At 71.2% G+C, this 56,613-nt stretch carries 50 protein-coding genes and 2 pseudogenes (1 of these 52 running past the window's edge); 22 read left to right on the forward strand and 30 right to left on the reverse strand.

Annotated features, from left to right (window positions below; translation table 11 throughout):
• Both ACVDFE_RS20870 and ACVDFE_RS20875 read left to right on the forward strand, forming a co-directional pair.
• Nucleotides 1-319, forward strand: the final stretch of a protein-coding gene (locus ACVDFE_RS20870) for a BTAD domain-containing putative transcriptional regulator (protein ID WP_458431506.1). It extends 2,405 nt beyond the left edge of the window; only the last 319 of its 2,724 coding nucleotides appear in the window; the start codon falls outside the window, past its left edge; the stop codon is at nucleotides 317-319.
• Between the two features lie 88 nt (nucleotides 320-407).
• On the forward strand, nucleotides 408-905 hold the full coding sequence (locus ACVDFE_RS20875) for a glutathione peroxidase (RefSeq protein ID WP_458431507.1): 498 nt from the start codon (nucleotides 408-410) through the stop codon (nucleotides 903-905).
• A gap of 21 nt (nucleotides 906-926) precedes the next feature.
• On the opposite strand, the gene ACVDFE_RS20880 is transcribed toward ACVDFE_RS20875, so the two are convergent.
• The 3 genes from ACVDFE_RS20880 to ACVDFE_RS20890 are packed head-to-tail and all read right to left on the reverse strand — an operon-like array spanning nucleotide 927 to nucleotide 3,560.
• Nucleotides 927-1,574: a CoA transferase subunit B gene (locus ACVDFE_RS20880; protein ID WP_458431508.1), complete on the reverse strand. Its 648-nt coding sequence runs from the start codon at nucleotides 1,572-1,574 to the stop codon at nucleotides 927-929.
• 1 nt (nucleotide 1,575) lies between these two features.
• The gene (locus tag ACVDFE_RS20885; protein WP_458431509.1) at nucleotides 1,576-2,352 is read right to left on the reverse strand and encodes a CoA transferase subunit A; all 777 of its coding nucleotides are present in this window, start codon (nucleotides 2,350-2,352) and stop codon (nucleotides 1,576-1,578) included.
• Entirely contained in the window at nucleotides 2,349-3,560 is a 1,212-nt protein-coding gene (locus ACVDFE_RS20890; RefSeq protein ID WP_458431510.1) for an acetyl-CoA C-acetyltransferase, read from the reverse strand. Before ACVDFE_RS20890 ends, ACVDFE_RS20885 begins: the two co-directional genes overlap by 4 nt.
• A gap of 78 nt (nucleotides 3,561-3,638) precedes the next feature.
• Here ACVDFE_RS20890 and ACVDFE_RS20895 point away from each other — a divergent pair, with 78 nt between their 5' ends.
• A complete protein-coding gene (locus tag ACVDFE_RS20895; protein WP_458431511.1) occupies nucleotides 3,639-4,526 on the forward strand; it encodes a LysR substrate-binding domain-containing protein in 888 nt (295 codons plus the stop codon).
• Nucleotides 4,527-4,597: 71 nt separating this feature from the next.
• Nucleotides 4,598-5,794, forward strand: a complete 1,197-nt coding sequence (locus ACVDFE_RS20900) for a hypothetical protein (protein ID WP_458431512.1) — start codon at nucleotides 4,598-4,600, stop codon at nucleotides 5,792-5,794.
• 58 nt (nucleotides 5,795-5,852) lie between these two features.
• Here the strand turns inward: ACVDFE_RS20900 and ACVDFE_RS20905 are convergent, their stop codons facing one another.
• The 9 genes from ACVDFE_RS20905 to ACVDFE_RS20945 form a co-directional block, all read right to left on the reverse strand.
• Nucleotides 5,853-8,126 (reverse strand): beta-L-arabinofuranosidase domain-containing protein, encoded by a 2,274-nt coding sequence (locus ACVDFE_RS20905; protein WP_458431513.1) that lies wholly within the window; start codon nucleotides 8,124-8,126, stop codon nucleotides 5,853-5,855.
• Nucleotides 8,127-8,404: 278 nt separating this feature from the next.
• Nucleotides 8,405-9,346 carry a 4-hydroxy-3-methylbut-2-enyl diphosphate reductase gene (gene ispH / locus ACVDFE_RS20910; RefSeq protein ID WP_458431514.1) on the reverse strand — a complete coding sequence of 314 codons (942 nt, stop codon included), beginning with the start codon at nucleotides 9,344-9,346 and terminating at the stop codon, nucleotides 8,405-8,407.
• A 27-nt stretch (nucleotides 9,347-9,373) separates the two neighbouring features.
• Nucleotides 9,374-11,470: an aminodeoxychorismate synthase component I gene (gene pabB, locus ACVDFE_RS20915; RefSeq protein WP_458431515.1), complete on the reverse strand. Its 2,097-nt coding sequence runs from the start codon at nucleotides 11,468-11,470 to the stop codon at nucleotides 9,374-9,376.
• A 54-nt stretch (nucleotides 11,471-11,524) separates the two neighbouring features.
• A complete protein-coding gene (locus ACVDFE_RS20920) occupies nucleotides 11,525-12,445 on the reverse strand; it encodes an AurF N-oxygenase family protein (protein WP_458431516.1) in 921 nt (306 codons plus the stop codon).
• Nucleotides 12,446-12,466: 21 nt separating this feature from the next.
• A complete protein-coding gene (pabB, locus tag ACVDFE_RS20925; RefSeq protein WP_458431517.1) occupies nucleotides 12,467-14,476 on the reverse strand; it encodes an aminodeoxychorismate synthase component I in 2,010 nt (669 codons plus the stop codon).
• Complete coding sequence (locus ACVDFE_RS20930; RefSeq protein WP_360393252.1) at nucleotides 14,473-15,303, reverse strand: arylamine N-acetyltransferase family protein; 831 nt, start codon at nucleotides 15,301-15,303, stop codon at nucleotides 14,473-14,475. The genes pabB (ACVDFE_RS20925) and ACVDFE_RS20930 overlap by 4 nt, the downstream gene beginning before the upstream one ends.
• Nucleotides 15,300-16,196: a 4-hydroxybenzoate octaprenyltransferase gene (locus ACVDFE_RS20935; RefSeq protein ID WP_458431519.1), complete on the reverse strand. Its 897-nt coding sequence runs from the start codon at nucleotides 16,194-16,196 to the stop codon at nucleotides 15,300-15,302. Before ACVDFE_RS20935 ends, ACVDFE_RS20930 begins: the two co-directional genes overlap by 4 nt.
• A gap of 11 nt (nucleotides 16,197-16,207) precedes the next feature.
• Nucleotides 16,208-17,374, reverse strand: coding sequence for a cytochrome P450 (locus ACVDFE_RS20940; RefSeq protein ID WP_458431520.1), 1,167 nt, complete (start codon nucleotides 17,372-17,374; stop codon nucleotides 16,208-16,210).
• A gap of 25 nt (nucleotides 17,375-17,399) precedes the next feature.
• Nucleotides 17,400-18,437, reverse strand: a complete 1,038-nt coding sequence (locus ACVDFE_RS20945; protein ID WP_458431522.1) for a polyprenyl synthetase family protein — start codon at nucleotides 18,435-18,437, stop codon at nucleotides 17,400-17,402.
• Nucleotides 18,438-18,708: 271 nt separating this feature from the next.
• On the opposite strand from ACVDFE_RS20945, the gene ACVDFE_RS20950 reads away from it, so the two are divergent.
• Nucleotides 18,709-19,929, forward strand: a complete 1,221-nt coding sequence (locus ACVDFE_RS20950; protein WP_458431524.1) for a cytochrome P450 — start codon at nucleotides 18,709-18,711, stop codon at nucleotides 19,927-19,929.
• A gap of 53 nt (nucleotides 19,930-19,982) precedes the next feature.
• Here the strand turns inward: ACVDFE_RS20950 and ACVDFE_RS20955 are convergent, their stop codons facing one another.
• Together ACVDFE_RS20955 and ACVDFE_RS20960 are read right to left on the reverse strand one after the other, a co-directional pair.
• Nucleotides 19,983-20,816, reverse strand: a complete 834-nt coding sequence (locus ACVDFE_RS20955; protein WP_458431526.1) for a methyltransferase domain-containing protein — start codon at nucleotides 20,814-20,816, stop codon at nucleotides 19,983-19,985.
• 88 nt (nucleotides 20,817-20,904) lie between these two features.
• Nucleotides 20,905-21,807: an SAM-dependent methyltransferase gene (locus ACVDFE_RS20960; protein ID WP_458431527.1), complete on the reverse strand. Its 903-nt coding sequence runs from the start codon at nucleotides 21,805-21,807 to the stop codon at nucleotides 20,905-20,907.
• Between the two features lie 322 nt (nucleotides 21,808-22,129).
• On the opposite strand from ACVDFE_RS20960, the gene ACVDFE_RS20965 reads away from it, so the two are divergent.
• Nucleotides 22,130-23,941, forward strand: coding sequence for a 1-deoxy-D-xylulose-5-phosphate synthase (locus ACVDFE_RS20965; protein WP_458431528.1), 1,812 nt, complete (start codon nucleotides 22,130-22,132; stop codon nucleotides 23,939-23,941).
• Between the two features lie 23 nt (nucleotides 23,942-23,964).
• Here ACVDFE_RS20965 and ACVDFE_RS20970 read toward each other — a convergent pair whose 3' ends face one another.
• Complete coding sequence (locus tag ACVDFE_RS20970; protein ID WP_458431529.1) at nucleotides 23,965-24,231, reverse strand: LuxR C-terminal-related transcriptional regulator; 267 nt, start codon at nucleotides 24,229-24,231, stop codon at nucleotides 23,965-23,967.
• 494 nt (nucleotides 24,232-24,725) lie between these two features.
• Between ACVDFE_RS20970 and ACVDFE_RS20975 the strand changes: the two genes are divergently transcribed.
• From ACVDFE_RS20975 to ACVDFE_RS20990, 4 genes are all read left to right on the forward strand, one after another.
• Nucleotides 24,726-25,367, forward strand: a complete 642-nt coding sequence (locus ACVDFE_RS20975; protein WP_360393279.1) for a LuxR C-terminal-related transcriptional regulator — start codon at nucleotides 24,726-24,728, stop codon at nucleotides 25,365-25,367.
• 72 nt (nucleotides 25,368-25,439) lie between these two features.
• Nucleotides 25,440-26,045, forward strand: a complete 606-nt coding sequence (locus ACVDFE_RS20980; protein WP_458431530.1) for a response regulator transcription factor — start codon at nucleotides 25,440-25,442, stop codon at nucleotides 26,043-26,045.
• Between the two features lie 33 nt (nucleotides 26,046-26,078).
• Nucleotides 26,079-27,215, forward strand: a complete 1,137-nt coding sequence (locus ACVDFE_RS20985) for a chorismate-binding protein (protein ID WP_458431531.1) — start codon at nucleotides 26,079-26,081, stop codon at nucleotides 27,213-27,215.
• A 20-nt stretch (nucleotides 27,216-27,235) separates the two neighbouring features.
• Nucleotides 27,236-27,970, forward strand: coding sequence for an aminotransferase class IV (locus tag ACVDFE_RS20990; RefSeq protein ID WP_458431532.1), 735 nt, complete (start codon nucleotides 27,236-27,238; stop codon nucleotides 27,968-27,970).
• Between the two features lie 7 nt (nucleotides 27,971-27,977).
• On the opposite strand, the gene ACVDFE_RS20995 is transcribed toward ACVDFE_RS20990, so the two are convergent.
• A complete protein-coding gene (locus ACVDFE_RS20995; protein WP_458431533.1) occupies nucleotides 27,978-28,400 on the reverse strand; it encodes a MarR family winged helix-turn-helix transcriptional regulator in 423 nt (140 codons plus the stop codon).
• A gap of 81 nt (nucleotides 28,401-28,481) precedes the next feature.
• On the opposite strand from ACVDFE_RS20995, the gene ACVDFE_RS21000 reads away from it, so the two are divergent.
• Nucleotides 28,482-29,276, forward strand: a complete 795-nt coding sequence (locus ACVDFE_RS21000; RefSeq protein WP_458431534.1) for an SDR family NAD(P)-dependent oxidoreductase — start codon at nucleotides 28,482-28,484, stop codon at nucleotides 29,274-29,276.
• Nucleotides 29,277-29,363: 87 nt separating this feature from the next.
• Here ACVDFE_RS21000 and ACVDFE_RS21005 read toward each other — a convergent pair whose 3' ends face one another.
• A complete protein-coding gene (locus ACVDFE_RS21005) occupies nucleotides 29,364-29,798 on the reverse strand; it encodes an endo alpha-1,4 polygalactosaminidase (RefSeq protein ID WP_458434369.1) in 435 nt (144 codons plus the stop codon).
• Nucleotides 29,799-29,862: 64 nt separating this feature from the next.
• Nucleotides 29,863-30,213: pseudogene (locus tag ACVDFE_RS21010) on the reverse strand (endo alpha-1,4 polygalactosaminidase); the annotation flags it as partial.
• Between the two features lie 191 nt (nucleotides 30,214-30,404).
• Between ACVDFE_RS21010 and ACVDFE_RS21015 the strand changes: the two are divergent.
• Nucleotides 30,405-31,163, forward strand: a complete 759-nt coding sequence (locus ACVDFE_RS21015) for a DeoR/GlpR family DNA-binding transcription regulator (RefSeq protein ID WP_458431535.1) — start codon at nucleotides 30,405-30,407, stop codon at nucleotides 31,161-31,163.
• On the opposite strand, the gene ACVDFE_RS21020 is transcribed toward ACVDFE_RS21015, so the two are convergent.
• Entirely contained in the window at nucleotides 31,090-32,124 is a 1,035-nt protein-coding gene (locus ACVDFE_RS21020) for an NADP-dependent oxidoreductase (RefSeq protein WP_458431536.1), read from the reverse strand. The two genes, ACVDFE_RS21015 and ACVDFE_RS21020, sit on opposite strands and share 74 nt — an antisense overlap.
• A gap of 128 nt (nucleotides 32,125-32,252) precedes the next feature.
• On the opposite strand from ACVDFE_RS21020, the gene ACVDFE_RS21025 reads away from it, so the two are divergent.
• Nucleotides 32,253-32,750 carry a MarR family winged helix-turn-helix transcriptional regulator gene (locus ACVDFE_RS21025; RefSeq protein WP_458431537.1) on the forward strand — a complete coding sequence of 166 codons (498 nt, stop codon included), beginning with the start codon at nucleotides 32,253-32,255 and terminating at the stop codon, nucleotides 32,748-32,750.
• A 19-nt stretch (nucleotides 32,751-32,769) separates the two neighbouring features.
• Here the strand turns inward: ACVDFE_RS21025 and ACVDFE_RS21030 are convergent, their stop codons facing one another.
• From ACVDFE_RS21030 to ACVDFE_RS21050, 5 genes are read right to left on the reverse strand one after another with little or no spacing between them, the layout of a single operon-like run.
• Nucleotides 32,770-33,414, reverse strand: coding sequence for a hypothetical protein (locus ACVDFE_RS21030; RefSeq protein ID WP_458431538.1), 645 nt, complete (start codon nucleotides 33,412-33,414; stop codon nucleotides 32,770-32,772).
• Complete coding sequence (locus ACVDFE_RS21035; protein WP_458431539.1) at nucleotides 33,411-34,082, reverse strand: hypothetical protein; 672 nt, start codon at nucleotides 34,080-34,082, stop codon at nucleotides 33,411-33,413. Before ACVDFE_RS21035 ends, ACVDFE_RS21030 begins: the two co-directional genes overlap by 4 nt.
• Nucleotides 34,079-34,960 carry an immunity 49 family protein gene (locus ACVDFE_RS21040; RefSeq protein ID WP_458431540.1) on the reverse strand — a complete coding sequence of 294 codons (882 nt, stop codon included), beginning with the start codon at nucleotides 34,958-34,960 and terminating at the stop codon, nucleotides 34,079-34,081. The genes ACVDFE_RS21035 and ACVDFE_RS21040 overlap by 4 nt, the downstream gene beginning before the upstream one ends.
• A gap of 48 nt (nucleotides 34,961-35,008) precedes the next feature.
• Nucleotides 35,009-35,863: an immunity 49 family protein gene (locus ACVDFE_RS21045; RefSeq protein ID WP_458431541.1), complete on the reverse strand. Its 855-nt coding sequence runs from the start codon at nucleotides 35,861-35,863 to the stop codon at nucleotides 35,009-35,011.
• Between the two features lie 46 nt (nucleotides 35,864-35,909).
• Complete coding sequence (locus ACVDFE_RS21050; protein ID WP_458431542.1) at nucleotides 35,910-40,139, reverse strand: PPE domain-containing protein; 4,230 nt, start codon at nucleotides 40,137-40,139, stop codon at nucleotides 35,910-35,912.
• Between the two features lie 321 nt (nucleotides 40,140-40,460).
• Between ACVDFE_RS21050 and ACVDFE_RS21055 the strand changes: the two genes are divergently transcribed.
• The 3 genes from ACVDFE_RS21055 to ACVDFE_RS21065 are packed head-to-tail and all read left to right on the forward strand — an operon-like array spanning nucleotide 40,461 to nucleotide 45,288.
• Nucleotides 40,461-41,069 (forward strand): hypothetical protein, encoded by a 609-nt coding sequence (locus ACVDFE_RS21055; RefSeq protein ID WP_458431543.1) that lies wholly within the window; start codon nucleotides 40,461-40,463, stop codon nucleotides 41,067-41,069.
• A 5-nt stretch (nucleotides 41,070-41,074) separates the two neighbouring features.
• Nucleotides 41,075-43,156 carry a papain-like cysteine protease family protein gene (locus ACVDFE_RS21060; RefSeq protein ID WP_458431544.1) on the forward strand — a complete coding sequence of 694 codons (2,082 nt, stop codon included), beginning with the start codon at nucleotides 41,075-41,077 and terminating at the stop codon, nucleotides 43,154-43,156.
• 32 nt (nucleotides 43,157-43,188) lie between these two features.
• A complete protein-coding gene (locus tag ACVDFE_RS21065; protein WP_458431545.1) occupies nucleotides 43,189-45,288 on the forward strand; it encodes a hypothetical protein in 2,100 nt (699 codons plus the stop codon).
• 9 nt (nucleotides 45,289-45,297) lie between these two features.
• Here ACVDFE_RS21065 and ACVDFE_RS21070 read toward each other — a convergent pair whose 3' ends face one another.
• Nucleotides 45,298-46,224 carry a hypothetical protein gene (locus tag ACVDFE_RS21070; RefSeq protein ID WP_458434481.1) on the reverse strand — a complete coding sequence of 309 codons (927 nt, stop codon included), beginning with the start codon at nucleotides 46,222-46,224 and terminating at the stop codon, nucleotides 45,298-45,300.
• Here ACVDFE_RS21070 and ACVDFE_RS21075 point away from each other — a divergent pair.
• Nucleotides 46,132-46,914 (forward strand): annotated as a pseudogene (locus tag ACVDFE_RS21075) (S8 family serine peptidase); the annotation flags it as partial. The gene ACVDFE_RS21070 and the pseudogene ACVDFE_RS21075 overlap by 93 nt on opposite strands.
• Nucleotides 46,915-47,336: 422 nt before the next feature.
• On the opposite strand, the gene ACVDFE_RS21080 reads toward ACVDFE_RS21075, so the two are convergent.
• The gene (locus ACVDFE_RS21080) at nucleotides 47,337-47,507 is read right to left on the reverse strand and encodes a hypothetical protein (RefSeq protein WP_458434482.1); all 171 of its coding nucleotides are present in this window, start codon (nucleotides 47,505-47,507) and stop codon (nucleotides 47,337-47,339) included.
• 149 nt (nucleotides 47,508-47,656) lie between these two features.
• Here ACVDFE_RS21080 and ACVDFE_RS21085 point away from each other — a divergent pair, with 149 nt between their 5' ends.
• Nucleotides 47,657-48,946, forward strand: a complete 1,290-nt coding sequence (locus ACVDFE_RS21085) for a hypothetical protein (RefSeq protein ID WP_458434483.1) — start codon at nucleotides 47,657-47,659, stop codon at nucleotides 48,944-48,946.
• Nucleotides 48,947-49,082: 136 nt separating this feature from the next.
• Here ACVDFE_RS21085 and ACVDFE_RS21090 read toward each other — a convergent pair whose 3' ends face one another.
• Complete coding sequence (locus ACVDFE_RS21090; RefSeq protein ID WP_458431546.1) at nucleotides 49,083-49,469, reverse strand: hypothetical protein; 387 nt, start codon at nucleotides 49,467-49,469, stop codon at nucleotides 49,083-49,085.
• A 56-nt stretch (nucleotides 49,470-49,525) separates the two neighbouring features.
• On the opposite strand from ACVDFE_RS21090, the gene ACVDFE_RS21095 reads away from it, so the two are divergent.
• Nucleotides 49,526-50,410 carry a hypothetical protein gene (locus ACVDFE_RS21095; protein WP_458431547.1) on the forward strand — a complete coding sequence of 295 codons (885 nt, stop codon included), beginning with the start codon at nucleotides 49,526-49,528 and terminating at the stop codon, nucleotides 50,408-50,410.
• Between the two features lie 9 nt (nucleotides 50,411-50,419).
• On the opposite strand, the gene ACVDFE_RS21100 is transcribed toward ACVDFE_RS21095, so the two are convergent.
• The 3 genes from ACVDFE_RS21100 to ACVDFE_RS21110 all read right to left on the reverse strand — a co-directional run bounded on the left by ACVDFE_RS21100 (nucleotide 50,420) and on the right by ACVDFE_RS21110 (nucleotide 54,280).
• Nucleotides 50,420-52,153, reverse strand: coding sequence for a glycoside hydrolase family 99-like domain-containing protein (locus ACVDFE_RS21100; RefSeq protein WP_458431548.1), 1,734 nt, complete (start codon nucleotides 52,151-52,153; stop codon nucleotides 50,420-50,422).
• Nucleotides 52,154-52,508: 355 nt separating this feature from the next.
• Nucleotides 52,509-53,009, reverse strand: coding sequence for an NUDIX domain-containing protein (locus ACVDFE_RS21105; RefSeq protein ID WP_458431549.1), 501 nt, complete (start codon nucleotides 53,007-53,009; stop codon nucleotides 52,509-52,511).
• Entirely contained in the window at nucleotides 52,997-54,280 is a 1,284-nt protein-coding gene (locus ACVDFE_RS21110) for a helix-turn-helix domain-containing protein (protein ID WP_458431550.1), read from the reverse strand. Before ACVDFE_RS21110 ends, ACVDFE_RS21105 begins: the two co-directional genes overlap by 13 nt.
• A gap of 182 nt (nucleotides 54,281-54,462) precedes the next feature.
• Between ACVDFE_RS21110 and ACVDFE_RS21115 the strand changes: the two genes are divergently transcribed.
• The 3 genes from ACVDFE_RS21115 to ACVDFE_RS21125 are packed head-to-tail and all read left to right on the forward strand — an operon-like array spanning nucleotide 54,463 to nucleotide 56,269.
• Nucleotides 54,463-54,837 (forward strand): zinc finger protein, encoded by a 375-nt coding sequence (locus ACVDFE_RS21115; protein ID WP_458434370.1) that lies wholly within the window; start codon nucleotides 54,463-54,465, stop codon nucleotides 54,835-54,837.
• Entirely contained in the window at nucleotides 54,767-55,417 is a 651-nt protein-coding gene (locus ACVDFE_RS21120; RefSeq protein WP_458431551.1) for a hypothetical protein, read from the forward strand. The genes ACVDFE_RS21115 and ACVDFE_RS21120 overlap by 71 nt, the downstream gene beginning before the upstream one ends.
• Before the next feature lie 6 nt (nucleotides 55,418-55,423).
• Nucleotides 55,424-56,269 (forward strand): helix-turn-helix domain-containing protein, encoded by an 846-nt coding sequence (locus tag ACVDFE_RS21125; RefSeq protein ID WP_458431552.1) that lies wholly within the window; start codon nucleotides 55,424-55,426, stop codon nucleotides 56,267-56,269.
• The last annotated feature ends 344 nt before the right edge of the window (nucleotides 56,270-56,613 follow it).

The following is a 56,613-nucleotide window of genomic DNA, read 5'->3' on the forward strand; positions in this document are numbered from 1 at the left end:
CGCGTTGCGGTTGCAGGACGAGGTGCACGACCGCGACTGCGAGGCGCACACCCGGCGCACCCTCGGGTTCGTGCAGCAGCAACGCGGCGACCACGCCGCCGCCGTCGAGCACCACCGGCGCGCGTGCGCGTTGTTCCGCGAGCTGGGCGACTCCTACAGCGAGGCCGTCACGGCCGACCAGCTGGGCGACGCGCTGACCGCCACCGGCCATGCCGCGGAGGCGGTGGAGGCGTGGCAGCGGGCCGAGGCGTTGTTCGACGCGCTGGACCTCCCGGAGGTGCACGCGGTGCGCGAGAAACTGGCGCGCGTTCTTCCGTGAACCCCGACACCGCAGGTCACGGCGATGCGGCGGGGCAAGATCGACCAGTGCCGTGTGGAGTCAGGCACCAGTGACATAGGTTCGTGCCGTGAGCATCTACGACATCCCCGTTTCCACGCTGTCCGGCGAACCCGGCGACCTGGGCGCCCTGCGCGGCAAGGTGCTGCTCGTCGTGAACGTCGCCTCCAGGTGCGGCCTCACGCCCCAGTACGCGGGCCTGGAACGGTTGCAGGGCAAGTACTCCGACCGCGGGTTCAGCGTGGTCGGCTTCCCCTGCAACCAGTTCGGCGGCCAGGAGCCCGGCTCGTCGGAGGAGATCGCGACCTTCTGCTCGGCCACCTACGGCGTCTCGTTCCCGATGTACGAGAAGGTCGACGTCAACGGACCCGGCCGCCACCCCGTCTACACGGCGCTCACCGAGCACGCCGACGCCGACGGCACCGCCGGTGACGTCCAGTGGAACTTCGAGAAGTTCCTGCTGTCCGCTGACGGGCAGGTGCTGGCCCGGTTCCGGCCGACGACCGAGCCCGAGTCCGAGGCGGTCACCTCGGCCATCGAGGCGGCGCTGGAGCTGCGCGAGTCCTGACGCGCCGCGGAAGTGGTGCGGTCACGGCCGGGCCGGCTCGCGTTCCACCACCGGCGCACCCGTCTTCGCCACGACCTCCTCCACCGGCACGCCCGGAGCGAGCTCGACGAGGTGGAACGCCCCGTCGGCGATGTCCAGGACGGCCAGGTCGGTGATCACGCGGGCCACGACCCGGCGGCCGGTCAGCGGCAGCGAGCACGACTCGACCAGCTTCGGCTCGCCCTTGCGCGTGGTGTGCTCCATGAGGACGATGACGCGTCCGGCGCCGCTGACGAGGTCCATGGCACCGCCCATGCCCTTCACCATCGCGCCGGGCACCATCCAGTTGGCCAGGTCGCCGTGCGCGGAGACCTGCATGCCGCCGAGGACGGCGGTGTCGATGTGACCGCCGCGGATCATGGCGAAGCTTGTGGGGGAGTCGAAGAACGACGCGCCCGGCAGCACGCTCACGGTCTGCTTGCCCGCGTTGATCAGGTCGGGGTCGACCTCGTCGTCGTAGGGGAACGGGCCGACGCCGAGGATGCCGTTCTCGGCGTGCAGCGTCACGGCCGAGCCCGTCGGCAGGTGGTCGGGGATCAGCGTGGGCAGGCCGATGCCGAGGTTGACGTACTCGCCGTCGCGCAGTTCGAGCGCGGCCCTGGCGGCCATCTCGTCGCGGGTCCAGGCCATGTCAGTTCGCCTCCCGGCGGGCGCGGGTGGTGCGCTTCTCGATGTCCTTGCGTGCGGCCTGCTCCGGGGTGAGCGCGACGACGCTCTGCACGAACACGCCCGGCAGGTGCACGTGGTCGGGGTCGATCTCGCCGACCTCGACCACGCGTTCGGCCTCGACGACGGTGAACCGGCCCGCCATCGCGGCCGCGGGGTTGAAGTTGCGGGCGGCGGCGTGGAACACGCAGTTGCCCGCGCGGTCGGCGACCGCGGCCCGCACGAGCGCGGCGTCGGTGACGATCGACTCCTCCAGGACCATCTCCCTGCCGTGGAACGTCCGCACCTCCTTGGGCGGTGAGACGACCGCGACGGTGCCGTCGGCGTGGTAGCGCCACGGCAGACCGCCCTCGGACACCAGCGTGCCGACCCCGGTGGGGGTGTAGAACGCGCCGACGCCGGAACCGCCCGCGCGCAGCCGTTCCGCGAGCGTGCCCTGCGGGGTGAGCTCGACGGTCAGCTCGCCAGAGAGGTACTGCCGGGCGAACTCCTTGTTCTCCCCGACGTAGGACGCGATCACCCGGCTGATCCGGCGGTGGTCGAGCAGCAGCCCGAGACCGGCACCGTCGACACCGCAGTTGTTGGACACGATCGTGAGGTCGTTGGCGCCCTGCTCCAGCAACGCCTCGATGAGGAACCACGGGATGCCGGCGAGCCCGAACCCGCCGACCGCGACGCTGGCCCCTGACCGGATGCCGGCGACCGCCTCCGCGGCTGAGCCGACCACCTTGTCCAGGCTCATGACCGCACCGCCTCGAAGACGGCGGCGAGACCCTGCCCGCCGCCGATGCACATGGTCTCCAGCCCGTAGCGGCTGTCCCTGCGCTGCATCTCGTGCGCCAGGGTGGCGAGGACGCGCGCCCCGGTGGCGCCGACGGGGTGGCCGAGGGAGATGCCGGACCCGTTGGGGTTCAGCCGTTCGTCGGCCGGGTCGAGCTTCCACTCGCGCAGGCAGGCGAGGACCTGGGCGGCGAACGCCTCGTTGAGCTCGATGACGCCGACGTCGTCGAGGGTGAGCCCGGCGCGGTCGAGCGCGGCGGCGGCGGCGGGCACCGGACCGATGCCCATGACCTCGGGCCCGACGCCCGCCACGGCCCACGACCTGAGCGCGAGCAGGGGGCGCAGCCCGCGCTTCTCCGCCTCGGCGCGCGTGGTGACGACGCACAGCGCGGCGCCGTCGTTCTGCCCGCTGGCGTTGCCCGCCGTGACCGTCGACTCGGGGTCGATCTTGAGCCGCACCGGCCGCAGCTTCGCCAGGTCCTCCAGCGTGGTGTCCGGCCGCGGGTGCTCGTCGCGGTCGACGACCACGTCACCCTTGCGGTGCGGGACGGTCACCGGCACCAGCTCGTCGGCGAACCGACCGGCCTCCTGCGCCGCGCCCCACCGCTGCTGCGAGCGCACCGACAGCTCGTCCTGCTCCTCGCGGGAGATGCCGTACTCGCGGCGCAGGTTCTCCGCGGTCTCCAGCATGCCGCCGGCCACCGGGTGGAACCGGCCACCGGCCGTCTCGCGTGCCCGCACCAGCCGGTCCATCAGTTCGACGCCGCCGCTCTTGACGCCGGTGCGCAGCCCGAGCGCGTAGTGCTCCACCTGCGACATCGACTCGGCACCACCGGCCACGACGACCCGCGCGGCACCGGTCGCGACCTGGCCCGCCGCGTACAGCACGGCCTGCAGCCCCGACCCGCAGCGCCGGTCGACCTGCACACCCGGCACCCCGACGCCCAGCCCGGCGTCGAGCGCGGCGATCCGGCCGATCGCGGGTGACTCGCCGTTCGGGTAGCACTGCCCGAGCACGACGTCGTCCACGTCGCCCTCGCCCAGCCCGGTGCGGCGGACCAGTTCCTTCAGCAGGGTGGCCGCCAGGTCGGTGGCGCTCAGCGGTGCCAGAGCGCCGCCGAACCTCCCGACCGGTGTGCGGAGGGGCGCGCAGATCACGACGTCGGTCATGCCCTCGACGCTAGATCGTCGCGTCCATATCTGGAAATACTCATTTCACGTCGGCTGAGACTCTGTGAGTATCAATGCGTGGAACTCCGCCATCTGCGCTACTTCGTCGCCGTCGCCGAGGAACGGCACTTCGGCCGGGCCGCCGAACGCCTGCACATGGCCCAGCCGCCGCTGTCGCAGCAGATCCAGCAGCTGGAGGCGGAGCTGGGCGTGACCCTGCTGCGCCGCACCACCCGCAAGGTCGAGCTCACCCGTGCCGGCGCCGTCTACCTGGACCGCGCCCGCGCCGTGCTGGCCGCCGTGGACGACGCCGGTGCCGAGGCCCGCCGCGTCGCCGCCGGGCTGGAAGGGCGGCTCGTCGTCGGCTGCGTCGGCTCCGCCACCTACAGCCTGCTGCCCGCCCTCGCCCGCACCCTGCGCGAGGAGCTGCCCGACGTGGACTTCGCGTTCCGCGGCGAGATGCTCGCTCCCGACCAGGTCGAGGCGCTGCTGGCCCGCACGATCGACCTCGCCCTGCTGCGCCCGCCGGTCGACCACCCGTCGGTGCGGCTGAGCACGGTCCGCCGCGACCGCCTGATCGTGGCGCTGCCCGAGGGCCACCGCCTGGCCCGCCGCCGCCGGTTGGGCATCGCGGACCTGGAGACCGAGGACCTGGTCGTGCACGCCTCTGGCGGCCGGTCGGTGATGCACGGGATCGTCGCGCGGCTGTGCCGTGCCGCCGGGTTCGAGCCGCGGGTGCGGCACGAGGTGTCGGAGACCTCGACCCTGGTCACGTTCGTGGCGTCCGGTCTCGGCGTGGCGGTGGTACCGGAGCCGGTGGCCGAGCTGGGCGTCACCGGCACGGTCTACCGGCCGTTGACCGGGGAGCACCGCATCGACCTCGCCGCCGCCGTGCGGGTGGACGACGACTCGCCGGTGCTGGCGCGAGCGCTTGCGGTGCTCGGTGAACTGACCCGGCAGGCCTGAACACGACCGTCACGTTCTCCGCCCGGCGGACGATCCTGGAGGTGTGGTCCCTGGGAGGAGAGGTCAGTCTGATGAGCCGGTCCGATGTGGACGTGCACGTGCTCGGCGACGACAGCGCGCCGGTGGTCGGTGAGGTGGAGCGGATCTGCGCTCACGCCGACCCGGTCGTCCGCAACCTGCAGATCACCCACTGCTACCACCGGTTGTCGCGGGCGCTGGCCGCGCGCACCGGCGGGGGCGCGAACTGGTGCACCTTCGCGGTGTGGGCGTCGAAGCAGGTGGGGCAGTCGATCCGGCAGGAGGACCTGGCGCGCACGGTCGAGCGGCTGCTCAAGGCCTCGCCCGAGGTGGCCGCCGGCGTGGACCTGGTGGTGCGCGGGCTGCGGCGGGGTGTGCCGCGGGAGGTGCTGGAGCACGCGCACGGCGTGGTGCGGCAGGCCGTGCTGACGACCGCGCGGCTTGACGACGTCAGTGCCGCGGCGGCGCGGGGCAACCTCAAGGTCTTCGAGGAGGTCGCGCGGGAGTTCGCCCGGTTCCTGGCCGGGTTCAGCGGCGGTGCGGACGAGCCGATCGGGGAGTTCCGCGACTCGCTGCGGTCCGGTGGGCCGCCGGAGGGGCAGCGGTACCTGCGCCAGGCCTTCGGCCGGTATCACCGGGCGATGACCACCGACGACCCCAAGCAACGCGCGGAGTTGCTGTTGCTGGCCAACATCGAGGTCGGCCTGCACGAGCAGACGCGGTTGCAGCCGGAGATCGCCGCCGCGATGCAGGCGCCCGTGGTCGACCCCCGCGAGCTCGAACGGCGGCTGTTCGAGCTGCTGCTGCCCGGTAACCGGGTGGTGCGGTGGCTGCGCAAGGCGGTGTTGTTCGTGCTCGGCCGCCGGACCGCCGTGCGCATCGCCACGGAGCAGTTGGCCGACCAGGCGCGTGCGGTGGTCCGCCGTGCGGTGACCCGGCACCTGATGACGCTGGCGTTGCCCGGTGGTGAGGTGCTCGACCTGAGCGACGACCTGCCGGCCGTGTTCCCTCCGCTGCTGGCGGAGCCGGCCGACCCGGAGCTGCTGGCGTTGCTCGCGCAGGTCGACCCAACGCCGGACAGCCTGCGTGACACGGCCGCGCGGGACTGGGCCGACCTGCCGGACCGGATGCACTACATCGCCGACATGTTCCGTTGCCACGCGGTGCGCGACGACCTGCTCGGCGCGCCGTTCACGGCCGAGCAGGTCGAGGCGCTGACCTCCGGGCGGCGCCCCGGCGGTCCGCTCTGACCCCTGCTCCACCGGCGTCTGCAGCTGGTACCTGCAGACGCCGGTGCAGGCAGGGGAGTCAGTTCGCCACCAGGCGCCAGCGGTTGTCCGCGCTGCCGTTGTCCGGGTCCTGCACGATCTGGGCGCCGGCGGCGGTGGAGCCGTTGAGGACGCCGAGCAGCTTGCCGCTGTTGGCGTTGCGGACCTTGTAGGTGCCGTCGCCCTGCGGCAGCAGCGTCCAGCGGTGGTCGGCGGTGCCGTTGTCCGACCACTGCAGGACGCGGGCGTTGTCGGCGGTGGACATGTTCTCCACGCCCAGCACCTTGCCGCTGTGCACGTTGCGCAACCGCACGTCGGCGCCGTCGGTGACGATCTGCCAGTTGTGGTCTGCGGTACCGCTGTCGTGCCACTGCACCGCCAGCCCACCGTCCGAAGTGGACATGTTCTGCACGCCGAGCACCATGCCGGTGGCGACGTTGACCAGCCGGTGGCTCGTCGTGCCACCACCGCCGCCGGCGTTCCAGTAGACGGTGTAGTTGAAGCCGTGCGCGTCGTGGAACGGCCCGAGGTTGACCTGCGTGCCGTTCGCCGTCGCGGTGAACGCCAGCGCCGACGAACTGGTGCGCGTCACGGAGCTCACGTTGAGCGACGGCAACCCCGACAGGCTGGAGTTGCCGTAGTTGCCCGCCAGCACCGCCGGGCCGTAGGTGAGCGCGACGACGTTCGAGTTGTCGTTGGCCGCCTGGGCGATCACGCGCATCGGCAGCTTCAGCACCACCACGTCACCGGAGGTCCACGACCGGGTCAGCGACGCGTAGGAACCGGGCGTGGCGGTCACGTCCTGCGCGGCACCGTTGACGCTGACGGTCGCGCCCGACGTCCAGCCGGGAATGCGGAACCGCATCGTCCACGACCCGCTGACGTTGCCGGTGACGGTGAACGTCGTCGTGTCGCTCGCCGGGTAGGTCGTGGCCTGGGTGACCGTGATGCCGCGCGCCGACCACGTCAGCACCGACGGCGCGTACAGGTTCACCGTCAGCGTGGTGCCGCTGTAGAAGTAGATCGAGTCGGCGAGCTTGGTGTTGTTCTCCAGGCCGGTGCCCTGGCAGCACCAGAACGTGGTGTAGTCCGTGCTCCAGTTGCCGCCGCCCCACGCCGGCCCGGTGTTGCCGCGCCGGTGACCGGGGTTGAGGCCGGTGAAGTAGCAGATGTGGCCGTGCGGGTCGGCCGGGTTCTGCTGGCCGATCAGGTGGTTGATCAGGGCGCGCTCGTAGTAGTCGAAGTACGCGGCCCTGTTCGGGTCGAGCAGCCACAGCTCCCGCGTCAGCTTCAGCATGTTGTAGGTGTTGCACGCCTCGCACGCGTCGGTGTTGAGGTACGCGGCGATCGCGTTGGGGGAGCGGAAGTGCTCTGCCTGGCTGTTGCCGCCGATCACGTACGTGTGCGCGCCGACGGTGATGTTCCAGGCGTTCGAGGCGATGTCGCGGTACCGGGTCGTGCCGGTCGCCTTGTACTCGCGGGCCGCGCCGATCCACTTCGGCACCTGCGTGTTGGCGTGCAGGCCGGCCAGCCGGTCCTGGTTGGCCGCCAGCGGGTCGAAGACCGAGGCGTGGTCGAACCGCTGGGCCGTCGCGAGCCAGCGGGAGTCGCCGGTCTGCTGGTACAGGTCGGCGAGCACGGCGTTCATGCCGCCGAACTCGGTGCCCAGCACGCGCTGCATCACGCTGTAGGACAACCGGGACGTGCGCCAGTCCACCCAGCCGGCCAGGCGCAGCAGCACGTCGCGCGCCTGGTTGTTGCCGAGGTAGCGCCAGGCGTCGAGCAGCCCGGCGAGGGTCTTGTGCATCGAGTAGTACGACACGGCTTTCGGCGAGCCGGACTCCATCGCGTCGAAGTCCGACTCCGGGAAACCGGCCAGGTACCCGGTGTTGAACCCGGCCGCACCGTTGTTCGCCTGGCACTTGGCCAGTTCCGCGACCATGTAGTTCGCCTTGTCACGGCACGTCGTGTCGCCCAGCATCGCCCACGCCTGCGCCCACGCCGTGAGGAAGTGGCCCTGGCTGTGCGTGCGGAACGGGAAGTTCGGCGCCTCCCAGCCACCCAGCGCGGCGGCGCCGTTCGTCGACAGCCGGTGGTTGGCGCGGAAGTTGTAGAGCAGCCGGTCCACGTCGACGAACCGCAGGTACGACAACGTCCGGTTCTGGTTCTCCTGCCACCGCCCGGACGTCAGCCGGACCTCGGACAGGTCGAAGGCGTAGGCCGACACCCCCGCGTCACCGCGCACCGGCGGCACCGCGGCCGCTTGGGCCGCGGCGGAGACCAACGAGGGTGCGGTGGTCGCGACCGCGACCACGCCCGCTGCCTGGAAAAGCCTGCGTCGACTCAACGATGAGGACATGGCGCGCTCCGGTTGCTCGGCGAGTGGTGCGACGTCGCACCGTCGTGGCTCCGCGACCGAATGTAGCCACGACCTCACCGACCGGTCAACGGTTCGATGTGAGCGCTAACGTCCGTGGTGAGGTTTTGGACCAGGGTGCCATCCCGGCTTTACAAGCACGTTCGACGATTCGATGACCACTTCCGGACAACCTAAATGTTATCGCTAACATGATCTTGCGGTGACCGGTGTGATCAGTCGGCACGGCGCACCGCCGACGGCATGGTGAACGAGATGGTCTCGACGGCGGTGGTGTGCGTCGACACGTCGATCACACCCAGCTCCCGCAACGCGGCGACGACCTCGTCCACCAGTTCCGGTGGCGCCGAGGCGCCGGCCGACAGCCCCACCGCGGTCACGCCCTCCAGCCATGCCGGGTCGATCTCCGAGGCGTCGTCGACCAGGTGCGCCGGGGTGCCGGTGCGGGCGGCCAGCTCGACCATGCGCACCGAGTTGGAGGAGTTCTTCGAGCCCACGACGAGCACCAGGTCGGACCGCGCGGCGACGTCGCGGATCGCCACCTGCCGGTTCGTGGTGGCGTAGCAGATGTCGTCGGAACCAGGTCCGCGCAGCTGCGGGAACTTGCGCTGCAACGCCGCCACGACCTCGGCGGTCTCGTCGACCGCCAGCGTGGTCTGGGTGAGGTAGGAGACCGGGCCGGTGATCTCCAGCGCCTCGACGTCGGCGACGGTCTCCACGAGCACCGTCCGGTCGGGCGCCTCGCCGAGGGTGCCGTCGACCTCCTCGTGCCCGGCGTGGCCGATCAGCACGATGGTGTCGCCACGCTCGGCGAACCGGCGGGCCTCGGTGTGCACCTTGGCCACGAGCGGGCAGGTCGCGTCGACCACGTCGAGCGACCGTTCCACGGCCTCCGCGCGCACGGCGGGGGAGACGCCGTGCGCGGAGAACACCGCCGTGGCACCGGGAGGAACCTCGGACAGCTCCTCCACGAACACGGCGCCGCGGGCCTCCAGACCGCGCACCACGTGGACGTTGTGCACGATCTGCTTGCGCACGTAGATCGGGCCACCGCGCTGGTCGAGCAGTCGTTCCACGATCTCGATGGCGCGTTCCACCCCGGCGCAGAACGACCGGGGCGAGGCGAGCAGCACCGAGCGTGGCGGGTGTTCGGTCATCAGGGGGCCTTCCGATCGTCGTGGGGCCTAGGCGTCGGGGACCTTCGCCTTCGGCAGTGCGCGCAGGGTGGCCTGGGCCTTGAGCAGCATCTCGTCGTACTCGGCGGCGGGGTCGGAGTCGAGCACGATGGCGCCGCCCGCGCCGATGGTCAGCACGCCGCCGTGGCTCACGGCGGTGCGGATGGTGATGCTGAGGTCGGCGGTTCCGTTGCGGGACAGGAAACCGATGGCGCCGGAGTAGACGCCGCGGGCCTCGGTCTCCAGCTCGTCGATGATCTCCATGGTGCGCAGCTTCGGCGCTCCCGTCATGGACCCGCCGGGGAAGCACGCCCGCACGGCGTCCACCGCGGACGTGCCGGCCCGCAGCGTGCCGGTGACCGTGGAGACCAGCTGGTGCACGGTGGCGTAGGACTCGGTGGCCATCAACGACGGCACGGTGACGCTGCCGACCTCGCAGATCCGCCCGAGGTCGTTGCGCAGCAGGTCCACGATCATCAGGTTCTCCGCGCGGGTCTTGGGGTCCATCTGCAACGAGCGCCGCCGCTCGTCGTCGGTGCGCGGGTCGGGGTGGCGGGGCGCGGTGCCCTTGATCGGCTTGGTCTCGACGGTGCGGGTGGCGTCGACCTTGAGGAACCGCTCGGGCGAGGAGCTGAGCACCGTGACGTCGCCCAGCCGCAGGAATGCCGCGTACGGCGCCGGGTTGAGCCGCCGGAGCCGCCGGTAGTAGGCGAAGTCGTCGGCCGGTGCGGGCAGGCGGAGCTTGTCGGTCAGGCAGATCTCGTAGCTCACGCCCTCGCGCAGCCGCCGGTCGCACTCGGCGATGTCGGCGAGGTACCGCTCCTGCGACCGGACGAGAAACCCCGACACGTCGTGCTGTTCCGCCTGCGCGGCAACGGGGTCCGGTGCGGAAGCGGGCAGGTCGGCCAGCGCGCGGACGGTCGTGCCGGTCCACTCCTCGGCCGCTGCCAGGTCCCGCTGCTCGCCCACGGCGACGACGTAGGTGCGGTTCTCCGCGTGGTCGACGGCGATGAACCGGTCCGCCTGCAGCCACACGGCGTCCGGGGTGTCGGACCGGTGGGCCCTGTTCGCGCCGCAGTCGGCCTTCAGCTCGTACCCGAAGTAGCCGACGTACCCGCCGGTGAGGTCGAACGGCAGCCCCTCGGCGCCGGCGACCACGCGGCCGGTGCGGCGGTCGAGCGCCTCGAAGATCGTGCCGCTCTCGAACCGCGCGGTGCCTCCGGCCGGGTCCACGACGACGTGCCCGTCCTCCACCCGGTAGGTGAGCATCTCGGCACCGGGTGCGTCGGCGGTGCCCAGGAACGAGAAGCGGGCCAGTCCCGGTTCGACGTGCGCGCTGTCGAGCCAGAACGCCCGCCGGCTCGCACCGAACGCGGTCTGGAACGCGGCCTCGGTGTCGACGGCCTTGTCCAGAATCCTGATGTGCGCCCGCAGCGGTGCATCTGGAGAGTGCACTGTGGACGGTGCGTCAGGCAGTGCGGTGCCGGTGCCGTTGCCGGTGAGGCCGTGCCCGTTGGTGCGCCGGTGTGCGCTCAGGGCCAGGTCGCGGAAGTTCGCCACGAGCCGGGCACCGTGCTCGGTGCAGATCGACTCGGGGTGGAACTGCACGCCCCACCACGGCCGGTCGCGGTGCGCCAGGCCCATCACCACGCCGTCCTCGGCCCGTGCGGTGATCTCCAGGTGCGCGGGCACCGGCTCGGCGACGCTCAGCGAGTGGTACCGCACGGCGGTGAAGTCCTGCGGCAGGCCCGCGAACAAGCCTTCGCCGTCGTGCCGGACCGTGGTGAGGTGCCCGTGCCGCGGCTGCGGGGCGGGGGTGATCCGCGCGTCCGCCAGCAGTCCCATGCCCTGGTGGCCCAGGCACACGCCCAGCACCGGCAGCCGGCCGTGCTCCAGCACGTCGCGGGACCGGCCGAAGTCGCGGGACAGCGCCGGGTGCCCCGGTCCCGGCGAGATGACCGCGGCGTCGAAGCCGTCGAGGTCGAGGTGCTCCCAGCCGGCGTCGTCGTTCCGCACGACCACGGGCGCGACGCCGTACACCTCTGCCAGCAGCTGGTACAGGTTGTAGGTGTAGGAGTCGTAGTTGTCGACGAGCAGAACGCGCATGGGTTCATCACCAGCTTCGGTGGGCGCCTGGGGTGGTGGGGCGGGGTCGTCGCGTCACGTCCCGAGCAGGTCGTGGCCGATGCCCAGGTCGTCGAGCAGCAGCTGCAGCGGTCCGTTGTCCCGCTTCGGCACGGGCCGGGCCGCCGCCCACTCGCGCAGCTGGTCGGCGCCGATCTCGAAACCGCCCTGTGCCGCGACGGCCACCCACGGCTCCAGGTCGGCGGAGCGGAACGCGGTCAGGCCGCTGACGAGCGCCTCGCGGAACATCCGCTGCTGCGCGGAGTCCAGGCTCCGGTACAGCGATCCGCACAGCTCGCGGAACACCACGGCGTGACCGCTCTCGTCACGCCGGTGCAGGTCGGTGGTGATGCGGTTCATCGGCTGGATGTCCTGGGCCGTGGACAGCGTCGAGAGGAACCCGCTGATCGTCGTCTCCGCGGCCAGGGAGAACGCGATGTCGACGATGTCGCGGTCGAACCCGGACAGCCCGGTGCGTGCCGCCGCGAGCCCCTGCACCACCGACCAGCCGCCCGGTGCGAACCGCACGTCGCTCATGTCCCTGCGCCGCCGCGTGACGCCGACGGCGTTGTGGCACATGAGGATGTGGTAGTGCTCGTCGAGCATCGTCTGGTGCAGCGCCTCGACGGCGGCGTCGTCGCGGCGTACCGGGATGTTCCCGTGCAGCATCAGCCCGCAGGCGGGCAGGATGATCTCGTCCTCGATGGCCGCGGTCTTGGCGTTGTAGGCGATCCAGGCCGCGGACAGGATGCGCTCGCGGGCGTCGCGGTCGAGCCGCTCGGCACCGGGCAGGGCGAGCACCGGCACGAGGTGCTCCGGGAAGTCCGGCAGGCGCGGGTCGAAGTGCCCGTCGAGGTCGAGCTCGTCCTTCTTGACGGCCACCCGCCCGGCCCAGCGGCGGTTCAGCTGGACCAGCAGGTCGCGCTCGTACTCCTCGCGCACCGGGGTGCTGGACATCGGGAAGCCTCCTTCAGGTGGTCAGCTCGGGGACCGGGCACGCCAGGCGCGCAGCGACGCCGCGGCCTTGAGCAGCATCTCCTCGTACTCGTCGGCGGCGTCGGAGTCGAGCACGATCGCCCCGCCCGCGCCGATGGTCAGCCGGTCGCCGACGCGCACCGCCGTGCGGATCACGATGTTGAGGTCGGCGCCGCCGGAGAGGCCGAAGTAGCCGAGGGCACCGGAGTACACGCCCCTGGCCTCCGTCTCCAGCTCGTCGATGATCTCCATGGTGCGCAGCTTCGGCGCCCCGGTCATCGACCCGCCGGGGAAGCACTGCCGGACGCAGTCCAGCGCGCCGACCCCGTCCCCGAGCCGGCCGTGGACGGTGGAGACGAGCTGGTGCACCGTCTGGTAGCTCTCGACCGCGAGGTACGGGTCCACGGAGATGCTGCCCACCTCGCACACCCGGCCCAGGTCGTTGCGCAGCAGGTCGACGATCATCAGGTTCTCGGCCTGCGTCTTCGCGCTGGAGGCGAGGGTGGCGGCGATCTCGGCGTCGCGCACGGGGTCGCTGTCGCGCGGGGCGGTGCCCTTGATGGGTTTGCTGGTGACCGTGCGGTCGCGCTCGACGCGCAGGAACCGCTCCGGCGAGGAGCAGAAGACCGAGAGGTCGCCCAGGCGCAGCAGGGCGGCGTACGGTGCCGGGTTCGCCCGCCGCAACCGCCGGTAGAACGCCGTGTCGTCGTCGTGGAACGGCAGGTGCAGCTTGTCGGTCAGGCAGATCTCGTAGCTCTCGCCCAGCCGCAGCTGCCGCTGGCACTCCGCGATGTCCGCGAGGTACTGCTCCCGGTCGCGGACCAGGAACCCCGCCGCGTCGACCGGTTCGGCGGGCTCGACCGGCGGTTCACCGGCCTGGCGCAGTCCGGTGAGGACGGTCGCGGTCCGGTCCACCCAGTCCTGCGCGTCCTCACGGGTCGCCGGGTCGTGCACGGCGACGACGTAGGTCAGGCCCTCGCGGTGGTCGAACGCGATGACCCGGTCGGCGAACATCCAGGCCGCGTCGGGGGTTTCGGCGGTGTGCCGGTTCGAGGTGCCGCAGTCGGCCTTGAGCTCGTAGCCGAAGTAGCCGACGTACCCGCCGGTGAGGTCGAACGGCAGGGTGGTGCTGGCGACCTGCCGCTCGCGCAACCGGTGTTCCAGGTAGTCGAACACGGTGCCGGGCACGTCGCGTTCCCCGCCGGCGTCGCGCACCCGCACCACGCCGGTACCGCAGCGGTAGGTCACGACCTCGCTGTGCGGCCCGGACACGTCGCCCAGGAACGAGAACCGGGACAACCCCTCCTCGACCCGGCTGCTGTCGAGCCAGAAGCAGTGGGTGGACTCGCCGAACAGCTCCAGGAAGACCGACTCGGCGTCGGCGGTCGTCGGCACGACGGCGCTGACGAGCTCCAGCTCACCGCGGCGGTGGGCCTGGCGGGTCAGCTCGGCGAAGTTGCGCAGGATCTCCGCACCGTAACCGGAGGCGACCGACTCGGGGTGGAACTGCACGCCCCACTGCGGCCGGTCCCGGTGCCGCAACGCCATCAGCACCCCGTCGTCGGCCCACGCGATCGGGACGAGCTCCTCCGGCAGCGGTTCCCGCACGCACAGCGAGTGGTACCGGACCGCGACGAACTCGCTCGGCACACCGGCGAACAACGGGTCGCCGTCGTGGGAGACCTTGGCGAGGTGCCCGTGGCGCGGTTCGGGTGCGGCGGCCACGGTCGCGCCCGCCAGGTGCCCGATGACCTGGTGCCCGAGGCAGACCCCGAGCACCGGCAACGTGGTGCGGCGCAGCAGCTCCCCGACCAGGCCGATGTCGCGGGGGTGCTGCGGCCGGCCGGGGCCGGGGGAGACGACGATGTTGTCGAAGCCCTCCCGCCACAGCTCGGGCAGCGCCGGGTCGTCGTTGACCACGACCACCGGTTCCCGTCCGTTGATCTCGGCGATCAGCTGGAACAGGTTGAAGGTGTACGAGTCGTAGTTGTCCACCAGCAGGGTGCGCGTCATGGGCCGGCCAAGGTCTTCCCGAGGAGCTGGACGTCCTCCGGTTCCAGGGTGATCCCGAAGACCTCCCCGGGAGCGGCCAGCGCCTCCGCCTCGTCGAGCTCGCGGACCTCCGCCGGCGCACCCGGCCGCAGCTCGGTGAGCGTGGTGCCGACGAGGAGGTGCCGCACGTCCGGTCGCGTGCGTTGCAGGACCATCCGGTGGTTGAACGGGGACCGGGGGTGCGTGAGGCAGAAGTGGTTGAGGAGCTCGAAGTCCGACGGGTAGCGCACGTCGGTGGTGAAGCCGTAGAGCTCCGCCGGTCCCTCCGGCCGCAGCATGCGCAGCACGTGCTCACCGGTCGGCTCGCGCACGAGGTCGAACGACCAGGGGCCGTCCAGCCGCGCGTCCTGCGCGAACCGGATCGGCTCGTGCGGCCCGTGGGCGCCGAAGCTCACGTCGTGCAGCCACCGCTCGCCGTCCAGGTCGACGAGCAGGGCCACGTGCAGCGCCGGGCCGACCCTGCTGCCGGTGCGGATGCGGGTCCGGCCGGCGAAGGCGGTGAACGTGAACCCGATGCGGTCCAGCACCGCGGCCACCAGGACGACCTGCTCCAGGCACCAGCCGCCGCGGCCCTGCCGCAGGACCTTCTCCTGGACGCGGTCGAGGTCCAGCGGCACCTCGGTGCGCCCGAGCAGCGGGTCGAGGTTGTCGAACGGGATCGCGTCGACGTGGGCGACGTGCAGGCGCCGCAACGTGTCGAGGTCCGGCGCCACCGCGCCCTCGACGCCCACCCGGGCCAGGTAGGCGTCCAGGTCGACCGCGTCGCCCTGCCACATCGCGGTGCTCACGTGAACTGCCCGGCGATCACGGCGGCCAGTACGATCCAGCCGTAGTTCGTGTTGGCGACGAAGGTGTCCCAGCACGCCTTCGGGTCGTCCAGGTCCACCCGGAACAGCAGGTGCGCCAGGTATGCCGCCGCCAGCACCACGACCGCGTAGAACGCCCACCCGATCGACGTCAGCGAACCGGCCCACAGCACACCGGCCACGCTGAGCACGACGAAGAGCGACAGCCACGCCTTGGTCGCCCCGCCGAACAGCAGCGCCGACGACCTGACACCGATCTTCCGGTCGAACTCCTTGTCCTGGTGGGAGTAGATGGCGTCGTGCACCATCGTCCAGAACGTCCCGGCGGCGTACAGGCCGTACACCGCGGGCGGGTAGTCGGTGTCGCCGGTCGCCGCCGTCCAGCCGACGAACACGTAGGTGCTCATCACCAGCCCGAGGAACCCCGAGGGCCAGAAGAAGAAGCGCTTCATGAACGGGTACGCGACGATCAGCGGGTACGTGGCGAGCGCGACCAGTGCGGTCTCGACGTTCGCCAGCAGCAGGACGAGCAGCGCGGCCAACGCCTGCGCGGCACCCCAGAGGACCCCGTTGCGGACGCTGATCGTCCCCGCCGCGACCGGCCGCCCCACGGTGCGGGCGACGCGGGCGTCGATCTCCCTGTCGGTCACGTCGTTGCTGGCGCAGGCGAAGCCGCGGATCAACACCGCGGCGACGGCGATGGCCGCCACCGACAGCAGGTCCGGCCGGTGGCCGGAGGCGAACACGACGGCCCACAGACCGGGCAGCAGGTAGAGGACGTACCCCGTGGGCCGGTCCAGCCGCATCAGCAGCAGGTACGGGCGGACCGGGTCCGGGCTCTTCGTGACGACGCCCGCGGATATCTTGTGCAGCATCAGGTTCCCAATCACCAGGTCACCGGGAGTTCGACCAGACCGCCGATCAGCGTGTCGGTGCGCAGCGCCAGCTCGTCCACGCCGACGGCCAGGCGCAGCGACGGGAACCGCGTGACGAGCTGGGTGAGCACCACCTGCAGCTGCATCCGCGCCAGTGCCGCCCCCACGCAGTGGTGCGCGCCGTGCCCGAACACCAGGCTGGCCGCGGTGTCGCGCGTGACGTCGACCCGGTCGGCGCCGGGGAAGACCGCCTCGTCGTGGTTGGCCGCGATGATGTTCAGCAGCACCGGGTCACCGGCCCGGATCGTGACCCCGTCGACGTCGAGGTCGGTCACCGCGTACCGAGGCATGCCGCCGTTGTGCGGGTTCGGCATCGACAGCCGCAGCGTCTCCTCGACGGCACCGGGCACGAGACCGGGGTCGGCCACCAACGCCCGCCACTGGTCCACATCGGACAACAGCAGCATGATGCTCGTGCCGATCCGGGCCACCGTGGTCTCGTAGCCGCCGAACAACAACAACGCGGTCAGCCCGAGGACTTCGTCGTCGGTGATGCCCTCGGTCGCGCAGATCCGGGAGATCGCGTCGTCACCGGGGGTGCGCCGCTTGTCGGCGACGAGCTGCCGGCAGTAGCCGAACAACCCGCCCAGCCCCTGCTTGGACCGGACCGGGTCACCGACGCCGGCCGCGTCCCTGGTCCAGCCGCCGAAGCGCTCCTCGTCCTCCTGCGGCACGCCCAGCCACTCGCACATCACCTGGATCGGCAACGACAGCGCCACCGCCTCGCGCAGGTCCACCGGTGGCGTCCGCTCCGCGAGCCGATCGAGCAGCTGTCCGGTCTGCTTCTCGACGTACGGGCGCAGCTCCGCCATGCGTTCGGGCGAGAAGTGCGGTTCCAGCAGCGCGCGCATCCGGGCGTGGTCGGTGGCGAAACCGCCCAGCAGGCTCGCGAGCAGCGCCGAGCTGGGGTCCTGCGCGGCCGGGTCGGGGTTGGTGCGGCTCAGCCGGTCGTCGTCGAGCAGCTGACGCACGTGCGCGTGCCCGGTGACGAGCCACGCCGCGCCGCCGCCGGGGGTGCGCACCCGGTGGACCGAGCCCTGGGACCGCAGCTCGCGCAACCGCGGTGCGAGCCGCAGCACGTCCTCCTGCTCGAACGGCAGTTGAACCGGGGTACTCACTGACGACCTCCGCCGGGATCGAGGTTCACGGGGTGCGGTGGACGATGCGGTCGAACAGGGCGGCCAGCTCGGCCGCCGCCGCGGGGGTCAGCCCGGCGCGTGCGAGGTGCGCCAAGGCCGAGTCGAAGTGCTCGCGGGAGGTCCGCTCGGCGGTGCGGCGACCGCCGGACTCCTCGACGAGGTCGGCCATCTCCCGCAGGTGCGCCGCGGAGGTGTCGTCGGACTCCCACAGCCCGAGCAGCCGCTCGCCGGCCGGACCACCGGTCGCGAGCGCGGCCAGCACGGGGAAGGACGGGTTGCGCCGCCCGATGTCGCCGCGGACGGGCTTGCCGGTCACCGCGGGGTCGCCCCAGATGTCCTCGACGTCGTTGGCGATCTGGAAGGCGAGGCCGAGGTGCCTGCCCGCGCCGCGCAGGGCGGCCACGACGTGGTCCGCGCTGCCCGCCCGCAACGCCGGTGTCACCAGGGCGCACTCCAGCAGCGCGGACGTCTTCTCCTCCACGATCCGGTCGTACGCGGCGACCCCGGCGACCCCGGCGTCCGGGCCCAGCCGGACGGTGAGCTCGCGGGACTGGCCGGAGAGCACCAGCCGGGTGGCCTCGGCGAACGCGCCGGCGATCTCGGCACGGCCGGGACCGGGGTCCTCGACGACCATCTGGATGCTCAGCGCCTGCAACGCGTCCCCGGCGAGGATCGCGAGGCCGGTGCCGAACACCCGCCACGTTGCCGGCCGCCCGCGCCGCAGGTCGTCCGCGTCGATGATGTCGTCGTGGACCAGGGTCGAGTTGTGCAGCAGCTCCAGTGCCGCCGCCGGGGCGAGGACGTCCTCCGGTCGCAGCCCGACCCCCGCTGCCGCCGCCATCATCAGCGACGCGCGGGTCAGCTTGCCGCTCGCGGCGTCGCTGGGCGCACCGTGCTCGTCGGTGAAACCGAGGTGGTAGGAGCTGATCCTGGCCAGCGCCGGTTCCAGCGCGGACACCTGCTGGCGGACGACGGGCAGTACCGCGGCCCGCACCGTCGCCGGCGACAGGAGCGCGGTCGACGAGGTGCCGGGTGTGCTCATCGGATTTCCCTCCGGCGCTCGAATTGAATACCGAAAAAACGCCACTGGTTCGCTGAGTGGTGCTCGGGATTTCGAGCGGTGGTTCCGATCAGCATCCTGAACGACCCGCTCCCGCGGTGTCAACGACTCGGCGCGCACACCTGTTCGACTTTGGGAAAAACCCCAATGTGCGCGGAGTGCGACCGGGAACTGGATATTCTGCGGATTGGTGGCTGCTGGTTCCACTGACAGCTGGAGAGGCGAAATGGCTGTGTCAGCCGATTCCGGGAAAGTGCGCGAAGGCAGGCCGTTCGACCCGTACGGCGAACACCGCGACGACCCGTACGAGTTCCTGGCCGGCATCGGGGACGACGAGCCGGTGTTCTACGCGCCGCTGCTCGACGCGTGGTGCGTCAGCCGGCGCGAGGAGCTGCTCGCCGTGCTGAAGGACGACAAGAGCTACTCGGCGCGCGACCACAACCCGCGTCCGAAGGTGAAGCTGCCCGACGACGTGGCCAGGATGTTCAAGACGTGGCGCGGTGACGGTGGCCTGGGCGTCGGCTCGCTCGACCCGCCCGCGCACGCCAGGGTTCGCGAGGTGCTCAACATCGGGTTCACCCCGGCCAAGGTCAGGGCGTTCGAACCCACGATGCGCAAGATCGCCGCGGAGCTCGTCGAGCGGGTCGCGGCCGACGCCGAGTTCGACCTCATCGAGGCGTTCGCGGTGCCGTACGCCCTTGAGGTGATGTGTGCGCGCCTCGGGGTGCCCGACGACTACCTCGACCGCTGCCGATTGTGGTCGGAGCAGCGCATCGAGCTGATGATGCTGCAACGCGACACCGACCCCGAGCTGCTGCGGGAGTGGGCGCAGGGACTGGTCGACTTCGGCGCGTTCGCCCGCGAGCTCGCGCGGGACCGGCTGGCGCACCCGCAGGACGACCTGATCAGCGAGCTGCTGCACGACGGCAGGGCGGGCAACACCCTCACCGCCGACGAGGTCGCGGTGCAGATCCCCACGCTGATCTTCGCGGGCCACATGACCTGCGCGGAGGCGCTCGGCACGATCGTGTACCACCAGCTGCGGTCGCCCGGTGGCTGGGCGGAGGTCGCCGACGGCACGGTCGACACCCGCGACCTCGTCGAGGAGGGGCTGCGGTTCGACGCCCCGCTGGCGGGCATGTACCGGACGGCGACCCGTGACGTGGTGGTCGGTGACGTGCACCTGGCCGAGGGGAGCAGGCTGCTCCTGCTGTACGGCACCGCCGGCCGGGACAGCCGCGTCCACGCCTGCCCCGCCGCGTTCAGCCCGGGCAGCGGGTCGTCCTCGCACCTCGCGTTCGGGCACGGCATCCACTTCTGCCTCGGGGCGTCGTTCGCCCGTGCGGAGCTGGAGGTCGCTGTGCAGGCCATCGCCGCCAGGATGCCGGGCCTGACCATGGCGCCGGGGCAGTCGCACCGGCACAAGCCGGTGTTCCCGCTGCGGGCGTTGACCGAGCTGCGCGTCCGGCAGTGACGACGGGAGAAGAGCCCCGGCCAGGAGTGGCCGGGGCTCTTCTCGTCGTCAGGTCAGGCGCGGACCGCGGTGACGTAGATGTAGCCGCTCTCCGGGATGGACCCGAACCGGCGCACGAAGTCAATGAGCGAATCGGCTTGTTCGGCGCCGACCAGGTCGGCGAGCTTGTCGCGGACCGTCTCGAAGGCGTCGGCCATGAGCAGGAGGGTGCGGATCACGTTGTCGGTGATGTCGCGGACCTCCACGTCGACGAAACCGGCGGCGGCGAGGTTGCGCTCGTACTCGTCGATCGTGCCCAGGGTCGTCACGCCGTAGTTGGCCTTGACGTGGTCGATGACCACCTGTCCCTCGGGGGTGATCGGCTCGCGCTGGACGACGTCGGCGACCACGAGCCGGCCGCCGGGGCGCAGCACGCGGGCGGTCTCGGCGAGCACCCGGCCGCGGTCGGGCATGTGCCACATCGACTCGAACGCCCAGGCCGCGTCGAACGAGCCGTCGGGGAACGGCAGGTCCATGGCGTCGGCGAACTGGAACGTGGCCTTGTCGCCGAGACCGGCCGCGACGGCGTCGTCGTTCGCCTGCTCCACCTGCAGGTGGCTGATGCTGATGCCCACCACGTGCACGTCGCTCGTGCGGACGAGCCGCCGCGCGGGGTGGCCGATGCCGCAGCCGATGTCGAGGACCCGCTGGCCGGGCTGCGCGGCCAGACCCGAGATCATCAGGTCGGTCAGGCGGTCGGTGGCGACCTCGACGGAGCTGTCGTCGGCGTCGTCCTCCCAGTAGCCGTAGTGGATGTTCGGTCCCCACACGGAGCGGTAGACCCGGCCGAACCCGTCGTACACGTTGCGGACCTCGGCGTGATGGGCGGGAGTCTGGTCGATCGTCATGACGAACTCCGAATCGTCGGGAACGGGGTGGACATGCGGACGCTCGGCCGGGGAGTTCCGGCCGAGCGCGGGTGCGGAGCTTTCTCCTTCACTTCTTCTCGAAGCGCAGGAAGCCGAGCGTCAGGCCGCCCGCTCGCCATTCGGCGCCCTGCGCCTGGTTCGCCAGCAGGGAGATCCGCATGTTCCTGCGCTCGACCGCCGAAAGGCTGTCGTCGGTGTCCAGGACCGCCTTCGTCCAGGCGGCGCTCTCCTCCCAGAACGGCGCGGTCTCCGCCGTGACGTCGACCTCGTCGACCAGGGCGAAGCCCGCCGCCTCCGCGGCCTGCACGTACTCGCGCACCGGGACCGGCTTGCAGTAGAAGTACTCCGCCCACACGTCGGCACCGCCGGGCCGGGTCGTGAACACCTCCTCGATGCACACGCTGCCACCGGGGCGGATCAGGTCCGCCAGCCGCTGGAACCACTGCGGGCGGTTGAAGTAGCCGCTGCTCTCGATCGCCACCGCCGCGTCGTAGGGGCCGTCGTCCACGCTGAGCCGGTTGGCGTCGCAGACCAGCGAGCGGACCTTCCCGCCCACGCCGGCCTCCCGCGCGAAGCCCTCGACGATCGGCGCGTGCTCCGGCGCGTTGGTGACCGCGGTGACGTCGGCGCCGTACTCCTGCGCCCAGAACAGCGAGCCGCCGCCCAGACCGCAGCCGACGTCCAGGACCTTGCCCGACAGCCGGTGCTCCGCGCCCCAGACCTTCGCCGCGTACTGCAGCAGGCCCTCCTGGTGGACGCGGATGCTGCCGCGGATGTCCTCCGGGCTCGCACCGGGCGCGTGCGCGGGCGTCCGGCTGTCCGGGTAGTAGCCCACGTGGTAGTGAATTCGCGGTCCAGGCCCGTACTTGCGCACGAGCTTGGCGGTTTTGCCGTCGTAGTACTGGCCGACTACCCGTACCTCGTCCTGGGGGTCCAGCGCTGCCAGAGGTGAACTTGGAAGATTTGACACGGTCACTTCTCCAGGGCTCGGTTGCCGACGACTGCGTTGGTGGATGGCCTGTGGACCGAATTCCTCGCGAATAGCGAGCGGATTCCATCGTGGAGGCGCCGTCCGGGCGGTGTCAACGACGCCGGAGTGCGCGGGATCGACTTTGGGAAAAACCCCAAAGGAACGCGGAGGTGGGACTGACCGGGACTATTCTGCGGATTGGTGGATGCTGCGCGACACCGGAAAACCGGATCCGGGAACGGGCCGGGAATGAGGCGCGGACCCGCGTGACCGGTCAGGACCGATCGAGAGCGACCACACCCGATGAGGAGCTCTGTTCGACATGGCGCTGCTGGAAACCGTGCGCGACCCGGCGCGGCTGCGTGAGCTGACCGCCGCGCAGCTGCGCGACCTCGCCGGGGAGATCCGCGCGTTCCTGGTCGACCGGGTCTGCGCGAGCGGGGGACACCTCGGGCCCAACCTCGGCGTGGTGGAGCTGACCATCGCGCTGCACACCGTCTTCGAGTCCCCGCGCGACCGGGTGCTGTGGGACACCGGGCACCAGGCGTACGTGCACAAGGTCCTGACCGGTCGCCAGGCCGGGTTCGACCGGCTGCGCCGTTCCGGTGGCCTCTCCGGCTACCCGAACCCGGAGGAGTCCGAGCACGACCTCGTGGAGAACTCGCACGCGTCCACCGCACTGTCCTATGCGGACGGACTGGTACGCGCGGACGCCCACCTCGGGCGGCGTGACCGGGCGACCGTCGCGGTCGTCGGCGACGGGGCGTTGACCGGTGGAATGGCCTGGGAGGCGCTCAACAACATCGCGGGCGGGCCGGACCGGCCGCTCGTCGTCGTCCTCAACGACAACGGCCGGTCCTACGCGCCGACGGTCGGCGGGCTCGCCCGGCACCTGGCCGACCTGCGCGCCGGCGGCGGGCCCGGTGTGTTCGAACAGCTCGGGCTCGGCTACCTCGGCCCGGTCGACGGCCACGACATCGCGGCCGTGCAGGACGCGTTGCGGCACGCGGCCGCCCTGGCCCGGCCGGTCGTCGTGCACGTGGTCACGGCCAAGGGCAAGGGGTTCCGCCACACCGAGGACAACGACCTGGACCTCGGGCACGCCGTCAAACCGATGGACCCGCGGACCGGTCAGCCGCTGCCGGCTTCCGGCCGGTCGTTCACCTCGGTGTTCGCGCAGGAGCTGGTCGAGCTGGCCGAGCGGCGGGCCGACCTGGTCGCGATCACGGCCGCGATGGCCGAGCCGACCGGCCTGCTCCCGTTGCAGCGCAAGCACCCCGAGCGGGTGATCGACGTCGGCATCGCCGAGCAGCACGCGGTCACGATGGCCGCGGGGCTCTCGCTGGGCGGCGTGCACCCGGTGGTGGCGATCTACTCGACGTTCGTGAACCGCGCGCTGGACCAGGTGCTGATGGACGTCGCACTGCACCGGCGCCCGGTGACGTTCGTGCTCGACCGGTCCGGGGTGACCGGTGACGACGGGCCGAGCCACAACGGCATGTGGGACCTCTCGGTGCTGCAGGTCGTGCCGGGGCTGCGGATCGCGGCACCGCGTGACGGCGCCCGGCTGGCCGAGCTGCTGGCCGAGGCGGTGGCGTGGTCGGAGGGCCCGACGCTGCTGCGGTTCCCCAAGGGACCGGTCGGCCCCGACCTGCCGGCCGTCGCCACGTTCAACGGCGTCGACGTGCTGCGCCGCTCCGGTCCGTCGGACGTGCTGGTCGTCGCGGTCGGGGCGCTCGCGGGACTCGCGCTGGCGGTCGCGGACGGCGTGCGGGCCCTGGGCATCGGTGTGACCGTGGTGGACCCGCGGTGGGTCACGCCGGTCAACCCCGCGCTGGCCGACGTGGCCCGCCGGCACCGGCTCGCGATCACGGTCGAGGACAACAGCCGCGCGGGCGGTGTCGGTTCGGCGATCGCGCAGACGTTGCGGGACAACGACGTCAGCACCCCGTTGCGGGAGTTCGGCATCCCGCGGCGGTTCCTGAGCCACGGTTCGCGGGCGGAGGTGCTCGCCGCCTGCGGGCTGACCGCGCAGGACATCACGAGGGCCGTGGTGGACCTGCTGGCCGGCCTCGACGCGGCGCCGGTCGGCATCGACGACGCCGGCGCCGTTCACGCGGGGGAGGAGCGGTGACGACCGCCGGGGCGGTGTCGCGATCAGTCCACGGTGTCGCACGCGACCCGCGGTGGCCACGTGTCGGCGCGCAGGATGTCGAGGACGAACGCCCTGGACACCAGCGCCACCCGGTTCGGCGCCTGCAGCTTGTCCGACATGACGCGGACGTGGTAGTCGACGGTCTTCGGGCTGAGGTAGAGCTCCTCGACAACCGCCCGCTGGAGAATCCCGCGGCGACACCTTCCAAGATCCTGGCCTGCAGCGAGCTGGGCGTCCAGCAGTTCGCCGGTCGCTGCTCGCGTTTCCACTTGTCGTTCTGCCCGTGGTGCATGACACCCACCCATTCCCGTGCAGCCGGTGACCGCGGGTTGAATCGGGGACCGATCCCAGAATTACCGTGGCGACCAGCAATGGTCAAGTGACGGCGTCAAGTGATCCTGCGGGGCCTCCCGCGGCGTTGTCAACGATGTCGGCGCAGCCGGTCGAATGACTTCCCCTTGGGGATCAGGCCGGTGCCCCTTGGGGAACGAGGTGGGCAAACTCGCAGGTGGGGAGGTTTGAACCGTGATGTTCTGCCGGTCGGCAACGTTGTCGTCCAATCCGGCGAACCGGGCATTCCGGAGGTCCAGGGAGCCGGTGTGCTGTCAACCTGCGCACTCGCGTAGGAAACCAATGTCCGATGCTGCGGACGAGTGGTGCGGGACGCATTCTTCGGGACGCCAATTGATACGACCTTGGTGGCCTCGGTGATGTGTCGTACGCTCGGAGTCGCCTGAATTCTTTTGCGGGAGAGGAAAGAAGAATGGGCGTCACACGCGTCGTCGTGTGTTGTGCGGACTTCATCGCGAGAACCGGCGTCGTCATCTCCCTGCGTTCCTTCCCCGAGGTCGAGGTGCGCGAGGAGGCGGCGCTGGCCGCGGCCGCGGCGCGGCAGGGGGCGGACGTGGTCGTCGCCGTCGCCGACCGGCTCTCCGTGGACGTGGCCGCGGCGTTGCGGCAGCTGCGGCAGCTCCTCGACCGGCCGGTCGTCCTGGTGGTGCGGGAGGTCGAGCAGGTCGACGTGGTGCTGGCGGTCGACTGCAACGTCGTGGCCGTCCTGCCCGCCGCCGAGTTCACCGCCGACCGGCTGCACACCGCGGTGCTCACCGCGGCCCGCGGCGGCGCGGTGCTGCCGTTCGCGCTGGCCGGCGACCTCGTCCGGCACGTCCGGCGGGTGCACGCGGAGCTGCTCGACCCCCACGGCCTGCGCGCCTCCGGGCTCAAGCCCAGGGAGGTGGAGGTCATCGAGCTCATGGCCGACGGGCACGACACCGCGGAGATCGCCGCCAAGCTGAGCGCCTCCGAGCGGTCGGTCAAGAAGCTGATCCACAACGTCACGAGCAGGCTCAACCTGCGCAACCGGCCGCACGCGGTGGCCTACGCGCTGCGCCACGGCGTGATCTGAGCCCGCAGTCCGGCAGTGCCGCCGGTTCCCGGTGTTCTCGACGCTTTCGACGTTCCGACGTGAGGTGCAGCGATGGTCGCGGCGACGGTCCTGGTGCAGGCGCGGGACCCGATCACCCGTGCTGGGCTGGTCGGTTTCCTGCGCGCGAGGAGGGAGGTCGAGGCGCACGGCGACCCCTACGACCGCTACGACGTGGCGGTCGTGGGGGCGAGGCGGTTCTCCGCCGAGGTCGCGGCCGAGGTGTACGGGGTGACGGCGGGCACCGTGCCGGCGGTCCTGGTCGTCGACGAGATCGGCACCGCGGACCTGAAGTCGGTCGGGACCAACGTGGTCACCGTGCTGTCCCGGCGCCGGATGACCGGTGCCGAGCTGGTCCGCGCCGTGCTGGCCGCGGTGGTGAGCGGCGACGAGACGCTGGGCGAGCGGCGCAGGCGGCTCGCCGAGCAGGTCGAGGCGATCACCCGCGCCCCGGCCGGTGCCGCGGAGGCGGAGTTCACCCAGCGGGAGGTCGAGGTGCTGCGGCTCACCGCGGAGGGGTGCAGCACGGCCGAGATCTCCGCGCGGCTGCACCTGTCGGAACGGTCGATCAAGCAGACCGTCTTCGGCATCACGACCCGGCTGAACTTCCGCAACCGGTCCCACGCCGTGGCCTACGCGCTCAGAACCGGGGTGATCTGACCGCCGCCGCCCCGCCCACAGGTGAGGTCTCCGATGAGTACCCATGAGCGCAGCGTGCCCTTCGCGGGCGACGCGCTGGAGGCGGCCGCGGCACTGGCCCGCACCGCCGCTGAACCGCACGTCGTCCACGAGAACGGCGCCACCGTGCACTTCGCGGAGGGCGAGGCCGAGACCGTCACCGGCGGGCTCGCCGACGTGGCCCGCCTGGCCGGGCGCACCGCCTACGGCTGGGTGTCGTTCGAACGCACCGGCCACCTCGCCGTGCCGCGCGCCGAGGTCCGGTTCGCCGACGGCACGGCGGTGCTGCGCGCGGACGACGAGGCCGCGCTGGACGTGCTGGAGAAGCGGCTCGCCGACGTGTCCACTGTGGACGTGGTCGAGGCCGGGGTGCGCGCACCGGTGGAGACGCACGGTGCCGAGGAGTACCGCTCGGCGGTCGGCGCGGCGGTGGCCGACATCCGGGCGGGCCTGCTGGACCGGGTGGTGCTGTCCAGGATCGTGCCGGTGCCGGGGGAGGTCGACTTCGCGGCGACCTACCTGGCCGGGCGGCGCGGTGGCGACCCGGCGCGGTCGGCCCTGCTGCGCCTCGGCGGCTGGGAGGTCCTCGGTTTCGACCCCGAGGTCGTGACGAGGGTCGACACCGCCCGCGGCCTCGTGACGCAGGCGCTGGCACCGTCGAGCGGCGACCCGGTGTTCGACGTGGCGTGGCGGGAGGAACCGAGCCGTGCCGCCGGTGCGGTGTTCGAGCGCGCGGTCGCGGTGCGCCTGGCCGCCGCCGAACTGGCCGGCGTGTGCGAACCGGGTTCGGTGCGGGTGGCGCAGTTCCCGGCCGCCGAGGTCACCGGCGCGCTGTCGGCCGGCCGCACGTCGTGGGACGCGCTGGCCGCACTGCTGCCCGCCGTCACGGCCTCGGGGGTGCCGAAGACGCGGGCGTGCGCGTTGATCGACCGGGTCGAACCCGAACGCGGCCTGTACGGCGGCGCTGTCGTCCTGGTCGAGCCGGACGGTTCGCTGGACGCGGTCCTGGTGCTGCGCGGTCTGTTCCGGCACGGCGGCCGCACGTGGCTGCGCGCCGGTGCGGACGTGGCGGCGAAACCCGGCTGTGCGCTGGAGGAGACGACCGAGAAGCTGCGCAGCGTCTCCCGCTTCCTGGTTCCGTTGTGCGCGTAGGGGCGTGGGCGAGGGGAGACGTGGGCACCTTCCTGTGGCGGGACGGCCGGCTGGCCGAGGACCCCGGTGAAGCCGCGCTGCTGGTGGCGGACTCGTGGCTGGTCTCGGACGGCGTGACGCGCGCACTCCCGTTGCACCACGACAGGTTCGTGTCGTCGTGCGAGCGCGAGGCCGGGCTCGGCGCGGCGGCGGTGCGCCGGTTCCTGGACTCCGCAGTCGGTGCGGTGCCGCGCACCGGCCGCTGGTTCCCGCGCGTCGAGTGCGGTGCCGACCACCGGCTGCGGCTGCGGTTGCGACCGGCTCCCGAGCCGTCGGCGGAGGTGGTGCTGCTGCCGCACCCAGGCCCGGACCCGCGCCGCCACCCGCGGACGAAGGGGCCGGACCTGGTGGCGATGCAGGCGTTGCGCGTGTCGGCGGCCTCCGCTGGTGCGGACGAGGTGCTGCTGTGCACCGGCACCGGCACGGTCCTGGAGGGCGCGCTCAGCTCGGTCGTGTGGTGGCGCGGGGACCTGCTGTGCGTCCCCGACCCGAGCCTGCCCGTGCTGGACAGCGTGACACGCCGGTTGGTCGTGGACCTGGCCGGTCGGCAGGGCGTGGCGGTGCGGCCGGAGCGGTGCGATCTGGCCTCTTTGGACGGTCTGGAGGTGTGGAGCCTCGGCGCTCTGCACGGCATCCGCGCCGTGACCGGGTGGCGGGGGTGCGGGCTGACGGCCGGTCCCGCCGTGCGGGCGGACGAGTGGCGCGCGCTGCTGTGACCCGGACTCACCCCTCGGGCTGAAGGACGCGGCCCAGCAACGCCGTGAGCTGCCGCAGCTCGCCCTCGTCCAGCCGGGCCAGCGGAGTGTTCTCCAGCGCGGCCCGCACCACCTCGTCCCGCACCCGCCGCCCCTTCGCGGTGAGGCTCAGCACCCGCGACCGCCGGTCCGCCGGGTCGACGCTGCGCTCCACGAGTCCCCGGTCGAGCAGCTGGCCGGTGACGAACGTGAGGTTCGGCGCGTTGCAGTGCAGCCGCTCGGTCATGACCTTCATCGACGGCGGCGGCTCTGCCGGGTCGATCGCCCACAGCGCCTGGAAGGTCGCGGTGGTCAGGCGGTGCTCGGCCAGCACCGGCCCGAGCCGGTCGGCCGTGCGCATCCACACGTCGTGGGTGGCGGCCAGTGCCGCGGTGAGGTCGGCCGCCGTCATACCGGCATCCTACCTTTGCTTCGAGTCTCGAAGTGTTCTGCTAGCGTGAGTACTTCGAGTCTCGAACTGGTGGAGGTTGTCGTGAGGCACGAGTACCGCGGTGTCACCGCACTGGTCACCGGCGCGTCCAAGGGGCTGGGCCGCGCGCTCACCCTCGACCTGGCACGCAGAGGAGCGCGCCCGGTCCTGCTGGCCCGCTCGGAGTCCGGCCTGCGCGAGCTCGCCGCCGAGATCGGTGGTGCGGAGGTCATCACCGCCGACCTCGCCACCCCCGACGGCCCGCGCCGGGTGCTCGCCGAGCTGCGCGCCCGGGACCTGACCGTCGACCTGCTCGTGAACAACGCCGGCGCGGGCAGCGCCGGCCCGTTCCTCGACCGCCCGCTCGAACCTCAGCTGCTGTCGCTGCACCTGAACGTCGCCGGCCTCGTCGAGCTGACCCACGCCATCGGCCGCGACCTGGTCGCCCGCGGCACCGGCGGCATCGTGAACGTCTCCTCGACCGCCGGCTTCCAGCCCCTGCCCTACCAGGCCACCTACGCCGGCACGAAGGCGTTCGTCCTGTCGTTCACCGAGGCACTGGCCGAAGAGCTGCGCGGCACGGGCGTGCACGTCATGGCCGCCCACCCCGGTGCGATCGCGACCGGCTTCTTCGACGGCACCACGGCGTCGATCAACCCGCGCTTCGCCGACTCACCGGAGTCCGTCGCGCGCAGGCTGCTCGACGACTACGCCCGGCGCCGCACGGCGTCCTATCCCGGCCGGGGGCTGACCCGCGCGATCACGTGGGTGCCGCGCCTGCTGCCGCGTGCGGCGGTGGCGAAGGCGGCCGGGGCGATGAACCGCGGGCTGCGGCTGCACGAGGTGGTCGACGTCTGACCCGCCGGCCGCAGGCCGATCGCGGTGGCGCCGCGCCGCGTCGCGCACGAGGAGGAGCGGCCCCGCGACCGGGGGCCGCTCACGTGGTCAGCAGTGGTCGAACGCGTAGCCGGGGTCGTTCGGCCCGACGAGGAAGCGGTCGCGCAACGTCGTGACGGCGGGGGTGTCCGGGTCCCCGCACACGTCCTCGAACGTGCCGCGCAGGTCGTCGGTGTACTCGACGTCCATGACGTTCTTCCCGTAGACGTCGCTGTAGGACGAGCACTCCTCCCAGCGGTGGCACTCCTCCGACACGGCGAAGTCGAAGCCGACCTGGGACTTCGCCTGGGCAGCCTGTTCCGCGGAGTTCTTCTGGCCGATCGCGAGGTTCCTGCCGTGCGCGCGGTCGGCGAGGAGCTTGGCGTAGGCGAGGTTGTCGCCCACGGTCAGCTTGCCGCGGGAACGCAGGTACGAGTCGAGGTTGTCGACCTCGACGGCCTTGAAGCCCTTGTTCGCGCACAGGTCGATGGTGGCGCCGATGATCGAGGCGAAGCTCGGTGCGCTTGGCCGGGGTGGAGGTGTCGAGCAGGAACTCGTCCGGCCAGCCGGGGTCGACGACCGGGTTGCCGGAGGAGTCCTCGAGCAGCAGGTGCCTGCGCTGGTTCAGCCAGAGGCTCTTCTCACCGGGCTGGGTCTGGAACCCGTTGACGTAGCAGATCGAGTAGACGCTCGCGGGTGACGCGCTGCTGTCACGGGTCACCAGGGTCACGCCGGCCGGAGGGGTGTAGGCCGCGCCGAGCTGGTAGTCGAGCACGCCGCTGGTCGGCGGTTTCTCGATGGCGGCGGCAGCGGACGGCTCGACCGCGGCGCCGGCCGAGGCCGGGGGACCGGCGGCGCAGGCGGTCAGTGCGGCCGCGGCGAGCGCGGCCCCGGCGAGGGCGCGGGCAGGGGAGGCCATGGACGCCACACTCCTTGATCGCTCAGTTGGTGATCGGATGTGAGCGACTGTAGCGAGGAAGGCCTAATGAGACCGGTGACCAATCATATTTGATCAGATCAGTTGCTTGTTTGATCGTTTCCAGTTCAGTGTCCGCTTTAGTGCATCGTTTCGCGCCCAAACGGGCACAATTTGTGCGCTATTCTGATCGAATGCGTCAAGAGCAGCGCCTCGCCACGATCCTGGAGAGGCTCGCCGAGTCGGGCTCGGTGACCGTCACCGAGCTGGCGGAGGACCTGGGCACGTCCGTCGCGTCGATCCGCCGCGACCTCCAGTCGCTGGAGGAGCAGAAGCTGCTCAAACGCACCCACGGCGGCGCGGTCGCGGCCGAGGTGATCTACGAGCTGCCGCTGCGCTACCGGGTGGGCCGGCGCGAGGAGAAGCGCCAGATCGCCGAGGCCGCCGCGAGGTTCGTGACCGGGTCCGTCCACTCGGTCGGTCTCAACGGCGGCACGACCACCACCGAGCTGGCCCGCCTGCTCGCGGTCGCCCGCCAGCTCAAGATCGTGACGAACGCCCTCAACATCGCCTCCGACCTGTGCTCCCGCCCGACCATCGACCTGGTGGTCACCGGCGGCGGCGTGCGCCCGGAGAGTTACGAGCTCGTCGGCCCGATCGCCGACCGCGCGCTCGCGGGCATCAGCCTGGACGTGGTGTTCCTCGGCGTGGACGGCGTCGACGCCCGCGGCGGCATCACCACCCACGACGAGGTCGAGGCCCACACCGACCACTGCCTGCTGCGCACCGCCGACCGCGTGGTCGTGCTCGCCGACGGGTCGAAGGTGGGCAAGCGCGCGTTCTCCCGCATCGCCGCGATCACCGACGTGCACGTGGTGGTCACGGACTCCTCCGCCCCGGCCGCGGACCTCGACCGCCTGCGCGCGGCCGGTGTCGAGGTCGTCGTCGCCTGACCCCACCGCCGTCGTCGTCCTCCTCAGTCCCGGTGCCGACGAAGACGACGACCTTGCCGGCCACCGCACCCGCGGCGTGCAGCGCGGGCAGCTCGGCGAGCGGCACCCGCTGACCGACGTCGATGAGCAGCTCGCCGCGGTCGACCAGCCCGACCAGCCGCGCCAGCTGCTCGGCGTCGCTGCGGACGTAGAGGTCGATGCCGCGCACGTCGCGTGCCTCGTCGGAGGGCGCGGGCATCCACACCGTGGTGTTCACGACGACCCCGCCCGGTCGCACCAGCGTGACGAGCGCGGCCAGTTCCTCCGGGGCGACCGGCGCCAGGTTGAGCACGAGGTCAACCGGCTCGGTGACCGCCGCGGTCACGCTCGTGGCGGTGTGGTCGACGACCTCGTCGGCCCCGGCGGTCCGCACGGCCTCGGCACTGCGCGGGCTGGCCGTGGCGATGACGTGCGCACCGGCGCCCTTGGCCAACTGCACGGCGTGCCCGCCGACCGCTCCACCCGCACCGTTGACCAGCACCCGTTGCCCGGCCTTCAGCCGGCCGTGGTCGAACAGCGCCTGCCACGCGGTAAGCCCCACCACGGGCAGTGCGGCGGCATCGGCCAACGGAATCCCCTTGGGTGCCCGTGCCAGCGCTTCGGCCGGTGCGAGCGCGTACTCGGCGGACGCACCCGGCTTGGTCATCGGCAGGAAGGCGACAACTTCGTCGCCGACGGACCAGCCGGTCACGCCCTCGCCGAGCGCGTCGACCGTGCCGGCGACGTCGAGACCGGGCGTGTGCGGCAGCTCCACCGGGATCGCCCCCTGCATGAAGCCGGCGCGGATGTTGCCGTCGACGGAGTTGAACGACGTGGCGGCCACCCGGACCCGCACCTCGCCGGCACCGGGCTGCGGCTGTTCCGCGTCCTCGTGGCGCAGGACCTCGGGGCCGCCGTACTCGTGGAAACGCACTGCCTTCATGGCTCTCCCACTTCCGCTGGTGTGCTTCGAACTCGAAGCAACTGAGGACGACGCTACAGCCTGCTTCGAATTCGAAGCAAGAGATGTGCCCGCTGTCACTTCGAATTCGAAGCAGTAGACTGCCGGGCATGCCCGCCCCACCGCCGTCGCTCGACCCGGCCCAGCTCGGCGCGTACTTCACGCTCGTCGAGGTGACGAGCCTGCTGCGGCACGCGGTCGAGCAACAGCTGAAGGAGGCAGGCGACCTCAGCTATGTGCAGTTCCAACTGCTGGCCCGCCTCGGCGACGCGCCCGCCGGCAGCCACCGCATGACCGACCTCGCCGACGGCGTCGTCTACAGCCGCAGCGGCCTGACCTACCAGGTGGGCCTGCTGGAGAAGGCGGGCCTGGTCACCCGCACGCAGTCACCCGACGACGAACGCGGCGTCACGGTCACCATCACCGACACCGGCCGCACCCTGCTCGCGCAGGTGCTCCCCGGTCACATCGAGGTGGTCAGCGGCCTGCTGTTCGACCGCCTGTCGCCTGATGACGTCCAGGCTCTCGCGGACCTGCTGACCCCGGTCCGCGACCACATGCGCGCGGCCCCACCCCGTTCCGCGGCACCGCGCCGGCGCAAGCGTTGACCAACACGCCCGGTGTCTCTCAGTCGACCTGGTGGGTCAGACCCGCTTCCCCGATCTTGCGGTCGCGGTCGAACTCGAGGAACCTCAGCGCCTCGCCGCGTCCGCCGGTCTGCCAACGTTTAAGCAGCTCCTCGTAGAACGGGAGCGACTTGGTGAACTTGCCGTGTTCGTTGATGTAGTCGATGACCTGTCGCAGCGGTTCTTCCGGTGAGCCGGTGTCGAGCACGACGCGGTATCCGGGCGCCAGCATCCAGTAGTACGGCGGGCGCCTTTGCTCAACGGGACGTTGCATCGACCTGTCTGCGGCGCCGGCAAACTTCTCCACCGTCCACTTGTCGAACAACGGCAGCGCCGCGTTGTGCGCGAAGTCGTGCAGCACCTGCCCGGCCTCCGGGGACCGCAGGTCGACTCGCCTCGGCCCGCCCCGCACCTCGTCCATGCGCAGCCCGAACGTCCTGGCCCACCGGAAGCTCTCGAGGACCAGCGGTTCGACAGCGGCCTGGAACCAGCCCTCCTCGGAGAACGAGCTCCGCTCGAAGCCGATCCACGAGACGGTCCAGTCCCACGGCTCCCGGACCAGCACGGTGAGGTCGCCCCGACCTCGCACCGACCACTGGCCCGGCAGTTTCCGGGCCAGCTCGTGCCAACGTTCTTCCAGCTTCAAGACTTCACCCACCGCAAGTCCGCGTGAGTCAGACCCGCTTCCTCGACCTTGCGGTCGCGGTCGAACTCGAGGAACCTCAGCGCCTCGCCGCGTCCGCCGTTCTGCCAGCGGTCAAGCAGCTCTTCGTAGAACATGAGCCCACTCCGGAACGCCTCCCGCTCGGTGTAGTAAGCGATGATCTGCCGCAAAGGGTCCTCTGGCGAGCCAGTGTCGAGGATGAGGCGACAACCCGGTGCCATCAACCAGTAGTGCGGTGGACGCCTGCGATCAACGGGCCGCAGCAACGACTTCTCGGCCCCGCTCGCAAGTTCCTCCACCGTCCACTGGTCGAGCTCCGGAAGCGCCGCGTTGTGCACGAAGTCGTGGAGCACCTGGCCGACGTTGTCCGACCAGAGGTCCACGCCAAGCGGCCCGCCGCGTACCTCGTCCATGCGCATCCCGTAGGACAGCGCCCATCGGAACCGGTCGAGCACAAGAGGTTCGACAGCCGCCAAGAACCAGCCTTCGTCGGAGTACGCGCTCTTGTCGAAGCCGATCCACGAGACGGTCCAGTCCCATGGCTCCTGGACCAGGACCGTCTGTTTGCCCCGGCCGCGCAGAGACCACCGGCCTGGCAACGACGGCGCCAGTTCCCCGGCGAGTTGGTGCCAGCGTTCGCGGAGCTTCACCGAGGCGAGACCGGTGCGCAGGAGGTCCGATATTCGCCGACCCACGAGCCGAGCAGCAGGTGCTTGGGCAGGTAGTCCGACTCGACCTCGACGTTCAGCCCGGAATCCTTGGCGATGCACGCGAGCCCGAGCGGGGCCAGGGCGATGAGCCCACGCGGGTCGTCCGCCAGCTTGCTGTCCGCGGTGAAGTAGGCCTTGTGCTGTTCGAGGGCCTGCACGAGCGCTTCGTTGAACTCGCGCTCGTGGTTGCTGCGGAGCATGTTCAGGAAGGCGTTCATCACCGGGAAGGCAAGGCGCAGCGCGTAATCCGGCGTGCTGACCCTCAGCCGTTCCGGGTCGGTCGCGGCCATGGCCTCAGCCAACGACTCGGCCATGCCCGGCTCGCCCTTCGTGAACATCTGCAGCGTGCGGGCCCACAGTGCGTCGAGCTCCTCGTACTGGTTACCCGACGCCTTGATGATGTCCAACGGGAACGAGGCGAGCAGGTCGATGCACTTCCTGTCGCGGACGATCACCGCGAGCCAGAAGGCGTCCAGCCACCGCTTGAAGTTCGCGAACTCCACCGGCCCGGTCGCCGGGATGTGGACCGTCCGCTCGCCGATCAACCACTCGACGGTGCCTTCAGTGGCGCCGGCCGCAGCGTAGATCCCGGTGGTGACCTGCATCGCCTGGACAACGGCGTCCCACGTCGTCAGGTTCTCCGCGGTCGGGTCGAGCACCGTGGCATAGCCGATCCGGTCGACCGCGCCCATCTGCAGCACGGGCAGGCGCGCGGCCGACTGCTCGACGCTCGCCGCGCCCTCCGGGACGACGGTGACGTAGTACTCCAGCTGCTCCTCAGCCCACTCGGCGTCGGTGGGATGCCGGGGAACCTTCATCGTTCAGCCACCGCTCGAAAGCACAGATTTCAGGAACACGGAGAACGGTCACGAAGTCCGGTACTCGCCGACCCACGAGCCGAGCAGCAGGTGCTTGGGCAGGTAGTCCGACTCGACCTCGACGTTCAACCCGGAGTCCTTCGCAATGCACGCGAGCCCGAGCGGAGCCAGCGCGACGAACCCGCGCGGGTTGTCGGCGAGTTCGCTGTTCTCCGTCCAGTAGGCCTTGAACTGTTCCAGCGCCTGCACAAGAGCCTCGTTGAACTCGCGTTCGTGGTTGCTGCGCACCATGTTCAGGAACGCGTTCATCACCGGGAAGGCAAGGCGCAGCGCGTAATCCGGCGTGCTGACCCTCAGCCGTTCGGGGTCGGTCGCGGCCATCGCCTCGGCCAGCGCTTCGGCCATGCCCGGCTCGCTCTTCGTGAACATCTGCAGAGCGCGAGCCCACAACGCGTCGGACTCCTCGTACTGGCCGACCGACTCCTTGATGATGTCCAACGGGAAGGAGGCGAGCAGGTCGAGGCACTTCTTGTCGCGGACGATCGCCGCGAGCCAGAAAGCGTCCAGCCACCGCTTGAAGTTCGCGTAGTGCACCGGCCCGGTGGCGGGGATCTGAACTGTCCGCTCACCGATCAGCCACTCGACCGTGCCCTCGGTGGCGCCGGCCGCGGCGAAGATGCCGGTGGTGACCTGCATCGCCTGCACCACGGCGTCCCAGGTGGTCAGGTTTTCCGCGGTGGGGTCGAGCACCGTGGCGTAGCCGAGGCGGCTGAGCGCAGCGGGGTGCAGCACGCTCAGTCGTTCGGTCGACTGCTCAACGCTCGGCGCGCCCTCCGGAACGACCGTGACGTAGTACTCCAGCTGTTCCTCAGCCCACTCCGCGTCGGTCGGATGACGCTGCACGGTGACCACCTGGAAACTCACTCTCCTGCGGGGTTTGGGGCTTCAGTCACTGGAACTTCTTCATCGTGTACCCATCGTAGACGTCACGGGTGTCGGTGCCACCGGGGACGGGTTCCGTCTTGACCTGTGCCTTGACGTGCACGTATTCCGCGTTGTCCGGGTAGCCCGACATGATCTTCCGCGCGAGGTCGCGTTCCGTCTTCAGCGCGTCCTTGTGCGCCTGGATGTCCGCGTCGGTCGCGCCGTTGGCACGCATCTTCGCTTCGAGCTCCGGCGTCAGTCGCTTGTCGACCATCTCCTGGAGGATGCTCTTCGCGTACTCGGGGTGGCCCTGCATGTAGAGCTCGCCGTCCAACCCGCGGCGCGGCGTGAGCGTGCCGTTCGGGCCCTTCGCCTCGACCAGGACGTACTTGGTGCCGCCGTTGCCGTCGGGCACCTCCCAGATCTGGTCGAACCGGCCCGACCCGCCGAGGTTCGGGTCCAGCCGGGTGGCCGGCGAACCGAACTCGACCGGGATGGCGTTCTCACCGGCGAGGTCGCCGAGGCGTTCGCCTTCGTTGGTCTGCCGCTCGAAGGCGTCCCGCTTGGCCTCCGCGGTGTCGTCGGTGGGTGCGCTGTCGTGGTCCTTCTTGGCCTGATCGAGGTCCTCGATCGCCTTCTGGCGGTCGGTGACGACCTTCTCGACGTCCCTGTCGGGGTGGCCGCGGTTGGCATCGACGAAGTCGTCGACCTCCTGCTCGCCCGCCCTGCGGTTGGAGGCCCAGTCCTTGTTCGGGTTGTCCGGGTCCGGCTGGTACTTCCCGCTGGTCGGGGTCTCCTTGTCGGTCTCGATGAACTGGCCGTCCTTCTCGCGGATCTTCGGGACGGGATCGCCGGAGGCGTCCTCCTCGCCGATCTTCTTGCGGTGCCAGCCGTCGGAACGCTCGTCGTAGTACTTCGCGCGGTAGTCCGGATCTTGGATCCGGTCCTTCATCGGGATGTTGTTCTCGGGCTTCTCGACCTCGACGACGTTGGTCTTGTCGACCTTGCCCGGCCGGTCCTTGGCGTCGGTGGGGTCGAGGCCGTCCTTGTCCTTCGGGTCGGTGCCGGGCGCGAACCCGTCCTCGCTCGCCTTGGACTTCGTGCCGTCCGGGTGGTGGGTCTCCCACTCGCCGTTCGGCGGGATCTTCGGCTGACGGGTGCCGTCCGGGCCGATCTCCGCGTCACTGGTGAACACCCGGCCCCGGCTGTCGGTCCAGGCGGGCTTGGTCGGCGCGACCACCGGTGCGTCGAGGTGCTTCGACAGTTGTTGGGCGAAGTCGTTGCTGCCCGCGTCGCAGCCGATCAGCCGGACGGGCTTGCTGCCGTCGTACCCGCCGCGGCGCAGCATGTCCGCGTACTCGGCGGGGGTGTAGTCGTGGCCGCCGATGCGAGCCCGGCCGTCCGGCGTGACGTGGACGTCCGCAGTGAAGAACCGCGGGTCGTTCGGCACGCGGTGGGGCAGGTCGCCCATGTCCGAGTCGCCGCCGTGGTGGGAGACGCCGGCCTGGGTGGTCTCCGCGTGTCGGTTGTGCGCCTCGATCGGGTCGGGCCGGGGCTCGTCGCCGTGGCTGTTGGGGGAGTCGCCGTCCGAGCGGCCGTCCGCGTCGTGGTGGTTGGGGGCGTCGGCCTTGTTCGCGTCGGGGTGCGTCGCGTCCGGCTTGGTGCCGTCGGGGTGCGTGCCGTCGGGCTTGGTGCCATCCGGACGGGTGCCGTCAGGCTTGGTCCCGTCAGGCCTGGTTCCGTCGGGACGGGTGCCGTCGGGACGGGTGCCGTCGGGACGGGTGCCGTCGGGACGGGTGCCGTCGGGACGGGTGCCGTCGGGACGGGTGCCGTCGGGACGGTTGTGCGGCTGGCCGGGTGCGTCGGGGCGCTGGCCGGGGTGGGGTGTGGGGTTGTCGAAGCCGCGGGGGCGTGCGCCGTCGGGGTGGTTGGGGCCTGGACGGTGCGGTGCGGGGGAGTCCGGCCTGCTCGGGCCGTTGGGGTGGCCGCCGGGGGCGTCGATGCGGGGGCGTGAGGCGTCCGGGCGGGGGCCGTCGGGGCGTGAGCCCGGGGCGTCGGGGCGTCCGCCGGGGCTGTGGGTGCCTGGGGTGTGCGGGGTGCCGGCGTGCGGGGCGTTCGGGCTGCCGGGGGGCGGCGAGAAGCCCTGCTGCTGAGGCACGTGCGGGGAGTTCGGGGTGGTGTGCGGAGCGTCGGCGTGGGGGGTGGCCGACTGCGGGCGGGTTGGCACGTCCGTGCGGCCTGCGGCCGAGGTCGTTCCGGGGCCCTGCGGTGCGTCGGGGGAATGCGGGGCGTTCGGGTTGTGTGGTGCGCCGGGGCCCGAAGGCGTGTGCGGCGTGGAGGGGCCGCCGTGGGGCGCGCTCGGTGCCGAGGGTGTGTTCGGTGCCGACGGGCCGTTGTGGGGCGCGCTCGGGCTGTGGGGCGCGCTCGGTGCCGAGGGTGCGTTCGGAGCCGAGGGGGCGCTGGGGCTGTGAGGGGCGCTGGGAGCCGAAGGCGCGCTCGGGCCGCCGTGGGGAGCGGCTGGGCTGTGCGGGGTTCCTGGGCTGGAAGGCGCGTTCGGCGACGACGGGGTGTTCGGGCTGTGCGGCGCGTTGGGAGTGCTGGGAGCCGACGGCGCGGTGGGGCCGCCGTGGGGTGCGCTCGGGGTGCCCGCGTGCGGCGCGGAGGGTGCGCTGGGCGAGTGCGGGGTGTTCGGGGAGGACGGGCTGAAGTTCGGCTGCGACGGAGCGGACGGGCGGGCCGAGGAAGGTGATGTGTCCGGTGTGCGCTGGGACGGCATGCCGGAGCCGGTGTCGCCGCGGGAGCCGGGGGTGCCGGTCCAGCCCTGGTTGCCGGGGCGGCCTGCGGTGGGGGAGGACGGGGTGTTGCCGCCGGCGTTCGGGGTGCCGCCCATCGGGCCCGACTGGGACGACGACGGGGTGGTGTCCGGGGTGCGCGAGGACTGCGGGGCGTGGGGGACGTCCGTGCGCGGCGGGGCCTCGGGGGTGGCGACCGACGACTGGGTGGTCTGGCCGGTGTTGCGCGGAGGTGCTGCCGGGGCGTCCGGGGTCGAGGACGGCGAGGCAGGACTGGAAGGCGAGCCGAGCGACGACGGCGAGCTGTCCGGAGTGGACGGGGCATCCGGCGTGCGGGACGGGCTCGGGGTCGACGACGGCGACGAGCTGTCGGGAGCGCGCGAAGGGCCGTCCGGAGTCGACGACGGTGACGAGGGAGAAGAAGGTGCCGATGGCGACGAGGGAGACGACGGCGACGGCGAGCTGTCCGGAGACGAAGGCGACGAGGGTGAAGATGGCGAGGACGGTGAAGAAGGCGACGAGGGAGAAGAAGGCGAAGAGTCCGGAGTGGACGAAGACGGCGAACCGGAGTGCGACCCCGACGGAGACCCGGACGGCGTCAGGTCCGGCGAGTTCGTGCTGTGGAACAGCCCACCGGGCTTGATGGACTTCGTCGAGATCACGTCCAGGCCGGTCACCTTGCCGACCAGCTTCCCGACCACCTTCATGATCTTCGTGAAGATCTCGACCAGCTTGCCCAGCAGCGGCGAGACCTTCTTGATCGTCTTGATCAGCTTCTGGATCAGCTCACCGATCCGCGTGGCCCACTTCGAGATCGCCGTCACGGCCTGCGCCACGATCACCGGCGTGCCGAAACCGAGCGTGAACACGGCCTCCAGCACCCACGTGATCAGCTTCGCCACCAGGTCCGCGATCAGGTCGCGCACCATCTCCCGCACGAACCCGACGACCATGCCCATCACACCGACAACGGTCCCCACGGACCCAGCGGCCGAAGCAGCACCCGACAACGCGTCCAGCTGACCACCCGCCGCAGCACGGTAAGCGTCCGCGGCAGGACCCGTCCAAGCAGAGGTGCCGTCGACCGCGGACTTGTACTCCGCCGCGACCTTGCCGACCTCCTCGGCGACCTTGCCCCACGTCGTCGAGTACGACTCGATCACCGGCGGGTTGCCCGCCAGCCAGTCCAGGGCCTCCTTCAACGGCTGCATGTGCTCCATCAGGAACGAGGCCGCCGAGGACAGCAGGGTGCCGAACGGGTCGATCGCCATCGAGGCGGCGTCGGCGACCAGGCCGACCATGCCGAGGCCACCCTCGATCCAGTTGCCGTCCTTGATGCCGTTGAACGTGTCCATCGCCGACTCGGCGATGGAAATGCCCGTGGCCCAGCCGTTGTCGCCGGTACCCGCGTTCATGAACCCCGACGGCGCGGCGTCGGGCTTGACCACCAGGGGGTTCGACATCACAGGCCTCCGGTGGTCTTCACGCTGGTCTGCACGGGCACCGTGACGTCCCTCCCCGAACGCGGTACTTCCTCGCTCGAAAGGATGACGCAACGCTGCGTCACGCGGTTCCGTTCGGTTCGCAGTTGGTCCGGATGGAGCAGGCCCGGTCGAGGAACCGCAAGCACCAGCGTCACCACACGACCACTTGGCGTAGCCGTAACTGGTCCAAAAGTGTGAACAACCACAAGACCTGTATCAGCGAACCCCCGACGGAGCCTCAGGGTGCCGACCCGGCTGACGGCCGTGGTCACCCCTGGAGTCCGGAGGTGGGTGAGCGCGATGGCTCTCGACGATGGTGACGCTCTCTGGTACTGGAACGGCAACGTCTCCCGCACGAAGAACATCCCCCAGTCCCAGTGGTTCGGGACCAGCGCGCCGCAGGACTACGGCGGGCACGGGTGGGAGATCTCGAACTTCGTCGTGTACGGGAACGAGGTCGTGGAGGGACAGCCGCACATGAGGGGCGGCGACGGCAGCTTCTCCTGGCTCAACAACAACCCCGGCAACATCACCGCCGGCGGGCCCACCTACGGCGCCTACCCCGGCAAGGTCAACTGGCACAACTTCATGATCTTCCCGTCCTGGGACCTGGGCTACGACGCGATCCGGCAGCTGCTGCGCGGGCCCGGTTACGCGCACCTGTCGATCCTCGCGGCGTTCAACCGGTACGCGCCCGCCTCCGACGGCAACGACCCGGTGCGCTACGCCAACAACGTCGCCGCCGCAGTCGGGTGTGACGTCAACACCGTCGTCGGTGACCTCAGCGACGACGAGGTGCTGGAGATGCAGAACGCGATCACCGACATGGAGGGCGCGGTCGCCGGGTGGTCCTACGCGCGGGACGACTCCGCGTTGCCGCAGGCCGTCTTCGACGCGATCTGGTTGTGACGGTCATGAGCGCCCCGACGCAGACGCTGACCGCGGTCGCCGCGGACGCCGCCCACTGGGACGTCGGCGGCTACCGGATCTGGGCGAGCACGGAACCGCAGGTGCTGCTCTACCAGCGCACGGAGCTGCGGTTCGCCGTGGACTCGCAACGACGGCCCATCGCCACCGTCACCCGCTACCGGGAGTGGACCGGCACCGGCTTCCGGACCACCGGGGGAGCGGCCACCTTGGAGTTCTCCGGCAGCCTCACCGAGGACCCGGCGGTGCTGCTGTCGTTGCAGGACACCTGGACGCGGGCGATCCGCGCCGACGGCTACCTCGGCGAAGACCCCCGTTACGTGCCGATGCCGGTGCGCGACGCCGTGCTGTCCGCGGAGGTCGACGCGGTCCGCACCACGACGACCGGCACGACGGTGCAGGTCGAGCTCGCCGCGGCCGAGGCCGACCGGTGGGCGGCGGCGGTCACGGACAAGGGTCCGGTGGCCGGAACGATCACCCTGAGCTGTTCGTACCCGCGGCTGATGCCACCGGCCACGTCCGTCGTCCGGTTGCACGGCCGCAAGGTCTACAACGGACTGGCGGCGACGCTCACCAGAGCGGAGGACGGCGAGATCTCCGGCACCACCGGCGAGATCCGGGCCGCGTGGGCCGAGCTCGTGCGCACCGGCGCGGTCGAGGTCACATTCAGCGGCGCGCCGGCGGGCGATCTGCTCGCCGCCAGGGACGCCCTCGTCGACCAGATCAGGGAGAACCTGTTCGACCTGATGTTCGCCGTCCGGCAGGAGGCCACCACCGGCCCGCCGATCTGCGTGCTGCGCTGGAAACGGGCCGCCGATGTGCCGGACCTGCCGTTGAGCGTCACGGTCGGTGGGCTGACCTGGCTCACCGGAACCACCGTGGCAAGCGTCGCGGAGTTGTTGGCACGACTGGACTCCAGCGTGGTGCGCGACGTTAACGCCGCAGTGTCGGTGCCCGTGCAGGTGACCGTTCAGCCGTGCGAGCTCGTGGCCTCGGTGTCGGTGTCGCTGGACTTCGGCGACCTGCGGCCACCGGCGGTGCTGACCTTCGACAAGGCCGGCGGCACCCGCACGACCACGGTCACGACCGAGCACCCCGCGCAGCTCACCGTCGAGCACCGCACCCAGATCGTCTTCAGCGCGCCGCACCTGCCCGTGGTGTCGGTGCACGAGACCACCGAGCCCGGATCACCGCACGTCCACGTGCGCCCGGAGCAGTGGCTGGTGAAGCAGGAGATCTTCCTGGCGGTCTTCGACGACGACCGGCTCGCCGGGCGTGCGGACGACGTGGTCAGCCTGACCGCCAGGTGCGGCAACACCGTCTGGTCGGCCACCCTCGCACCGGACGGCGTGGTGACGGTCCACTACCCGGCAACCGGCGAACGGCACGCCCTCTGCACGGTGATCGTCGCCGGTTCCGTGGGCGGACAGCTCGTCCAGGGTTCTCGCGAGCTCCCGGCCGACGCCGATGTCGTGCTGCTGCTGGTGCAGAACGGATCGCTGCGCGTCCTCACCGGCGACGAGGCCGGCGACGAGGTGTCCGACCGGCCGCTCGGCACGCCGCTGGTGCGCAGGCAGGTCCCGCCGGACGCCGAGGCAGGCCGGCCCGTCTCGGTGACCGTGCCCGTGGCGCTGGTGCCGCAGCCGACCACCACGTCCGGCTGGGCGGCGGCACTGGCGGCGCTGGTCGAAGCCCGCGAGCACAAGGCCATCACCCCCGCACAGGTCGCGGCCGACGCCGGCCTCGACCTCGACACCTCCTACCCGTGGCAGCGCATCCGCGCGGCCGTCGGCACGTGGCGGCTGGCCGAGGAACGCGTGACCGGCCTGTCCCCGCGCGACTGGGCGGCGCTGCTGCGGGAGTGGGGCCCGGTCTGGGCGGTCCGGCCGGACGCGCCGCACCGGGGCGTCGTCGTCTGCGGGATCGACGGCGACGGCACCCCGGAGGGGACCTCGGTGCGGGTCAACGACCCGTGGCCGCCGTTCGCGGGCACCGCCGAGCACATCACCTTCACCCGGTTCGACCGCGAGTTCGGCGCCGGAGCCGAGACCGCGCTGGTGCACGGCTGATCGCCAGGCATCCGACACGAGGAGAAACGACCATGGCAACCTTCCTCACCGAGAGCGTCCCGGTCAGCCTGTCCGGAGCGCTCGGCACGGCGGGCAACTACACGCTCTACAACTGCGACCAGCCCAACCTGGTGCTCTACGTCGCCAGACAGCCGCGGCTGATGCTCGACGACCGGGGCAAGCCCGGGGTCGCGGTCACCACCTACACCACGCAGCAGCCCGACGGCAGCATCAAGATCGCCAGCGGTGCGGCGACGATCGCCGTCAACACCACGCCGACGATGGACGCGGCCACGATCGACCAGGCCAAGGCGCTCGTCGCGGCCCAGGGCATCGCCGACCCGAACCTGGTCCGGTTCCACCCGCTCACCACGCAGAAGGGCAAGGCGCGGCTCAACCTGCCCACCATCGCGGGTGCCTCCGACCAGGCCCACAACGAGCGCGACGTCGGCACGCCCGGCGGGTCGCTGTCGTTCATGGCGAACCTGACCGAGGTCGGCGCGCTGGAGTGGGCGCAGGGCATCCGCACCGGCACCGGGATCAACGGCGACATCACGATCAGCTACGAATACCTGCGCCGGATGCCCGACATCGGCGCCGAGGTGCGGGTGCACGGGCGCCGCATGTTCGAGCACTTCTCGGCCGCGCTCGACGTGAGCTACAACGGGTTCTTCTTCGGCGGCAGCGCCAAGATCGAGTCCGCGTGGGACGAGCTGACCCGCAACGGCACCGTCGAGGTCGTGTTCTTCAACCAGGGCCTGCCGCCGGACCTGGAGGCGCTGCGCCAGGAGATGGTGAAGACGTTCTCCCAGCAGGCGCAGAAGATCCTGTTCGAGCAGATCTTCGCGCCGATGCCGGAGGTGGCGCCCGCCCAGGCCGAGCACGGCGGCGGGTTCTTCGGTGGCGCCGGCTTCGCGCTCAAGTGGAAGCAGCAGTCCGACGCGATCGACTTCACCCAGCGCATCGAGTTCCGCGGCACCACCTGGCTCACCCAGACCATGGACATCTCGCTGGCGGCCCTGTTCAGCGGCCTGGACCCGGCGTGCCTGACGAACGTGCCCGCGCAGCAGGCGTTCGACTCGGTCGTCCTGGTCGACGCGGACGAACAGCTGGAGAGCGCCTCGGTGTCGCTGAGCTACAGCGAGGGCTCCATCCCGCGGGCACCGGTGTTCGGCAAGGAGGGCGGCACCGAGCGCTACACCGTGGTCAGCACCCGGCCCAGCGACGTCGTCGTCAACTGCGTCACGCAGCTCAACTTCGCGACACCGCGGTGGCCGATCGTCAAGGACGTGCAGCGGCGCACCGTCGGCGAGGGCGGTGACCAGATGGTCATCAAGGCCTCCGCGTCCGTCGGCCGCACCGAGATCTACCTGTTCGTCACCGAGAACGGGCGCATCGTCCTCAACCCGACCACGCCGGCGGAGGACTTCCTGGTCCTCAACGTCAGCTACGAGGGGCCGCACCTGAGCGCGCCGCTGCGCGACTCGGCCCGCCTCGACACCGCGACACCGGTCAACTTCGCCTACCCGCTCGACCTGCAGGGCCGGCCGGGTGTCGCGAAGTTCAGCGCGTTCGGCCAGATCGGCGGCCGCATCCGGCGGGCACCGGAGACGGTGATCCCGCCGTCCGACACCGCGGTGTTCATCCTCGCCGACCTCACCACCGGCACGGTCCGGCTGGTCACCAGCGAGACCCAGCTGCCGGAGGCCGGTGACGTCGCGCTCGCCCTGGTGCGCGGTCAGGCCAGGCCGATCGTCGTGGACCTCACGCCGAAGCGCCCCGACCAGGAGACGAAACCGCACAGGCCCAGGCCGTTGCCCGCACGCCGGCCAGAGGGCATGAAGCGGCCGCGACCGGAGCAGCCGCGCCCGAAGAAGCCCCGGCCGGAGTCGGGCCGCCCGGCGGCGCCCGGTCGTCCCGGTGAGCTGATCCGCGGCTGGACCGTCGGCGTCGAGTACGGCCGCGGCGGCACCTCGCTGTGGGTGCGGCTGGCCGACGGCACGTCACGGCAGGTGCGACTGCGCCCGTCGGACGACTGGAGCGCGTTCGAGAAGGAGAGCCGCGACGTCGAGGTCCGCCTCGACGGCAGCGGCGAGTACGTCGACACCATCCGGACGACGCTCACCGTCTGATCCGGCCGGTCAGGGAGGAGGGAGGGCACGATGCCGCACACCTATCTGGTGCCCGCACACGCACCACAGCCCGGCGAACGGCTCGTGCACTCCTACGGCAACGGTGCCGCGGTGGTCGAGGTGGCCACCGCGGCCGACCGGCCGCGGGACGGCGACCACGTCGGCACGGGTGGTCTCCGGTTGCCGGCCAGGGCGAACCGCACCGCCGTCTCGGCCGCGCGCCGGTCGATCCGGCAGGCGCTGGGCCGCCCCGCGCCGGAGGACGAGCCCGACGTCGCCGCCTACGTCGAGTTCGTCGCACCACCGGACCCGCGGTGGCTGGCCGAGGTCCGCGACCGCGGTGTCGTGCTGCTGGGCTACCAGCCGGAGAACAGCTACCTCGTGCGGGGACGGCGCAGCGACCTCGCCGCGCTGCCCGAGGCGGTGCGCACCAGCGAGGGCGACCCGGCGATCCGGTCGGTGACCGAGCTGACCGGCGCGCTCAAGACCGCACCGCCGCTGCTCGCCGAGGACGGCGAGGACGCGGTCGTGGTGCTCGCCGCCGCCCCGCGGGAACGCGCACAGGTGGTCGCCGCGGTCGGCGCCGTCGTGGAGCTGGTGCCCGGTGCGGGCAACGACGTGCTCGACGAGCAACGCGTGCGGGTCCGCGCCCGTGTCGGCGCCGAAGGGCTGGACCGGCTGCTGGCGCTGCCGGTGGTGCTGTCGGTGGAGTCGTTCGGCGACGCCGAGCAGGAGGACGAGGTCGCCGGGCTCGTCGTGGCCGGGCAGCTCGACCTCGCCGGGCGGCCGCACGGTTCCTACGACGAGTGGCTGACCGCGCACCACGTCGACGGCTCCGGTGCGGTGATCGGCATCGTCGACGGCGGTGTCGACGTCGGCCACCCCGCGTTCACCGGTCGGGCCGAGGACCTCGCCGGTGGCCGCAAGGACTGGCACGCCACCATGGTCGCGGGTCACGCGGCCGGGGCGTACCGGACCGAACGCGACGGTGCCGGGTTCAGCTACGGGCTCGGCACGGCACCGGCGGCGACGGTGCTGTCGCAGGACTTCGGCCGCCCCGGCCGTGAGCTGTGCGGCGAGACCACCGCGCGGGCGGGCCGGTCGATCGCGATCCAGAACAACTCCTGGGGCCGCAAGCTCGCCGACCCGATGGACTACGGCTCGGAAGAAGCGTTGTACGACAGCATGGTGCGCGCCGCGGACGGCGTTCCGCTGACCGTGTGCTTCTCCTCCGGCAACAACGGCCGGTCCGGGCTGACCCGGCCCAAGGCGGCGAAGAACGTCATCGTCACCGGCAACTCCGAGAACTACCGGCCCGACGTCGGCGGCTCCGACAGCGACGACGTCCGCGACGTCTACACCGGCTCGTACCCGTCCAGCCACGGCAACTGCGGTGACGGGCGGATCCGCCCGCACGTCGTCGCACCGGGGGAGTGGACCGCCTCCGCCGCGCACGGCGTGTTCCCCGGCGAGGTCGACTACGTCAGCGACCTGATCACGTGGGGCGGCGGGTCCTCCGGCGCCAGCCCGAAAACGGCCGGGGCGTGCGCGTTGCTCGCCCAGTGGTGGCGGCGCTGGCACGGTGGTGTGAACCCCTCACCGGCGATGCTGCGCGCGCTCGTCGTCAACGGCGCCGAGCCGATCGACACCGGTGGCCCGATCCCCAACAACCAGCAGGGCTGGGGCCGGTTGTCGTTGCGCGAGCTGCTCGACCCGGCCGTGGCGCGCCTCGCGTTCGACCAGACCGACCTCCTGACCGGGCAGGGGGAGACCCGCCGCTTCCCGGTCCGCGCGGCCGACCCGGGGCGGCCGGTGAAGATCACTCTGGCCTGGACGGACCCGCCGGGCGCGGTCGGCAGCGGCACGGCGTCGGCGAGCCCGGTGGTGAACCGGCTGGCGTTGCGCGCCAAGGAGGACGGCGGACGCACGTGGCGCGGTGGCGCCGACCGGTTCCGCGGCGGCTGGACGGCGGCCGACAACGCGCTGACCGGTGCCACGCTCACCGGTGCCGTGCTGCGCGAGGAGGGCGCGGACAACCTGCAGTGCATCTACCTCCCCGCAGGCGAAGTGCGCGCGCTGGAGGTCACGGTGACCGCGCTGACGCTCACGACCGACGCGCTCACCGGCGGGTTCGAGCGGCCGGGGCAGGACTTCGCGCTCGTGATCACGAACGCCGAGGCCGACCACACCGCGTCCGGCACCACCGTGGTCGCGGGCATCGCGAGCGGAGCTCCCCGTCCCCGAGCTCACCCCCGACGAGGCCGCGTGGTGGGCGGAGGGCTCGGCCGCCGAACCGGAGTGCGCCCCCGGCCGGTGGCGGGAGGCCACGGACACCTCCGCGAGCGTCCTGGCGGCGACCGGAGCGCGGTTGCACGTGGTGGCGGAGGAGGCGACGGGCCTGGCCGGTGCCGCCGCGGCCGTCCGGGAGCACGTGGACGGTGTGGACGCGGTGGACGCGGTGGACGCGGTGGCACTGCTGGGGTTGCCCGCCGGCACGCCGATCACCGAGTCCGGAGTGGACTCGGTGCGGACGCTGGCCGGACGGGCCGACGTGCACGTGGTGTCCGACGACCCGGACCTGCTGGCCCGGCTCGCCACCGCGGTCGGCGCCGGCACCCGCGTGCGCTACCGGCTCGCCGACCACGCACCGGGACTGGGCGCGGTGCTGCGCGACACCGCGGTGGAGTCCGCGGGACTGCAACAGGTCCTGCTCACGCGGGTGCCCGCCGACGAGGGTGTCGCGGTCAGCTTCGGCGTGGTCGCGGCGGACGGCACGCTGGTGCTCGTGTTCCCGGCGCGCACGACCGCGATCTCCGTGCAGCGACCGGGACAGCCCGCCGCCGCACCGGGGTCGGGCACGCGGGTGGTGGAGCACGCCGACCGCACCGAGCTGGTCGTGGACAGCGCGGGCGAGGTGCCCGGCACGTGGACGGTCCGGGCGGCGTTCGCCGAACCGGTCTCGGGCGAGCCGGTCGTGGGCGAGCCGGTCGTGGGCGAGCCGGTCGTGGGCGAACCGGTCGCGTGGGTCCGCGGCGGTGTGGACCTGACCGTCGAGACACCGGAGGTCGAGCCGGGCCGGCGGTTGCTGCGCGTGAGTACCGCGCCCGGCTCGTCGCTGCGGCAGGTCTCGTTGCCGCGCACCCGGTTGTCACGCACACCCGACCCGGAGGCCGGACGCCCGCTCGTGCTGCGGGTGCGGCCGTCGCGCGCGCACCGCGACCGGGAGAGGGGCAACCCGGAGGCGGCGGCCCGTGCCGCGTCGGTGCCCGCGTTCGGTCACGTCGTCGACCTGCCCGGCGGACCGGCGGTGCTCGACGTGCCGTTCGACGTGGTCGGCGCCGACGCCGACGGCACCGCGTTCGCCCGCCGCGCCCGCGCCGGTGTCGTCGTCACCGGCACCGCACCCGACCTTGCCGGCCACCTGCCCCTGCAGGTCACCGGCCGCATCACCGAGGTCCGCTACCACGGCGGAACCGTCACCGGCGTGCGCGTCACCGCCGGCGCCCGCAGCCGTGAGCTGCTGGTCCGCTCCGAGGACCTGGGCGCCGCGATCGCCGCGATGGACACCAGCCACCCGGTCGTGCTCGGGGTGCGCGGCGCCGACCTGGAGTGGGTGTTCCTGCCGTTCTCCACCACCACCCCGAAGGAGCAGCCGTGAAGGAACGCGTCCTCGCCCTCGACCTGATCGACTCCTACCCCGTCGAGCAGCCGGAACTGCTGCACGAGCCGGACGACTACGGCGTCATCCCCCGGTGGACACCGGAGGAGGTGCCGCAACGCCTGCTGTACCCGCTCTACCAGGACGTCGAGCAGGAGATCGTCGACCTGCCGCCGTTCGACCACGCCCCGGGGTTCGTGGTGTGCCCCGACGAGACGCTCGACGTCCTGTGGTTCACCCCGACCTCGCTCACCCTCACCGACTTCGCCCTGACCGTGCGCCGCGAGGTCCGCCCCGACGGCGCCGTCGTCACGACCGGCGGTTCCGCGGTGATCTCGGTGAGCGCGTACGTGGGCAGGCCGTACGTGGAACGGGTTGCGCGGGAGCGCTGGACGTGGCGGGACAGCCTGCCGCTGCCGGAGGCCCGCCGCGCGCCGTTCACGGTGCTGCCCGCCGTGCTGCAGGGCCTCACCGTCGACCTGGAGCTGCCCGCGGGGGTCGCCGCGGCGCCCGCGATCATCACCGCCTCACCGCTGGCCGGTGCCGCGACGATCGCCGTCGAGCTGACCGCAGCTCGGCGTGCTGGCCTGGCGCACCGCGCTGGAGCAGGGTGTGGCCCGCACGATCCCCGGCACGGTCCGCGCCACGGCGGTGATCCCGACCGCCAACCCCGACGACTGGTACCCCGCGGTCGAACACCACACGCTCGACACCCCGCTGGGCACGCTGCTGGCCGACCGCGGCGCGGCCGACGTCCGCCAGGTCGACCCGCAGCAGACCGTCTCCCCGACCGTGGTCGTGGTGGGCAGCCAGCTGGTGGCGTCCTCCACCGTCACGCTGCGGCCCTCCACCGGCCAGGCACCGTCCTCTGCGGTGTTCGGGCCCGGCGGCGGGCGGGTCACCACCGCCGTCGTGACCCAGCACCCGGACACCGTCGGCGTGGAGTGGAAGGCCGAGGTCGCCTTCACGCCGCCGCGCTGGCCGGTCGTCCCCGCCTCCGGCCGGCTCGACAGCACCAGCGGGTGGATCACGATGGTCAAACCCGAGTCGTGGTGCGTCGGCTACGTGCTCGCGATCGTCCCGGTGGACGCCGCGGGCCGCCCGATGCCGGCCTCGACCCGCGCCGGCGACCGCGTGCAGGGCGTCCTCAACTTCACCGCGCCCTACGTGTCCGGCGGCCTGCTCTCCTCCGCGTTCGACGCCGAGTACGGCCGCCCGACGAGCCTCGTGCTGCCCCGCTTCCCCGACCAGCCGTTCGGCGACCTGGTGCTGACCGTGTTCGCCACCTGCGGCGGCGTGCTGGGCCAGGCATCGCGCCGGCTGGGCGCGGACGACGTCGTGGTGACCGCGCTGGCCTACCCGGACGGCAGGGTGGAGCTGCACACGAGCACCGAGTCGTTGCCGGAGGCGCCGACCGGGCTCACGAAGCTCCTCGCGCGGCTCGGTGAGCTGGCCAGGGGGTGACGCCCGGCCTCACGGCACGGCGACGCACCCGGTGCCGTTCCTGAGCCGCAGCTCGGACCGGACGATGTCGAGGTACCGGCACCCGTCGCGCTCGTTCGGCTCGATGACGCCGCCCTCGTGCCACTCGTTCCAGGCGTACAACAGCACGAAGTTGTCCACGGCCGACGACCGCGCGGACGCGTCGATGTCGTCCCGGACGGCGCCGAGCACCCTGCGGAAACCCTCCGGCGACTGGTCCTCGTACCAGCGGAAGGCCGCGTGCAGCTTGGCCTTGGCCTCCTCGGGGCTGTCACTGGACGTCACCGGGTCCTGCGTGCTGATGCCGATCCGCGGCCGTTCGTCGAAGTCCGACGTGGCGCACCGGACCACGGCACCGGGGATGGTGCCGAACCACTCGCGCTCCCCGGCCACGTACTGCTCGTACGAGCCGGTGAACCGCCCGGGGCAGTAGCTGCCGTCGACCCCGTGCTGCGGCCCCGGGAACCCGTTGTCAGTGGTCATCGTGATCATGACCTCCTCACCGAGCGTGGCCCTGGCCCGCGTCCGGATCGCGTCGGTGAACCGCCGCACCGCCGCGTCGTCGATCTCGTCGCTCTTGTCGTTCTCCGGCCGGTCGTTGACCTTGCCGATGCCCCGCACGTCGCAGAGCTGCAACATCGGCCGCCCGTCGTTGGCGCGCAGGATGTTCGGCTGGCTGAGGTAGTCGTCGACGAGGATCTCCGCGGCCCGGTCGATCTGCTCGGACGGCATCCGCAACGTCCCACCGGCCCCACCGCGCCACGGGTGGATGCACGGCAGCACCGTGAACTTCATGTCGCCCCGGTTCCGCGCGGCCAGGAACGCCCGCAACCCCGCCGCGTACTGCTCATTGGCCGCACCGGGGTTCCAGTACCAGTAGAACGCGAAGTGGTCCAGCCCCGCACCCGCGGCCTGCTTGATGTGCTGCTCCAGCGTCTCCGGCTTCGAGTCGTCGTAGTACCCGATCGAGGGCTTGAGGTGCGAGAAGTCCTCATCCGGCCAGTGCCGCACCGCCTTCGGGTTGCCGTCCCGCGCGTGCCGGACGCCACCCCACCAGTCGTTCTCGAACTCCTTGCCGTAGTACCGCCCGATGCGGTCCATCATGGCCCGGTTGCCCTGCGCGTCGAACGCGCCGAAGTAGATCGCCCCAGCCCGGATCCACCGCGGGTACACGTACCCCAGGGGCCCGTCGACCTGGTCGTATCCGAGCGCCCGCATGGCCCCCAACCGCGACGCCAACGCCGGCCGCCACGAGTCGGCCGCCCCCTCCTTGTGCACCCGGTAGAGCACCTCGGTCCCCGGCTGCGGCGACACGGACAGGTGCCCGATCACCCCCTCGTACCGGAACAACGGGTCGTCCCCAGAGGTCAACTGGTCCCGCTCGGCCGCGGACGACGTGAGCATGTACGCGATCCGCCCCTGCTTGCGCAGCCGGTACAGCGGCGTCGACCCCTCGAACGCCTGCCGCCGCAGGTACCCCACCCGCGCATCCGCCTGCACCTGCATGCCGTGCACTTCGGCCGCGGTCTTAGCCTCAGCCTGCGACAACGTCCAGAACAACCCCTGCTCGTGCGGCGTCGCCAACTCCAGCAAGGGCACCGGGTCGGTCACCTTGCTCTCCGGACTGCCACTCGCGACCGCGACCGTCGGCGGGTCGTTGGAGATCGTCAACAGCAGCGAGGCCGCCAGGACGGCGACTGCCAGCAACGAGACGAGAAACCGCACGGTGCCATGATGCAGGACGCAGGCGTGAAACTGTCCTCATCGGAAGTGTGATCCGAGCTTGAGGGCGGCTTCGTGGCGTCGTTCTTGCTGGTGAGCGGGGTTAGGTGCCTATCGGGTGTGTCTGGGCGGCGCTGTGAACTGGTGCTTGACCTGCTAGGTAGCGGCAACGGCTCCGGTCAAGCTGTTCGTGCCGATGCTGGTTGTCGATGAATCAGACGACCGGAAGCAGAGTGGCAAGAAAGATGTGTCCGGACGAGCTCGTCGCACTACCAGACTGCTGCACAAGCAGGCTCGACGGGAACCTGTGGCTCGGTTCGATCGGTTGCTCGGCGAACGGCTGTAGTCAGTCAATACTTCACTGAGGGCTCTCCGAGTAGTCGGTCGAGCTGTGTTCCAGCGCGTGGAGTGCGCGTTCGAGCCGTTTCGCCATATCGGCGCGGAGCAGCTGGCACGCCTCCTGGAACGGCACTGCGGCGACTTCGCTGACCTCGGGATCGCGCGGCGCGAGCTGCTCCACCTCGTCTTTCACCAGCACGCCGCCGTCGAAGATGAAGAGCAGCTGGTCATCCCACGGACCGTGCGGGCCGATCCAATCGAGTAGGAGTACTCGGCCCGGCTGGATCGACAGGCCCAGCTCTTCGCCGACTTCACGGACCGCGGCGGCACGTGGAGGCTCGTTGTTCTCGGCCATGCCGCCGGGCAGGTCCCAGTGCTCCTTGTAGGTCGGGTTCACCAGCACGATGCGCCCATGATGGTCCCGGAGGAGCACGTCCGCGGCGACGCGCTTGCGAGCTTGCTTCGCGTTGCCCTCGGCGAGATAGGCGAACCGGGCGTCGTCGTCAGTCAGACCGGCCACGTCGCAGTTTGACCTTCCTTGGCGTCGGATACCTGGCTGAGCGCGCCCAGGGTGGCCAGGAAGTGCGCCACCTCGGGGACGCTGCGCGCCGACGCCAAGGTACGCCCCAGGGCGTTGAGCTGATCAAGGACGCGGGTCGAGCTGAGCGAGGCCGTCACCTTGCAGACCTCGTTGCCGAACGCGGCGGCTTCGTCGAGTCGGCCGGCGCCGATCAGGATGTTCGCCATCGTGAGCTGGCCGAATGCCCTGCTGCGGACGCGGTCGCCGGTGCGGAGCTGGATGGCGGTGGTCGCGCGCTGCTCCGCTTCGGCGTACTCGGCGAGGTCGAGGAAGCACTGGGCCGCCTCGCTGGCGAGCGACGCCTCGTCGAAGTTGGCGATCCAGTCGGCCGGCTTCTCGTTCGTCGCCTGGTCGAGCAAAGACTCAGCGGTGTCGAGTGACTCGGCGCAGGCCTGATTCTCTCCGGTGAGGGCGAGTGCTCGGGCGCGCATCGCATGCAGTCGCGCGGTGAGCCGGAGCGTGCCGTCTGCCTGGCTCGTCTTGGTGATTCCAGTGGTCGCGATTCGCAGGGCGTCGGTGTGCTGTCCCAGTTCGATGGCGAGGTGCGACATCGACGCGCACGCGTTACCGGCCAGCGCGTTGTTCTCGGCGGCGACGGCCAAGCGGAACGCGCGCTCGAAGTAGGCACGAGCGCGGGAGTTCTGCCCACTGTCGTGGGTCATCCAGCCCGCGATCTCCGTCATGGAGGCCGCGGCGGAGAAGATTCCTGCCGCAGCGGTACCGCTGTGCGCGTCGAGCAGGAGCGGTGCGATCTCCCGGCTGAGGTAGAGCTCGACAGAGGGAAGCAGCACGCCCCCGCCGAGCCTCCGATCCGTCTCTTGGAACGCCAGCGCGGCGCCCTGGATGCGGTGCACGGCGTCAGGCCCTGACTGCCGTGTCTTCTGCAAAACCTCGACGGGCCGGAGCGGCTTCTGTTCCGGGTGGAGGAGCTCGATCAGCTCAGCGGTGGTGATTTCCAGTGCGGCGGCCAGCCGAGGCTGGATGAACGCATCCGGTGGGTTCTCCAGTCGATCCCACCTGCCCACCGTCACCCGGTCGACCCCCAAGAGCTTGGCCAATCCCTCCTGGGTGAAGCCCATGGCCTCCCGGCGCTGCGCGAACGCACTTCGCCACCTGGCCAATTGATGCTCCCGAGTGTCAGTCGATGGCCGCCAGCGTATCGCGCCAGTTTCGGCGAATGGCGGTTGTCCAGACGAGAATTTTGCTTTCACTCGATCAGGTCAGTCAACGTTGTGGCTGGTCAGTCGCTTGCGTGTTGCGTTCGTGTGGCACGGGCGTGGCGTCTGCGACGTGGTCAGCGGACCGGGTCTCGCCGTTTAGTCAATCCCACTCACCGGTTGGCATCCGAAAGGAGGGGATGGCCGTGTCAGCGCAGGCAGCCGTGGACCCGTCGATGACTTTGAGCAGCTGCACACCGCCGGAGCCGTTCCGCTGGTTCCCGTACCGCGGAGCGCGTCACGCCGTTCCGCGCTGCTTCGTGTTGCCGGGGAGCCGGATCGAATTACCGTGCGGCGAGCAGCTGGTCGTCCCGGAGGTCGAGCCGCCGAAGTACCCGGACTGGCTGTGGCCGGAGTGCCCCAAGTGCGACAGCGAATGGCGCAAGACGACCGGACGGCCTCAACGTTCCGAGCTTTGCGGATCGGGCTGCGCGTCAGACGAGCAGGGGTTGGACATGCCGAAAACGAAAGAACAGGGTGATGACGACCGAAGTCGGAACCGCCGAACTCAGCCGCGTCCTCGCGCCGTATGTGACGTCGTGGTCGGCTGAGCATGATCTGCACTGCACGTTGCTGGTGCGTGCGGACGGGCGCGGAGTGGGCTACGCCAACGAGCTTCCGGGAGATCGGGACGCGCACGGCGTGCTGTGGAACCGGGTCGCGGAGCGGCACGGTGTGGGTGTGCCGGAGTTCGCGCGGGTGCACCCGGCGCGGCAGCGACAGGCGATCAACAATCTGCTGTGCCAGGTGTGCGCCGAACCGGCTGACCGCACCGCGGAGGGCGTCCTGTGGCTGATGCGGGACTTCCGAGGAGACAGTCCGAACTGGCCGGAGGACATGGCCTCGGTAGAGCCTCCGATCTGTGCCCGGTGTGTCCCGGTCGCGATGCAGCGGTGTCCAGCGCTCCGACGTGGTGCTGTCGCGGTCCGAGTGCGGGAGTTCAACGTCATGGGAGTGAGAGGAACCCTGTACACGCAGGGGGTCTTCGGTCTCAAGCCGGCCGGGATGGGGCATCTTCTCTACGGCGATCCGGCCACCAGCTGGATGGTCGCGGCGTCCTCGTTCCGCCTGCTCCAGGACTGCAGCTTTGTCTCGTTCGAGGAGCTGGGCATTGCGGCAGGTCTGGGATAAGCGGCTATGCCGAGGGACTTCCGGGCCACGGCGCTCGAACGCGCTATCGGGCGGCAGCTCGCCGCGTGGCGCGATGCGCGGCAGCTCAGCCTGACCGAGGCCGGTCGCTTGGTGGGTTTCAGCAGTGCCAAGCTTTCGATGATGGAGAACGCCATCCAGCCGTCCGCGGTCCTGGACATCATGGCGCTCGGCTACGTCTACCAGGTGCCGGCCCTGGAGTGGCAGACCGTCGTGAAGCAGGCACAGCATGCCAACCTGGTCCGTGCGGTCACCGACGATGTCGTGCTGTTCGACCCAGTCGAGGATCTTCCGGCGCTGGTGGGTGAGGCCACGGGTGTGGGTGTGTTCGCGCCGGATGCCGTGCCCTCGCTGCTCCAGATTCCCGGCTACGCGCACATCGTGGTGGATGCCGGCGACCCTGTCCGTGGTGGGAGGCATGCTGTGATCAGGCATGCCTGGGCGCAACGGCTCGGCGACAGGAATCCGATCGTCGTCCGGGCGGTGTTCCCGGAGGCTGTGCTGCGGACGATCGTTGGCGGTCCGCGAGTGATGAAGGCGCAGCTGCTGCACCTGATGGAGCTGAGCGAGCTGGAGACCGTCTCGATCAAGGTCGTGCCGCGCGCTGCGGGTGCCTGCCCGGTGACGGGCGTGTCGTTCACGTTGCTCAGCTTTCCGCACCGCCAGCACAGCGACGTCGCGTACTTCGAGTCGTTCATCAAGGGCGAGTATGTCGAGGACGTGGGCTTGACGGAGAAGTGCGTTCGGCGCTTCGAAGCTCTCAGCACGCTGGCGCTGAACGAGGGCGAGTCGGTGGAGCTCATCGCCGAGGCAGCGGCTGAGCTGTCCAACTGAACGATTCACTCGACTGAACGAATTGGGTACGGCTTTGCTGGCGTCTTGGAGCAGCTCCAAGACGCGGACTTCAACCTGGGATTGAGTGGCTCTTGGTCGAGACATTCGGCGTCGCCGAGGCTTGGCTCAGCAGGGACTTGGGCCGCGGCGCAGGTGGTTGAAACCGGCCTGGCTGAACGACACGGCCTAACCGACCTGTGTCAGCACCTGCGCCCCTGACCCGGTCGAAAACAGCTGGGCACGCCAGCCGGAACTCGGCTACCGCTACGACTGCGCTCAGGACTCGCCGTCACGCTGGCGCTGAGCGCACAGCAGCCGCTGCTAACGTCTGGCCCCGTCACGGC

The organism is Lentzea chajnantorensis, from assembly GCF_054300775.1.

Coding starts and splice junctions, on each gene's coding strand:
- ACVDFE_RS20880 (WP_458431508.1), bottom strand. CDS start 1,574: ATGGCCTGGACCCGCGACGAGATGGCCGCCAGGGCCGCGCTCGAACTG.
- ACVDFE_RS20885 (WP_458431509.1), bottom strand. CDS start 2,352: ATGAGCCTGGACAAGGTGGTCGGCTCAGCCGCGGAGGCGGTCGCCGGC.
- ACVDFE_RS20890 (WP_458431510.1), bottom strand. CDS start 3,560: ATGACCGACGTCGTGATCTGCGCGCCCCTCCGCACACCGGTCGGGAGG.
- ACVDFE_RS20900 (WP_458431512.1), top strand. CDS start 4,598: ATGAGCCGGTCCGATGTGGACGTGCACGTGCTCGGCGACGACAGCGCG.
- ispH (WP_458431514.1), bottom strand. CDS start 9,346: ATGACCGAACACCCGCCACGCTCGGTGCTGCTCGCCTCGCCCCGGTCG.
- pabB (WP_458431515.1), bottom strand. CDS start 11,470: ATGCGCGTTCTGCTCGTCGACAACTACGACTCCTACACCTACAACCTG.
- ACVDFE_RS20920 (WP_458431516.1), bottom strand. CDS start 12,445: ATGTCCAGCACCCCGGTGCGCGAGGAGTACGAGCGCGACCTGCTGGTC.
- pabB (WP_458431517.1), bottom strand. CDS start 14,476: ATGACGCGCACCCTGCTGGTGGACAACTACGACTCGTACACCTTCAAC.
- ACVDFE_RS20935 (WP_458431519.1), bottom strand. CDS start 16,196: ATGCTGCACAAGATATCCGCGGGCGTCGTCACGAAGAGCCCGGACCCG.
- ACVDFE_RS20945 (WP_458431522.1), bottom strand. CDS start 18,437: ATGAGCACACCCGGCACCTCGTCGACCGCGCTCCTGTCGCCGGCGACG.
- ACVDFE_RS20955 (WP_458431526.1), bottom strand. CDS start 20,816: ATGACGATCGACCAGACTCCCGCCCATCACGCCGAGGTCCGCAACGTG.
- ACVDFE_RS20965 (WP_458431528.1), top strand. CDS start 22,130: ATGGCGCTGCTGGAAACCGTGCGCGACCCGGCGCGGCTGCGTGAGCTG.
- ACVDFE_RS20975 (WP_360393279.1), top strand. CDS start 24,726: ATGGGCGTCACACGCGTCGTCGTGTGTTGTGCGGACTTCATCGCGAGA.
- ACVDFE_RS20980 (WP_458431530.1), top strand. CDS start 25,440: ATGGTCGCGGCGACGGTCCTGGTGCAGGCGCGGGACCCGATCACCCGT.
- ACVDFE_RS20985 (WP_458431531.1), top strand. CDS start 26,079: ATGAGTACCCATGAGCGCAGCGTGCCCTTCGCGGGCGACGCGCTGGAG.
- ACVDFE_RS20995 (WP_458431533.1), bottom strand. CDS start 28,400: ATGACGGCGGCCGACCTCACCGCGGCACTGGCCGCCACCCACGACGTG.
- ACVDFE_RS21015 (WP_458431535.1), top strand. CDS start 30,405: ATGCGTCAAGAGCAGCGCCTCGCCACGATCCTGGAGAGGCTCGCCGAG.
- ACVDFE_RS21020 (WP_458431536.1), bottom strand. CDS start 32,124: ATGAAGGCAGTGCGTTTCCACGAGTACGGCGGCCCCGAGGTCCTGCGC.
- ACVDFE_RS21025 (WP_458431537.1), top strand. CDS start 32,253: ATGCCCGCCCCACCGCCGTCGCTCGACCCGGCCCAGCTCGGCGCGTAC.
- ACVDFE_RS21040 (WP_458431540.1), bottom strand. CDS start 34,960: ATGAAGGTTCCCCGGCATCCCACCGACGCCGAGTGGGCTGAGGAGCAG.
- ACVDFE_RS21050 (WP_458431542.1), bottom strand. CDS start 40,139: ATGTCGAACCCCCTGGTGGTCAAGCCCGACGCCGCGCCGTCGGGGTTC.
- ACVDFE_RS21055 (WP_458431543.1), top strand. CDS start 40,461: ATGGCTCTCGACGATGGTGACGCTCTCTGGTACTGGAACGGCAACGTC.
- ACVDFE_RS21060 (WP_458431544.1), top strand. CDS start 41,075: ATGAGCGCCCCGACGCAGACGCTGACCGCGGTCGCCGCGGACGCCGCC.
- ACVDFE_RS21065 (WP_458431545.1), top strand. CDS start 43,189: ATGGCAACCTTCCTCACCGAGAGCGTCCCGGTCAGCCTGTCCGGAGCG.
- ACVDFE_RS21080 (WP_458434482.1), bottom strand. CDS start 47,507: ATGCCCGCGACCACGGTGGTGCCGGACGCGGTGTGGTCGGCCTCGGCG.
- ACVDFE_RS21115 (WP_458434370.1), top strand. CDS start 54,463: ATGACTTTGAGCAGCTGCACACCGCCGGAGCCGTTCCGCTGGTTCCCG.
- ACVDFE_RS21120 (WP_458431551.1), top strand. CDS start 54,767: ATGACGACCGAAGTCGGAACCGCCGAACTCAGCCGCGTCCTCGCGCCG.
- ACVDFE_RS21125 (WP_458431552.1), top strand. CDS start 55,424: ATGCCGAGGGACTTCCGGGCCACGGCGCTCGAACGCGCTATCGGGCGG.